The following is a 57671-nucleotide window of genomic DNA, read 5'->3' as shown; positions in this document are numbered from 1 at the left end:
AAAAGCAGGTCTTACAGCAAATGTTGCACACTTTGAAACCTTTGCTGATTTAAAGGCGGCAAAAGATAATAGTTTGAATGGTAAAATTGCTTTTGTTTCTTATCAAATGGAACGTCATATTGATGGTAAAGGCTATGGACCTGCTGTTGGTACTCGAGTTAATGGTGCTGTTGTTGCCGCGCAAAAAGGCGCGTCTGCACTGGTAATGCGCTCGGTCGGTACAGATAATAATCGTACTGCTCATACCGGCGTGATGCGTTATGATGACAATGTAAAAAAAATTCCTGCTGCGACATTATCTAATCCAGATGCTGATTTATTAGTCAATCAGTTAAAGCGTGGTGGAGAGGTGAGTATGTACCTACAAATGTCTGCTAAAACAGACACTGAAGTCGTTGCAACATCAGCAAATGTTATTGGTGAATTTACCGGTAGTGAGTTCCCTGAAGAAATTGTCGCTTTAGGTGCTCACCTAGATAGTTGGGATGTTGGTACTGGGGCACTAGATGATGGCTTAGGTATCGGTATGGTTATGGCGGCAGCGCATCATATTGGTCAATTGCCTGAACGACCAAAGCGCACCATTCGAGTGATATTATTTGCAGCAGAAGAAGTTGGCTTATTAGGCGCGAAGCAGTATGTAAAAGTACATAAAGATAATATGGCGGCACATGTTATTGGTGCAGAATGGGATTTTGGCATTGGTCGTATTTATAAAATGACTCCAGGTGTTGGCGCACAGTCGTTAAACGCGGTGCGAGAATTAGCGCAATACTTAGCTCCTTTAGGAGTTGCACTTTCGCCAGATAACAATGCTAAAGGACAATCTGATATGAGTGCGTTGAGCGCTGAAGGCATGCCAAGTATTAAGTTTTCACCTGACGGTGCTAATTATTTTGATTACCATCACACTGAAAATGATACTTTGGACAAAGTTGAGCCAGAAGCATTAAAGGTAAATACCGCTATTTATGCTATGTATGCTTACTTTGCAGCACAAGCTCAGGTTGACTTTAGAAAGTAGTAAAGATTATCGTGTGTTGATCTTTCTCTGGAAAAATAACTTAGAAAGATCAACCGGTGCTAAACTGATTAAATTTAAATGTGCGCATGGATGTTAGATAATTTAGTTATCTCATTTCATAAAATAATGCACTAGTGATCAGCCTTCTAACAGAAGAAACTCGATAATTCGATTCATATCCAAATTAAATTCTTTCGCTTTAACGCCTCGTAAAATGAAATCTGCCTCTTTAGCTAAATCAAGGTCTTTTGCCATAATATATCGCTGCTTCTCAATATTATAAAAACAGCGCACCTTTGGGTTAATAGGATCATCCTGATTGCGGCTCTCAACAATGGCTAAATGATGAGAATTCAGCTCAACTAATGTGCCAACAGGATAAACCCCTAAGCACTTGATAAACAAATCAACTAGCCTCGGCATAAGTTTACCTTGAAAAGCTAGGTCTCTTAATATGCTAAACGCCTTAATATGACTGTAGCTATTTCTATAACAGCGATCTGCGGTTAGAGCGTCAAAAACATCACAAATTGCGATCATGGCACCATAATTAGAGATGTCAGCTTGTTTTAGCTTTAGTGGATAGCCAGAACCATCTAAGCGCTCGTGATGCAAAGCCGCAACTTCCAAGCTCAACGGTGAAATTTTGGGTGTGGCTTTAATGATATTAATGGCATGATTAACATGCTGTTGAATAAGTCGATATTCTTCTTTCGTTAGCTTACCTGGCTTATTTAAGATTTGATCGGGTATTTTTATTTTACCAACATCATGTAAAAAAGCACCAATAGCAAGTTGCTGAATGATTTTGCGATCCATTTTTAAAAATCGCGCAAAAACCGTCATTAATACCGAAACAGAAACCGAGTGCTCTAGTAAATATTCATTTTTATTGCGTATGTTAATAACGCAAATTAATGCGTCAGGATTTTTAAATATTGCCGAGATAGTTTGTTTTGTCGCTTCAATGACTGGGCCTATATTTATTGTCCGACCTTGCTTTACATCGAGAAATACTTGTTGTTGAAGTTTTTTTGCTTCATTAAAAAGCTTTTTCGCTTTGCTAACCTCAAGGATCACTGGTCCCGGTTGTTTATACAAATCAGGAATGGCAACGCTCAGTGCATCATCAATGGTTTTAGTTGTGTCAATTAAGAGTGACACAACTCCTTTAGCTTTTAGATTATTAATAACGACGTCATTTTTAATATGGCCAGCACGAGTTAAGTTATAAGTCCCGTGTTGTTCGACGATATCGACAACAAAGTGACCTTTTTTTAAGTCGTTAATACTGATTTTTATGATCATAATACGCGTAAATAGACACCGTTAATTGTCGCTATTAGTAAGAGGCTTGATGTTTTAGCCTTTATGTAAGCTAAGTGCTTATAATCAAATATAGTTTATTTTGACTGGAAAAATATTTTATAGTTTAAATACCATGCCATTGTCCGCTTTTTTATTAGCATACAAACGCTTATCAGCAGATCTTAATAACTCATCCATGGTCTGTTTACCGTCGCTTTCTGCTGCACCACAGCTAATACTGACGGGTAAAAACATATGTTGATATGGCATAGGGTTGTTAATAAAGAATTGGCATAAACGATCACTGGCTTGTTCCGCCTCAGGTAGCGTTTGACTCGCAAGCACCACAACGAATTCGTCGCCAGCATAGCGAAAACATTTATCGTTTTCCCGGACTAAGTTTTGCAATTGATTCGCCACATAAGTAAGTACTTTGTCTCCACAGTCATGACCATAAGTATCATTAATTGCTTTGAATTTATTGCAATCGATAAATAGTACTGAGAAGGGCACCCCATAACGGCGCTGGCGGATCAATTCCTCAGTTAAGCAAACTTCCATTAATCGCCGATTAGCTACGCCGGTTAAGCGATCATAATGTGCCATATATTGAAGCTGTTCTCGGATCAGTACATTGGATAAACAAAGGCTAACTTTGACGGCTAGCTGTTCTAAATGAAAGGTGCCGAGTTTGTCATGAAAACGAGCAGGAGCTTGGTCAGTAAATAATAAACTGCCAAATAGTTTCCCCTCCAAAGACAGTGGTGTTAAAGCTACCGATTTAGCACCAGTTAATAATACAGGCGGTATAATATTATTTAATTGTTCAAGCTGATTGGTTAGTAAGGGTTTTTTATTTGCATGTAACAGTGTTAATTTTTCTACAGAAATTTGTTTAGTATTTTTTTGATGCCAATGAGATTGCAAGTTACCATTGATCAAATAACTTAACGGTGTTGGCTCGGCTAGTAATAGTGAAATGCTGGATAATTGAAATTTTACTTTAATTAAATCCAGTAAACGTTGCAGTAGCTCTTCGCTTGATTGGCAAGCTAATATTTCAGTTTCAATTTCGAATAGTTTACGCGCAATATCTTCGTTTGCTTTTGAATTTTCAATTAACTGCTGAATATGCGACATTTAACACGCCTTAATGCTCAAATCTTCAACATTGTTATATTTTATTCTTGAGAGTGCAAGTGATATGTTCAAGCGATTTTCATTATGAAATTTTTAATTAAACGCCAAGCCATTTAACTACCTTATATGTTTGGTATCATATTTGCTTGGCATCAAGAGTTAAGTCTTAAAGCGGGTTATGCCAATAAATTAACGTTAAAGTTATTGTCTTAACCTGACGATATAGTCTTTAGCCATATTAGAATTTCATTCAAATGCAAAGAGGCATTATGCAACGTATATTTATCACCATTCTATTTACAATTATTCATGTTGTTAGCGTGTCAGCTGCAGAACTGACTGCGGTGCAAATCTATAGTGATAACGTATTACTTGATCTCATTAAAGAAAATAAACACCTAAGCCAAGTCGTGATTGATGATTGCCAGTTAGTTCAAGATATCGAAGCTCGCGCTGTTAAATCGCAAATGCCGTCGTATCAGTTTTTGTGGGGAGATATGCTCGCTTACGGCGTTTGTGTAAAAAAAGATGTGCCTTTGGGGTTACACTACATGCAAGCTTCTGCCGACCAAGGCTTACCTGAAGCGTTAGAGCAATTGGGGCGCTATTACCATGTTGGTAAATTTGTACAAGTGGATGTTGCTCAAGCCATTCTTTTTTTGAAAGAAGCCGCGGCACTAAATAACTTAAAAGCACAGCTAAGGTTAGCTAATATTTATCTATCAGGTGATGGCAGCCCATTAGATCTTCCACAATTATATGCACAGTTGCATCAATCAGTGACTGATGATAAAAAAGTCCATAAAAACATAACTGCAAAGCTAACTCAGCTGGCAGAAAGAATGCCTGAGCGGGTGGTTAATGCCGCTAAAAGCGGAAAGTATTAGCCAGCTAAAGTGTTTAGTTTATAATCAGAAATGGCTAACATCGCGTGTAAATTACTTTGCCGATTGCATTTTTAAGTAGGTTGGGTATAGCGATGATCTAAGATATACTAAACAAAAAACTAATATAGAATAAAAGTGACCGAAAAAGACCCACACCAACAGCGAGAAGCTGACAAATACGAAAAACCTGTAGCGAGCCGTGAATTGCTATTGTCGTTGATCGAAAAATCAAACATCCCACCAACGTTCAAGTCGATTGTTAAGCAATTACAATATACCGATGAAGACATGCTGGTAGGTTTAAAACACCGTTTACGTGCTATGGAAAATAGTGGTCAAATTGTTTTTAATAAGTTTAAACAATATGCCATTGCCAAGCGTAGTGATGTTTTAACCGGTAAAGTGATTGGTCATAGAGATGGTTTTGGTTTTTTTGCTCCTGATAATGGTGATAAAGACTTTTATATTTCTTCGTACGAAATGAAACGGGTAATTCATGGTGATATTGTTGAAGCCATACTCATCGATCGTACTGACCGTAAAGGTCGTAAAGAAGTTAAAATTTTGGATGTGGTAGAGCCGCGCAAAGCCGGTGTAGTTGGTCGCTTTTATGTTGACCACCATATTGCCTGTGTTGTGCCAGATGATGCTCGAATTCAGCAAGATATCCTTATTCAGCCGGATAAAAAGTTAGGCGCCCGTCATGGTCAAGTTGTGGTGGTTAATGTTATTCAAAGACCGACAAAACGTTCAAATGCAGTAGGCGAAGTTATCGAAGTGCTGGGTGAGCATATGGCCCCGGGCATGGAAATTGAAATAGCGCTACGCGAGCATGATCTTCCGTACCAGTTTTCTCCTGAGGTGATTGCCGAAGTCAGTGGTATTGCTGATGAAGTTGAAGAGTCAGCTAAAGCGCCAAGAATCGATCTACGAGATTTACCTTTGGTCACTATTGATGGTGAAGATGCTCGAGACTTTGATGATGCGGTCTATTGCCGACCTAACCCTACTGGTGGCTGGACATTATGGGTAGCTATCGCAGATGTGAGTTATTATGTTCGTAACCAAACTGCATTAGATGAAGAAGCGATTGCTCGTGGCAATTCGGTTTATTTTCCTAGCCAAGTTATTCCAATGTTACCGGAAAAACTCTCTAACGGGCTTTGTTCTTTAAACCCTGATGTTGATCGTCTTTGTATGGTTTGTGAAATGACGATTAGTTCCTTAGGTGAGTTATCTGAATCTAAGTTTTACCCAGCAGTGATGCGCTCGAAAGCACGCTTTACCTATAGCAAGGTGGCGACTATTTTAGGGGTAAACCCAGAGCAAAAAGATGAAGACTACCGTACAGAGTTGCGTACACAATACCAAGCCTTAGTACCCGATTTAGAAAACCTGAATAAAATGTATCAGGTGCTAACAGCGGCTCGTACTAAACGTGGTGCTATTGCTTTTGAAACGACAGAATCACAATTTCTATTTAATAGTAACCGAAAAATAGAATCTATTGTTGCTATGGTACGTAACGATGCGCATAAAATCATTGAAGAATGTATGATTTTAGCTAACGTAGCTACTGCTGAGTTTATTGAAAAACATAAAAAACCTGGTCTGTTTCGTGTGCACGATAAACCGAGTGAAGATAAATATAATAACTTTATCAGCTATGTTAATGAGCTCGGACTTGATTTAGCCTCAATGGGTGAGCGTAAGGCACAGCCCGAGCCGAAAGATTATTGTCATATTTTAGAAAAAATAGTCGGACGCCCTGATCATGAGCTGATCCAAACTATGCTGTTACGTTCAATGCGACAAGCAGTGTATCAGAGTGACAATATTGGTCATTTTGGTTTAGCGTTACCGTCATATAGTCATTTTACTTCGCCGATACGCCGTTATCCTGATTTAGTGGTTCATCGTGTTATCAAAGCTATTTTAGATGAACAGGCACAAAATGAAGCTAATGCCGGTGGTTACTCCTATACACCTGAAGCCGTAATCGAACTAGGCGAGCATTGCTCTATGACCGAACGCCGTGCTGATGATGCCACGCGCGATGTTGCTGATTGGTTAAAATGTGAATATATGCAAGATCATATCGGCGCGACTTTTACCGGTGTGATCTCAACAGTAACTAATTTTGGTTTATTTGTTCGTTTAGCTGACTTACATATTGAAGGCTTAGTTCATATTACCTCTTTAGGGCATGACTATTATCACTTTGATGATGTCCGTATGTGTTTATCTGGTGAAAATACTGGTGCCAAGTATCGCATTGGCGATACTGTTGAAGTACAAGTTGCGGCCGTTAACCTTGATGAGAAAAAAATTGATTTATCATTGGCTGGTGAAAATGCCGTATTAAAGCGAGCGAAACCACTAAAAAAAGGTAAAAGTTCAGACAAACATAAACGTGGCAAAAGTGCGGACAGCAAACCAGCATTGACCGGTGATAAAGCAAAAAAAACCAAAAAAACGGCTAAAACAGGTACCAAAGCAAGTACCAAAACAACCACTAAAGCGAGTAAGCGTAAGGCGAGAAAAAAGCGCCCAGGTAAAAATGCCCGCAAAGCGACTTAGTTAGCAATAAAGTCAGCAACCAAAGTACAGCCAGCAGTATATTTTGATAGCGAGTATGTAAGCCCTAAATACTTGCTATCAACCAATTGATTTAATAGAGAAAGAATTTATGGCAAAGCAAGAAGAGTTAGTTTTTGGCATTCATGCGGTAAAAGCCCTGATTGAAAACGCACCGGAAAGGTTCATTGAATTATGGCTATTAAAAGGTCGTGAAGATGATCGTTTAATGCCGATTATCAATTTAGCTCAAAAGTATGGTATTCCAGTCCAGATGGCAAATCGTAAAGTATTGGACGACAAAACTGATGGTGAACAGCATCAAGGCGTTGTTGCACGTGTTAAACCAGGAAAAACCTATACAGAGGCGGATCTCGATAGCATTCTTGCAGCAGGTGAAAGTAAAGGACAAGCCCCATTTTTATTAATTTTAGATGGTGTCACAGACCCTCATAATTTAGGTGCTTGCTTACGAAATGCCGATGCGGCAGGAGTACAGGCTATCATTGTACCTAAAGATAATGCTGCTCGTTTGACAGCAACCGTAAGAAAAGTCGCTGTTGGTGCGGCAGAAAGCGTTCCTTTAGTGCAAGTAACTAACTTGTCGAGAACCATGAAAGCCCTGCAGCAAATGGGGGTATGGATTATTGGCACTGCAGGTGAAACAGATAACTGTTTATACGGTGAGAAACTCTCAGGCCCTATGGCATTAGTGATGGGCGCTGAAGGTAAGGGCATGCGTCGCTTGACTCGTGAAAACTGTGATCAGTTAGTTAAGTTGCCTATGGCTGGTAGTGTTTCTAGTTTAAATGTTTCTGTAGCAACGGGTATATGTTTGTTTGAAATAGTTCGCCAAAGGCTTAATAGCTAGTTTAATCGGTGAGCTTATCTCGACAAGATAAATTGTTTTTATGCGCAATATCAAAGTCGTACGTGTTACTTTTTGCTAAAGTTATGATGATATTACTTTGCTCCATGAGCTATTAATTACATTTATGGGTATTACGCCACAACATAAGGGAATTTTATGAGTAAGATACTTGTTATTGCAGACATGTTAACGCAAGAGCCATTAGCTATTAAACGAGCCAGCCAATTGGCAAATGCTTATCAATCAACATTGCATATTGTTTATTTTTGTAATGAAGATGTTATAGGTGCTGTCGATAATATTGAGCAAATTAAAGATGATGTGTTAGCTAAAATGTCTGAAAAATCAGCTCAACAGCTATCGGCTATTATTCCCGTAAGTGAAACCTATAGCTATGAAGTTGTTTGGGCATCTCGTATTCATAAATGGGTAGCTAACTATGTTGCAGAAGAACAGCCAAAGTTGGTATTTAAAACGGGTAATCGCTCAGAGTCGCTATTTTATACGTCAACAGACTTATACTTATTGAGAGAATGCCAAGTACCTGTATTAATTTCTGCCCCCGAGAAGTGGCGTAAATCATCAAATATTCTTGCTGCAATTGACCTAAGTACTACGAAAAAAGTTAAGCAGGAATTAAATACCAAAATTTTACAGCAGGCTAGAATTTTAGCCGATGGGTTTAATACAGAACTACATGTCTGTTATACCGTTGCTACTTCAACGCTACTTAAAGATTTAGGTATGCAATACCCTGATGAAATGGAAAGGCATGCACAGAGCGAATTAGACGAAAAAATTAAAGCAATATGCTCGCAATATAATATTGAACCCCGCAATTTTCATATTAAAGCAGGTGAGCCAGGAAAAGTAATTACTAGCATTGCTGCACAGTCTGAGGTCGGCGTTGTTGTTATTGGTATGATTGGACGTTCAGGTATCAGTGGCAAGGTTTTTGGTAACACAGCAGAAAAAACGTTATCGTTATTAAAAACAGATGTTTTAGCATTAAATCCATAATCAAAAGCTTTAAAATATGAAAAATAGCGCGCTTATCGGGCTATTTTTTTCATCAAATTTTGTCGCTAAGATTATAGCAACTCTGGATAGTCCCCCCGCACTCCTTAAAGTTTAACATGCTATGACCCAAGTATTTGATTGAAAAAGGCTTGGTCTCTGGTCATAACAACAGTGCAGCATTTAAACTTTTTAAAATTCGTCCTTATAGCATTTTGATAACTTTTATTGGTGCTAATGTCGCTTAAATAGTGCTATTGGAAGACTTCTGTAGACGCAATGATATAACTTTATCAGTAGCAACCTATTAAAACTAAATGCTATCATTATGCTCGCAGAAAATTCTATTTCGTTAGCACGGAAGTCCTATTTAAAGGAATATAAGGGAAGTAAAATGAAGAAATTAGTCGTTGTTATCGGTGTTGTTTGTGCTGGTTTAATTGCACCAAAAGTCATCGGTACGATAGTAGAAAATAAATACGATAGCATTGCCAGTCGTTTTGTTGAGCATCCATCACTTGAGATCACTCAGCGCAGTTTCTCAACAGATTGGTTCTCTGGTCAGTCAATTACTAAAATGAAGTTTAAAGAGCTTTCAGCTGAAGTTGAAGGCTTTGAAATCACCATCAATGAAGAGTTTGCTTTTGGTCCGGTGATTTTTGCAGACAATGATATTCACTTTGCTCTATCCCATTCAAATATTGATTTGGACTTTGAAGTATTAGGTGTCAATGAAACAGAACAAGAAAATATCAATGCTTTTATTACACAGTTAAATGATAAATTGTTAGTTTCATCAACAATTAGTTATGGCTTGAATTACATAACAGCAATAAAAATGGCTGCAACCTCGTTTGAAGAAGATGGCGAGCAGGTTAATTTAGGCGCAATGGATAGTGAGTTTACGGTAACCGATGAAAAATATATTGATGGTTATTTAAATTGGACAGGGCTTGATTTCAAAGGCCCTGAAGCCCATGTGCAAGTGTCAGCATTAGATGTGACTTTTAACCAAGAAATGATTAACGGCGATATATATAGCGCGAATGCACTAGCATTAGGTGACTTTTCTTCGCTGATCAAAAACATTACAGCACAAGATGCTAACGGTGATGAGTTGCTAAATATTGAAAATTTAGTTGTATCAGGCAGTAGTAAGCTTAAAGAAGAGCTAATGAAGGTAACGCTACATTATGGCATCGAGCATTTTGAAGGCTCAGGACAAATACTTGATAAGCTCAATTTAGATGTTTCGTTTGATAAACTTAATCCAGCCGTTTTGCTTGAATTGAATCAATTAGCAGCTAAAATGCAGCAAGAGCCTGAAAACTCAGAGCTGATTAGTCAGCAAATAATGTCGACAGCGGCTCAATTGTTAGCCACAAATCCTGAAATAAAAATTAATGACTTGAGTGCGATGACACCTGATGGTGCAATTAAGTCTGACCTGCAACTTGCTATTGATCACACCTTATACAACCAAGCTAATCCAATGAGTATTATAGCGGCATTGAAGGCGAACTCAAAAGGGGTTGCTCCTGTAGCATTTTTTCAAAAACTAGGTATGGATGATGTGGTTAATATGTATCTAGGGCAAGGTTTTATTGAGAAAAAAGCTGATGAATTATCTTTTTCTGCAACGTTTGAGCAGGGGCAGTTAATGCTTAACGGCCAAATGATCGCCCTTTAGCCCGAGTTGCATTTGTAGAGCCAATTCTTATTTAGTGGTTTTTTGGCTAACCTGGATTCGAGATAACGGATGTCGAAGAAATTAATATAGTGCAATGGTTACAATCACTTTAATTAATTTTATAACCTTTGCCGTATAATTTATTGTCAATGTAATTAGCTTTATGTTTATTGAGGCTGATTAGTCTACCTAATACCGAACGATTAGGTAGACTAATGTATTGTCGATACACGCAGAGAATGGTGGCATTGACGTATTAGCTTACCCTAAACTCAGGCTAGTTAGCCGATTTAACCGAATATCTTCTTGGTTTTTGGTTTTACTTACATATATTCGGTTATACCCAAGTATATGTATCGTGTTTAACTTCTGTGTTGAAGTAAACTAACGCTTGCCTTTATTGTTCATTTTCCCTACACTACGCGTCCTTAATTCAGCCTGAACTTTTTGTTCCTTGCCTCAACTGGTGTTGGCTGAGCCAGACAATGAGGCTACAACCGTAAGGAGCTCGTAATGCGTCATTACGAAATCGTATTTATGGTTCACCCTGATCAGAGTGAACAAGTACCAGCTATGATTCAGCGTTACAGTGACATCGTCACTAATGCTGAAGGCAAAATCCACCGTCTTGAAGACTGGGGCCGTCGCCAATTAGCTTACCCAATCAATAAATTGCACAAAGCACACTATGTTTTAATTAACATTGAAGCGCCTCAAGCAGCTATTGATGAACTAGAAACTTCTTTCCGTTATAACGATGTTGTTATCCGTAACATGATCATGCGCACTAAAGGCGCGGTAACTGAAGCTTCAGCTATGGCTGTTGCTAAAGAAGACCGTCGTGATGAGCGTCGCGAAGTGAAGAAAGAGGTTACTGAAGCACCAGCTACTGAAGCAACGGCTACTGAAGCACCAGCTGCTGAAGCACCAAAAGCAGAAGAAGCTGCGAGCGAAGAATAAGTAACCAGTGACCTGCTCTGTCTATGATGAATAGTCAAGAGAATTGCTTGGTGTTGACCGGACATGTGGTGAAGCCACCTAAAACGTCAACTAGTCCAGCCGGTATTAAGCACTGTCAATTTTCAATGGATCATAAGTCCATACAAAATGAAGCAGGGTTGAATAGACAAGCGTTTGTTCGAATACAGGTTGTAGCAACAGGTAATGTGTCACAACACTTAACTCGTGATTTAATTGAAGGCTGTAATGTCAAAGTGACTGGTTTTATTAATCGTCATGAATCTAGAAACGGTAATCCGCTTTTAGTGTTACATGCCCAACAAATTGAAATGATTTAATTTAGGCCATTTAATTTAACTGATAAATATCAGTGACAATAAATTAGCCAATTTAGGAGAAATCCATGTCTCGTTTTTTTAGACGTCGTAAGTTCTGCCGCTTTTCAGCGGAAGGTGCTGCTGCAATCGATTATAAAGATACAGCTGTACTAAAAAACTATATCACTGAAAGTGGTAAAATTGTTCCTAGCCGTATTACTGGTACAAGCGCTAAATATCAACGTCAACTTGGTCGTGCGATCAAGCGTGCTCGTTACTTAGCATTATTACCATATACTGATTTACATAAGTAACCTAATAAGGGGTTTTGAAAATGGAAGTAATACTTCTTGATAAAATCGCCAAATTAGGCGGCCTTGGTGACAAGGTAACAGTTAAATCTGGTTACGCTCGTAACTTTTTATTACCAAAAGGCAAAGCTGTATTTGCCTCTAAAGCAAACATTGAGCACTTTGAAGCTCGTCGTGCTGATTTAGAGAAAAACTTAGCTGAACAACTTGCTGCTGCACAAGCTCGCGCTGCCAAGTTAACTGAATTAGCCGAAGTTACTATCGCTTCTAAAGCGGGTGATGAAGGTAAATTGTTCGGTTCTATTGGTACTCGTGATATTGCTGATGCAATCACTGAAGCTGGCGTAGAAGTTGTTAAAGCTGAAGTACGTTTACCTTTAGGTAGCATCCGTGAAACAGGTGAATTCGATATCGTAATTCACGTGCACAACGATGTTGATGCAACAGTTAAAGTAGTTGTTATTGCTGAAGCTTAATCGCGAATAGTAATTAACTATTTAAAACCCTGTCTTCAGTAATGAAAACAGGGTTTTTTTATGGCAATAATTCAACCATAACTCAATATGCTTGGCTGGAGGTATTCAACTCGAACTTTGTTGTTTTATAGGTGCTATAGGTAATTCAGGCCAGTCCTGTTTAGCTAGTAACCCTCGATCAAACATCCCTGCTAGACCTTGTAAGCCTCCTGTATGTAAAAGCACAATACGTTGATGTTCAGAAAAATAACCTGCTTGCATGAGATCTAGTAGAGCTAAAATCATTTTTCCTGAATATACTGGCTCAAATCCTACTCCGACGTGCTGGGCAAAACTATGTATTCTCTGTGCATCATCTGGCGTAAATTTAGCGTAGCCGCCGCGATGAAATTGATTCATTATTTGCCAGTTCTGATATGACTTGGCGTGCTCAGGTAATAACTCATTTACGTGTTGCTCAAGGTAATTTTGCTGTTTTAATACTGAAATTCCTAATATTTCGTGCTGAGCTTTGTCACCCAAAATTAAGCCAGCAAGCGTACCGCCACTTCCGACAGGACTCATTATGGTATCAAACTCACATTGATGGTTTAATTCATCGATTACTTCTGCCATACCGGTTAAGGCGAGACTATTACTGCCTCCTTCAGGCACAATAAGGTAGTTGGGGTATTGTTTTTGTAATCGTTGTAAATAGTCGAGATCGTTGCGGAAACGGTAGGTTTTCCTATCAACAAATGAGAGTTGCATGCCCCAATGTTGAGCCCAAGATAAAGTATAATTGTTATGGTTGCTTTGTTCGCCACGAATAATGCCAATAGCTGATAATTGCTGCTGTTTACAAGCAAGCGCACAGGCATGGATATGATTTGAAAAACAGCCACCAAAAGTGATGATCCCGTCAGCGCCAATTGCTTTAGCATGCCTTAAGTTATACTTGAGTTTACGCCATTTATTGCCAGAAATGACTTTGTCAATTTGGTCATCCCGCTTAATTTGCACCGAGATTTTATGCTGTTTAAATATTGGATGATTGATCGTTTGTATAGCAGATATAGGGGACATAATTCTCATAACTTAAAAAAGGCAAATAAATTGAGGTAATTAAAACACTTGCGCGATCAACAGAATCAGCGATAATGGTTTTATGGTGGCATGAAAATAAAAGAATAATATCGCTTAATGTCAATTATTACACGTATCAAAAATATTTTCTCGCAAGCAGAGTCCTCTGATATTGTCGGTGTTGCCCTGCGGCAGCAGTCAATTAGTTATCTGGTCAAAAACGCGACTAAAAATTACTGTAAAACCATAGAGAATGAAGCTCATCCGCTTATTAGTAGTCTCAAGCATATTGTTAGCACTAAGTCGTTAGCAGGTTGTTGCCACCTCGTTTTACCGAATGCCAATTCTCAAATAGTACAGGTTGATAAGCCAAATGTTCCGCACACTGAAATAAATGACGCCTTGAAATGGCAAATAAAAGATCTCGTCAGTATAGCACCCGAAAACATGGTTTTAGATTATTTTGATGGTCCATTATTAGTCGGTGGTCATGAAAAAGTTAATGTTGTTTGTGTTGCCAAAAATGATTTGATTGAACTGGTAACCACATTAACTGTGGATAATTTGCAAGTTGTTAGTATTACCACTGAAGAATTTGCTTTTGCTAGTTTGTTGCCGGTACAAGATGATGCTGTGCTGTTAGTTTGCCAGCAGCCGGGTGAAGAAGTGAACCTATTAATTGTCAAAAATGGTCAGTTATTTTTTAGCCGACGTTTACGTGGCTTTGCCGAGATTGCTAATAAAAGTGAAGATGAACTCAGTATGGGCGTTATCGATTCGCTAAGTTTAGAAATTCAACGCTCGACTGATTATTTCGAACGGCAATTAAAACAAGCACCTGTTAAAGCGGTTGAAGTTTTGATCCCAATGCAAAATGAAGCTTTTTTAGCACGAAAATTGGCGGAAAACACCAACGTAGAGGTGAAGTTGTTTACTATGCCTGAAACATTGGAAAACTACCGAAGTAGCGCGGCAGCGATAGGTGCAACACAGTTAAATTTTATGGAGCCAAACTAGATGGCTAAATATTCGATTAACTTATTGCAAGCTGATTTACTGCCAGCAAAAGCACTGTGGACATTAAACCGTGTTATCGCTGTATGGCTAGCCGCGTTAGTCGTGATGTTAGCGCTGATTTTTATTGCTCAAATGCAGCTAAGTCGTTTAAATGCAGTATTTCAAGCGGAAAGTGCACTTAATAATAGTCTAAATATTCAACAGCAAAGCTTAGAGTCCACTATTAGTGCAAATCGTAAAGATGCCGACTTGTTAGCAAAAATAAATATGGTTAAGTTAGTTATTGCTAACAAACAACATTTACATCAGCAGTTAACTGACCCAACACAGACCTATAGTGCCGGTTTTTCTAGTGCCATGGTTGAGTTAGCTGAATTACATAACAAAAATATTAGTTTACAGAGAGTGAATATTGGCAATGGCAATATGACATTTTCTGGTATAGCGCGTACACCTGATGCAGTGCCGAATTGGTTATCTGGTTTTGAATCATCGACTTTTTTGTCGGGTAAACGCTTTGTTAACTTTTCTTTGACCGAAAATGAAGAGCAATTAACTGAGTTTGTGGTTAGCTCTGCACAAGCTAAAGGGGAGTAGCAATATGACGCAATGGCGTGCTTATAGTGAAAAATTTAGTAATACCACACCGCGAGAACAGTATTTAATTATTGCTAGCGGTTTAGTTGCTATCATCTTTATTTTGTATAGTTTATTTCTGGATGAGCCTTTTCAGCGAATTGGGCAGTTGGATCAACAAATCCTGCAAACTCAACAAAGTAATGAAAATAGCAAGAGATCTATTCAAGTTTTAGAGCAAGCATTACTTAAAGACCCTAACGCTGCTTTAAAAGATGAATTATCACAGTATCAAGTAAGGCTGGGTGAGATAGACCAACAACTTTTAAGCTTAACTTCAGATTTAATTGATCCTATTCAAATGCGTTACGCGCTGATCAAACTTTTAAAACTACAAAAGGGGGTTAAATTACTTTCATTTGAAGTTTTGCCAGCAAGTCCGGTAACGAAATCTAACCTTGAGAATAGTAATAGTTTAGATAACAAAGAAGCGAGCATTGCGAGTGTTGAGCAAACATCAGAAACACAATTACGACTATATCGCCATAGCATTAAAATTAAATTACAAGGACAGTATTTTCAGTTGAAAGATTATTTGACGCAATTAGAGGGGCTATCTTGGAAATTCTTTTGGCAAGAGTTTGATTACAACTTGAAAGCCTACCCTGTTAGTGAGCTTGAGGTAGAGATTTACAGTTTAAGTACTGCACAGGAGTTCATTGGTGTATAAAGTTAGCTTGATATTATTACTGTTATTTTGTTCTGAATATGCAAATGGTCAACAAGTTGATCCAACTAAACCTTTTGGTGCTGTAGCAGCAAGCAATAGTAATGAAAAAAGCACACCGCTAACATTGCAGTCTATTATCCAGCGTGACGGTAACAAAAAGGCCATTATTGATGGCAAAGTGCTCAATGTTGGAGATAAATATAAAGGTTTTCAATTGATAGCCATTAGCTCAAAGGGGGTGGTGCTAGATTCACCACAAGGTAGAATGGAATTATCATTATTTTCCGGTGTTATAGCGAACTCAAAATGAAAAAAATAATTAACCAAAAGAAGCACCAAATTCAATTGTTTTGTTGCACAGCAGTACTTGTGCTTGCCGGCTGTCAATCAGCACCTAAGCCACCTACTGAGGTCAATCAGGCCTTAGATGATGCAATTGCTCAAGCGAGTAAACCAGCCAAACCAAAGCCATTACAAACACTGCCAAGCTCTGTTCGCCAAGAGTTAATGCAAAAAGAAGTGCGACAAGCACGCCATGGTTTGTTAGCTGAAAAACGTTTAGAAATAGCAGCAAGTGGTGTTGCAGCTGAGCAATTTTTTGCCGCAATTGTTGATGATTCATCATACAGTATCGCGGTTCATCCGGAGGTGAGCGGCACGATCACTTTGAATTTAAAAGACGTGACTTTAGATGAGGCGCTTGATGTTATTGAGTCACTTTATGGCTACGATATCCGTCGCCAAGGTCGAGTCATTCAAGTTTATCCTGCCGGCATTCGTACGGAAACAATTCCTCTCAATTATCTTTATGTTAAGCGCAGTGGTATGTCTAGCACCAGCATAAACTCTGGTGGCGTTTCTGAAAATGATCCAAGTAGCAATAATTCTAGTGGAAGTAATAACTCCAATAGCAGTAATAATAATCAGAATAGTAATGGTCAAGGAAGTAATAGTCAGAACGGCAGTAGTGGTATTAACATTTATACTGAAAATGAATCTGACTTCTGGAGCGAATTAAAAGAAACGTTAACGGCATTGGTTGGCGATGAAGGTGGTCGTTCTGTTATCGTTTCACCACAAGCTGGCTTAGTAACTATTCGAGCATTGCCTTCGGAAATTACTGCTGTTAAGAGTTTTCTTGATAGCACTCAAGAGCACTTACGCCGTCAAGTCATTATTGAAGCGAAAATAATGGAAGTCACCCTAAATGATGACTATCAGCAAGGGGTAAAGTGGGATCAAGTACTTGGCCATATTGAAAGCACTGATATTGGCTTTTCAACAACCGGAAATATTGCTGGTAGTACTATTTCATCGGCAATTGGCGGTGTAACAAGCTTAAGTTTTCTAAATAAAGACTTTAGTGGTGTGATTGACTTGTTATCTACCCAAGGTAATGTCCAAGTACTCTCTAGCCCAAGAATTACAGCGACAAATAATCAAAAAGCGATTATTAAAGTGGGTGAAGATGAATATTTTGTCACTGATGTTTCTAGTACAACGACAACAGGTACTTCTACTACTACAACACCTGAAATTGATTTGACGCCTTTTTTCTCGGGTATTGCGCTTGATGTAACACCACAAATAGACGCTGATGGTGAAGTTATTTTACATATTCACCCGTCAGTGACTATTACGGATGAGCAGACTAAAACTATACGATTGAGTAATGAAGATATTATTTTACCGTTAGCACAAAGTAGTGTCCGTGAGTCAGATACTATTATTCGCGCTAAGTCAGGTGAAATAGTTGTTATTGGTGGCTTAATTGAAACCCGTAAAGTTAACCTTGAATCAAAAACACCATTTTTAGGTGATATACCTATTATGGGCGAGCTTTTTAAAAGTAAAAGTGAATCAGTTCAAAAGAAAGAACTGGTTATTTTATTAAAGCCGATCGTTATTGGACAAGATACTTGGAAGAATCAATTACAGGATGCCCGTGCTTTGTTAAAACAATGGTTTCCTGAAGATGCGGACGCAAACGCCGCTGATAATTAAGCTATAACTTTATGTATTTGTATCACTTTGGCTTAAGGGAACTACCGTTTACTTTAACACCGAACACCAACTTCTATCTCGGTTTAGAGCCTCATAATGAGGCACTTGCCGTATTGCTAACGGCATTAAAAACTGGTGAGGGTTTCATTAAAGTCATTGGTGAAGTTGGTACAGGAAAAACCTTACTATGTCGTAAGTTGCTGAATGAAATTCCCGAACATTTTGTTACCGCTTATATTCCTAACCCATATTTAAAGCCTGATGAATTAAGACGCGCGGTTGCTGTTGAACTTGGTGTTAAGCAAGCACAACGTATGTCATTGCAACTTCTAACTCAACGTATCCAACAAAGACTGTTGGAGCTACACAATCAGGGGCACTCTGTGGTGTTGATTTTAGATGAAGCACAAGCATTACCGGCAGAAAGCCTTGAAGCATTGCGACTTTTCACTAACCTTGAAACAGAAACAAGAAAGTTATTACAGGTAGTGTTATTCGCACAACCTGAGTTAGATGAGCGATTAGCCGAAAAAGCTTTTCGACAATTAAAGCAGCGAATCACCTTTTCTTATAAATTGCGAGCCATGACCGCGCTAGAAGTAGAGCATTACATTCAGCATCGTTTAAAGATTGCTGGTTACAAAGGTGCAAATTTATTTAGCCGAGCTATTACGAAAAAAATTGCTAATGTTAGTCAAGGTATTCCACGGCTGGTGAATATTATTTGTCATAAAATGTTGATGCTTGGTTACGGCGAAGGATGTTATCAGCTTACTAAAAAGCACTTATCAAAAGCGATTCAAGATACTGAAGGTATGCAGCATAAAACGCCTTATAAGTTTTATTTAGCAGGCGTATTAATTATTGCGGTTATTCTTAGCTTATATTATTCATGGCATGTTAATGGGATATCACTATGAGCGTCATCAACCAAATGCTAAAAGATTTAGACAAGCGTCAAAGTGAACAAAAAAATAGCGCCCAAGCTGTGGCTCCATTGACCGCAAAATCTTCAACTAGTCGAGTGATATTTATCATTGTGGCTATTATAGTTTTAAATATTCTTGGCATATTTAGCTGGCAACTTTACAGCGAAAATCAACAGTTAAAAGAGCAGGTGCAAACCAATGCTACCGCTATCAATGCTAATAATGATCGCACTGTTAGTGACGTCGTTTTAACGGATGCTAGTGAGATGGTTGATGATAAGCAAAGTGCATATCAAGCGCCTTTTGTTGCAGTTGATGCAGCGTCAGAAAAATCAACAATAGTAACATCGTCAGTAAAACAAGCGGCTAGTGATATTGCTGATGAGCTATCAAAGCAGTCATCAGTTTCAGCAAAAAAGCCCGTTAATAATGATAGCGTTAACATTAATCCCCTAGCAACTAGCCTCTCGAGTAATACAGAGAAAATGTCTGCGCTTGATGCTGAGAACGTTGAAAATACAAGTGATATTACTGGGCGTAAACAAGTGGCTAATGTTGCGAAAGCTACGCCAAGCTTAACAATTTCGCGTACACAGTTGACTCCACAGGCGCTAGCGGCTAATAAAATAACTCAAGCAGAGCAAGCCATTGAGCGTAATGACATACTCAAGGCTGAAGCCTTATTTGAAGAAGTGTTGTTGATCATACCTGAACATGAAACAGCGCGTAAACAGCTGGCAGCACTGTGGTATGGTAAAAAATCATATCAAGATGCAGTGAACCTATTATCACAAGGTATAGCGTTGGCACCTCAGTCAGAAGAAATGCGCCTGATGACGGCACGCATTTATTATGAACAAGGCCAGCCAAGACCAGCCTATAATGTCTTAAGGCCAGTAAATTATAGTTCAAATACAGAATTACAAATACTACTCGCAAATACGGCAGCAGATTTAAACGAGCATGACAATGCCATTGTTGCTTATGAAAAACTTATTGCACTTGAGCCTCATGTTGGGCGATGGTGGTTGGGATCTGCAGTGTCATTAGATAGCCTTGGTAAATTTGTGCTGGCAAGAGATGCCTATAAACAAGCAATAACACGCAATGACTTATCTAATAGTGCGATGCAGTTTGCTCGTCAACGCCTGATAGAGTTAGGAGAATAATATGGCAGCACCTAAATTAAAAATGCGTTTGGGCGACTTGCTTGTTCACGAACATATCATTAGTAATGAACAGTTGATACAAGCGTTAAATAGCCAAAAAACCAGTGGCAGAAAACTCGGTGATGCCTTAATTGAATTAGGTCATATTGGTGAAAAACAGCTGCTAGAGTTTTTAGCGCAACAGCTTGATGTGCCATTTTTAGATATTAGCCAACGAAGAATTCCCCCCGAAGTTGCCTTGTTATTACCAGAAGTGCATGCAAGACGTTTGCGTGCCCTGATTATTGAAGAACAAGGGGATTCTGTCCTCATTGGTATGAGCGACCCAGCGGATTTAAGTGCCCTTGATCAACTTGAACAAATGTTATCGCCAAAGCGTTTAAAACTAGCGGTGATAATGGAATCGCAACTGTTTGACGCTTTCGATAGTTTATATCGCCGTACAGCTGATATTGAATCCTTTGCTAGCCAGCTTGAGGAAGAATATGATCAAGGAAGTAACTTCGATTTATCAAGTACCTTTCTTGAAGAGGGGGGTGACGCAACTGTTGGTAAGCTATTGCAATCGGTTTTTGAGGATGCGGTGCAAATGCGAGCATCCGATGTCCATATTGAGCCAGATGAAAACTCGTTACGTATTCGTCAGCGTATTGATGGCGTGTTGCAAGAAAATATATTAAAAGAGAATAAAATTGCCTCAGCAATGGTGTTGCGTTTAAAGCTGATGGCGGGCTTGGATATTTCTGAAAAGCGCTTACCGCAAGACGGTCGATTTAACCTGCAAATTAAAGGCCATAGCATTGATGTACGTATGTCGACTATGCCAGTACAACATGGTGAATCCGTTGTTATGCGACTACTAGATCAATCTGCTGGGTTATTGTCGCTAGATGAAACAGGCATGCCAGAGCAATTTGTGCAGCGTATCCGCCATCAAATATCACGGCCTCATGGCATGGTGTTGGTTACTGGTCCCACAGGTAGTGGTAAAACAACAACGTTATATGCCGCACTAAGTGAGCTAAACCAAGCGAGTAAAAAAATAATTACGGTTGAAGATCCTGTCGAATATCGCTTACCACGAGTTAATCAGGTGCAGGTGAATAGCAAAATAAACCTGACATTTTCAAGCGTACTGCGCACGGCGCTCCGACAAGACCCTGATATTCTGATGGTGGGTGAGATGCGTGACCAAGAAACGGTTGAAATTGGTCTGCGAGGCGCATTAACTGGTCATTTAGTTTTGTCTACACTACATACGAATGATGCTATCACTAGTGCCCTGCGCTTATTAGATATGGGCGCAGCTGGTTTTTTAGTCGGCAGTTCATTAAGAGCAATTATTGCGCAGCGCTTAGTGCGAAAAATTTGTGAAAATTGTCGACAAGTTCACCAACCCGATCAACAGGAAATGATGTGGCTATCGAATCTTGCGGACAGTGACATCAGTGCTATTACATTTAGTAACGGCAGGGGATGTCAAAGTTGTCACTATACTGGCTATAAAGGTCGGATCGGTGTTTTTGAATTATTAGAAATGAATGAAGCTATGATGTCAGCATTAAAACGTGAAGATACTGAGGCCTTCACACAAGCAGCCAAGCAGCATCCGGAGTTTAGACCATTAGCACTTGCAGCATTTGATTATGCTAAATTAGGTATCACCAGTGTTGAAGAAGTCTTACGTTTAGTTGAAACCGTTGACGTTACAGGATAAGCAATAATATTATGCCAGCATTTAATTATATTGGGCGAGATGCCAATGGTAGCCAAGTAAAAGGCGCTATCGAAGCGGTCAATTCCGCTATGGTTGCTGAGCAATTATCCCGTAAACGTATTATTCCGATATCTATAGAAAGCGCTGAACAGGCTGACACTGACATTTCATCAAAAAATATTGATATTAGTGATTTATTGGGTTTTAACCAAGTTACCTTGGACGATTTAATTGTTTTTTGTCGGCAAATGTATGCCTTGGTTAAGTCAGGTGTACCTATTTTAAGAGCCATCAATGGCATGGCAGAATCAAGTACATCAGTAAAGTTAAAGTCAGCATTAACAGATATTTCTGCGCAACTAGAGGGTGGCTTTCCGCTTTCTAATGCTTTACATCAGCACCCCAAAATATTTACGCCCTTGTTTGTTTCTCTGGTCCATGTTGGCGAGAATACAGGTAATCTCGACGATGCATTTCTAAAGCTTGCCAGCTATTTTGAGCGTGAACAAGAAACCCGTAAACGCATTAAAACCGCTTTACGCTATCCTAGCTTTGTTTTGATTGCCATTGTTGCTGCGTTAGTTATTTTAAATATTTTTGTAATTCCGACCTTCGCAAATATGTTTAGTAAGCTCGGCGCTGACTTACCTTGGGCAACTAAAATGCTGATTGCTAGCTCCAACTTCTTTCTCAACTATTGGCCGCATATGTTGATCGCCAGTGTTGTTGGCTTTTTTGCGATTAAGTATTACTTAAAAACACCTGCTGGGATGTACGGTTGGGACAGGCGCAAGTTGAAATTACCGGTTGTTGGTGGGGTTATTGAACGTTCAATTCTATCTCGTTTTGCTCATACCTTTGCCATTATTTTACGTGCTGGCGTACCAATGACGTCTGGCTTAACACTCGTTGCTGATGCCGTTGATAATACTTTTATGCGTGAAAAAATTATTGCCATGCGTAGTAGTATTGAAAGTGGTGAAAGTTTATTACGCTCGGCGGTTACCAGTACCTTATTTACTCCTTTAGTGTTACAGATGGTCGCTGTCGGTGAAGAAACAGGGCGAGTTGATGAGTTACTGGCAGAAGTTGGTGATTATTATGAACGAGAAGTAGACTATGAACTTAGTACATTAACAGCGCGTATTGAGCCTATTATGGTTGCAATTGTCGCTGTTATGGTCTTGGTATTAGCGTTAGGTATCTTTACCCCTATGTGGGATATGATGTCAGCATTCCAAGGTAAGTAAATGAACTTCTTTATATGGTAAAACAATGACATCATTACAGGTTGCTGAAAAAAAGGAAAAGTCTCTAGCAGAAATTCTTATGGTAGTTGTGCTGGTAGCATTATTAATGGCGACTTTTATATTTTATTTTTTTAAACACCAAGGACAACTGACCCGTGCTGGTTTCGAATCGATAGCGCAAGTTTTTTCTGCAAGAGTCAATGGTATTCGTGCACAGTGGTTTATGGATAAACAACCACATTTGGTTAAGATTCAAGCTAGTAACCAGCTAGCCGATGGTAGCAATGAGGTAAAGGTTCCTGTTAATAGCAAAGGCTGGGTTGACGCTGGAAGTTCAGATTTATCATGCCAAGAAATTTGGCATTTTGTGATGGGATCACCTTTAGTTTATATGAAGCAACCTATTGGGGCAGTGTTGGTTGGTCCTACATATGAGAAGATGAATTATTGTCAATATAGTTTATCCAGTGGTGAGTATTTTACTTACTATCGCCATGATGGCAAAGTCAGTCAGGTGCAATTAAGACACTAAAATCTACTGGCTCGTTCTCAGGATTAGCGTAAACACGATGTTTTATTCTAATTTTTATGGAAATGTAACTAAGTAAGTGACTTTATTAGTATTTCGTTGTTAGAATAAAATTAAAGCAAAGTTGATATTATAATTAAGAGGTTGTTATGAGAAAACAGTCAGGTTTTACCCTTATAGAGTTAGTTATCGTTGTTGTGATCTTAGGGTTTTTGGCGGTTACCGCAATCCCTAAATTCCTAGACTTAACTGATCAAGCAAAACAAGCAAACATTGAAGGCATGGCTGGCGGTTTTGCTACTGCGATCTCATTAGCTCGTGCACAATGGGAAGCAGAAGGGCGTCCTACAGATGGCACTAACCGTAATGTTGTTAGCTACGACGGTGCAGACTTAGTATTAACAACTGAGGCTACAGGTATCAGACCCGGTTATGTTGTTTCATCAGTTGCCGGACGAAATAATAATGGTGCAGGGTTAGGCACTGGCTTCACATCGGCTAACTGTGTTGATATATGGCAAAACATTTTCCAACAACCGCCGCGTATAACAGACGCAATTACAACTTTGAATAACGATAATGGTATAGATTACTTAGCAGCAAAATCAGGCTCAGGTGCTACAACTCTCTGCCACTTCTATTTAAAGGAAACGTTAGATAAAAGTGGCGATAATTATACAGACCCAGGCACAGCAACAGATACTGGCAATACCAATAGTTTTACTTATCAGCCAGCAAACAGTTCAGTCGTGGTTTATATCAATAATTAGTTCTAGAAAAGTTAAAAACAAAAGGTTTATATTATGAATAAGTTTACAGGCAACACTTTTAGTAGCCAAAAGGGTTTTACACTCATTGAGTTAGTCGTGGTCATTGTGATTTTGGGTATTTTAGCGGCAACTGCTGCGCCTAAGTTTATTGACTTAACGGGTGATGCAAAAGCTGCAGTGATGAGAGGTGTTGAAACCAGCATGGTAAGTGCTGTGAGTATTATACATGCTAAAGCAATCATCGATGGTCAAACATCTGGTGACCAAACAGTTGAGGTTAAAGGAGTATTTTATAGACTCCATAATGGTTATCCTGCGGCTAGGTGGAGAGGCAACGGAAGTGGTGACTCTACTGCTAATGCCAGTAGTATTTTAGGTTTGTTGGACATCGATTCAAGTGCTACGGGCGACTTTAGAGTAACGAACGGTGACCCAGCTAGAATTCAACATGTTTCTGCTGCATCGAACACGACTAATTGTCGACTTACTTATACGCGTTCAGCTGGTGTTGACATACGCCCAGTGATTGACAGTTCTTCATTAGACGATTGTTAATATTGAGTTGAATGAGTTAAAGGGGGGCTAAGCTCTCCTTTTTTATATCGATATTTTAGCTTTAGGCTTAAGTATCTTTTAATCATGAATGTTAATTTGCTATCGATCTATGTGTTCTTACAAATCTAATGTAGAGTTTAGCGCTCAATGTAGAGTTTAGCGCTCTACGATAAAATAACAACGTAAGTAAAGCATACACATTGATAATCTGGTGGTAAAAGGCTCAAAAGATATAGCTAGATGTAATGCTAAAGCCACATAATACTTAAGAAACTGATAACGCTTAGCTTTATAAAACTGCTGAGATATACTTGTACAACAATGATTAAGCCTATAATTATCGTAGCAGAGTGTGCTTCGCAGAAAGCTGTTTTCCCTAGTTTGAAATGTTCGAATTTATGCACAGCGGTTATAATAATTTATGATTACTTGTGTTTTCTAAGGTAAACAGATAAAAGGTCGTAGTAGATGAATTCAAAAGGGTTTACTTTAATAGAACTTATTCTGGTTATTATAGTTTTAGGTATTCTTGCTGTTACAGTTACGCCTAAATTTTTTAGTAAAAATGGCTTTTCTGAATATGCTTATCGCACTGACATAATCGCCAAATTACGCTTAATACAAACGCGTGCGATGCAACAAGTTAATTCCCCCTCTGCCACGAGCAATAAGTTTTGTCATCAAGTGCAGTTAGCCACTAAACAGCTAACAAAAGTGCTTTGCAGCCCAATTGCAGAGTATGCAGACCCAAGACAGCAAAGAGCTACAAGTGTGACAATTGCGAGTGATGATAGCGTTACTTTTAGTCCCGCAGGGCTTATTTTTGCTTTTGATGCTATGGGCCGGCCCAGCGTTAATGGCAACAATAGAAAAATCGAAATCACCATTACCGGTGAGCAAGCATTACAAGTTATTATCGAGTCAGAGGGCTATATTCATGCTAGCTAATCATGGTGCATTGCTAGGTGTTGCTCATGCTCGGCAATTGCAGAGAGGCTTTACCTTGATTGAAACCGTCATTGGTATTGTGGTGCTATCAATATCTTTTGCAATTTTCACAACGTTACTTTATCCCTTGTCTAAACAAAGCGCAGAACAAATTCATCAAATTAGAGCCGCTGAGTTAGGCCAATCAATGATGAATGAGATTTTATCAAAAGCATTTGATGAAAACTCTGATATGTCTGGCGGCTTATACCGCTGTGGCGATGACATCAACAATGATGGCGCCATTGAAGTAACAGATGGCGAACGAGCATGTTCAGTAAATTTAGGCAATGAAGAGTCTGGTGATAGGGCATTATTCGATGATGTTGACGATTATAATGACTTAGTCATTAATGAAATTGAGAGTTCTCTAGGGGCCGGTGATCCTTTAAAAGATATTTACCGTGGTTTTCAAGTAAAAGTTAGTGTGACTAACGAAAGTAACTATCGGGTCACCGCTAATGCAAATAATTACACGGCTAAGTTGATCACGGTGACGGTAACAACGCCGCAGCAATTTGACTTCGTTTTTTCTGCCTTTAAGGCTAATTTTTAATGCGCTTATTATCGGCTAAATCAAAGGGATTTACTTTAGTTGAGCTCGTCACAGTGATCGTTATTTTGGGTATTGTTGCCACGAGTATCACGAGTTTTTTACGATTTGGCACTCAAAGTTATACCGATGCAGCGGATCGTGATGCACTTATTTCAACCGCGAGATTTTCGCTTGAGCGGCTTAGTCGAGAAGTCAGAAATGCACTGCCCAATAGCATACGTACTATCGGCAATAATGCTCAATGTTTAGAGTTTACCCCTATCGACCAAAGTGTTATTTATGTTGATATTCCCGTAGCTCCGGAAGCGGCCAGCAATAGCATCGAAGTACTCATGCTAGAAGATTCGCTACAAGCAACAACCAAGTATGTCTCGATATATGCATTAAATACGGCCGATATTTATACTAAAACTCCGGGGGTGGTCGCTGAATTTTCTTCTCTAGATAACGCTGGCGATAAACAAACACCATCAACGATTAATTTCACCAATAATATTTTATTTGTCGCTGAATCACCGACTAAGCGACTGTTCTTTATCGACGAACCCGTGAGTTATTGTATTGAAAGTGAACAGCTTAGACGCTATAAAGGCTATAACGGCTATGACACTAATGGTAAGCCGAATAACGGTGGTGTTTTAATGGCTGAAGATCTAGAAAACTTCTCAGCAGCGGGTCGAGTTGTTCCGTTCGAAACCCTACCTAGCACGTTACAAAGAAACGCTATGGTTATTGTGCGTTTTAAATTCGTTAGAAATGATGAAGAAATAAATTTTAGTCATGAAATTCAGGTGCCTAATGTCCCGTAACCGTAAATTAAAGAATCAACTGTTTCATCATAACTTAGGCTATTATCGACCGCGTAGAGGTAGTTCGTTAGTTATTGCTATTTTTGTTATTGTTGTGATGTCATTACTTGGCGCTGCTTTGGTTAAAATGATGGACTCTAGTCAAGAAAATTTAGCGTTTGAAGTATTAGGAACGCGTGCCTACAACGCTGCCCAAACGGGGGTGCAATGGCAGTTAGCACAGTTGTTTCCTGTGGGTTTAAATAGCAGCGCAGTAAATACATGTGCTGATGTTAGCCATAAGCCACCCATAATCAGTACAATAAAGGGTTTTAACGCTTGTGAAATAGTCGACCCTATTAAATGTGATGACTTCACTCATAATGGGGTACGTTATTATACCATTACAAGTGTCGGACAGTGCAATATCGCTGGTGAAACTACCTCGAGAGTGATTGAAGTGGAAGCTCGAAGTATGTAGAAGTGGTTTCTACGCAGCTTGAGTAGTATGCAAGCTGTCTTGGTGTATTGCCTTATTGACAGGTGAAAAAACTGGCTTTCCTCGTTTTGAAGTGACGTATTTCATGGGGAGGCGATATAAAAAAGCTTGGCTAATGCGATATAATTTATTTCAGTTAGTGTAGAGTGTGACTTTACTCGACGTTAACAATTAGTGCTGATATCAATCAACATGCTAGTAAAGTATTAAGATAGAAGGTTGTTATTATGTGTAAATTTAAATATTTTACTGCTTTGTTTATGCTGATTTATAGCGCTTTTTCAGCTCCTGTTTTGGCCGCTGAATGTCAAGCTGTATTTCCTGATGTTATTGCTTCTCATGGCGCTAGCGCAAACACCAGTAGTGTTGATTTTGGTTACAATGCACGCCTTATCAATAACCCTGATACCGTATTGTCGACTTTTCAAATTAGTCATAACTTAGGTTCGAACATTAACAGTTGTTCGACGGCTAATTGCATGGCTTCTGGTCAAGCTTCACTAGAGGTTAATGCCGATTTTTTACGCGGTAGTGGCACCATTGACTATAGTCCACCGAGCAATCAAATAACGACTTTTGGCACCACAAGTGTCAATAATTATGATCAAATAACCGCTAACTCCGATGCAGTACTTAATTTTAGTGCTAACCATGATGTTTATTTTTTTGAGAACTTATCTTTAGGCTTTAACAACACACTTAACTTGTCTGCAGGAAAAACCTATTATTTTGGTCAATTTTCGGTAGCGTCAAGTGTCGAAATCAACGTCGTCGGTGCGGGCACTGCCGTTGTTTATATTGACTCAGGAGTATTATTTACTGCCGCAACTATGGTTAACTCAAGCGGTAAAAATATATCCGGTGATGTAAGTAAACTCGTGATGCATGTTAATGGGGATGTAACGCTAAATAGCGGAGTGACCTTTTCAGGCGCTCTGTATGCTAAGGATATTACTTTTACATCGGCAAGTTTCTTACATGGGGTGACCTCAGGAGAGAAGTTTACCGTAAACTCTGACTCTATTTTGACTTACGATAGCGATGTTTTTACGGCTGATTTTGGTGAGTTTTGTCAGAAAGCTATTCCTGTTACCGCCATTGCTAACTTTAAGTTCGACGAAAGAGAATATGCTAATGTTGCTGGCGAAGTTAAAGACAGTATTGGCGAGTTTCATAGCACAGCGCGATCAGCACAAACGGTAGAAGGTAAGGTGTGTCAAGCACTTGATTTATCTACAACAGGTACTCAAGACTATGTCGTAATTGATAAAGATGTTTTACATAATAAAAGCGAGTTTAGTATTTCACTTTGGCTGAAAACGGCTAAAACTAGTAATCAGAGTATTCTATCTGGCGCCACATCAGGCAGCCATAATGAACTATTGATGTGGTTTACGCGTGACACAAGCTTTAGGCCATATCTAAAAGATAGGCCGATTAGCACTTTAACTACCTCTTCGATTGCAGGAGACACTTGGCGTCACCTAGTTTGGACACATGGTGATAATCAGAGTTGTCTATTTATTGATAGTATTGCTCAAGGGTGTATAGCTTTAACAACAAGCCCGCGGAGTGTAGAAAGTCTGATTTTGGGGCAAGAGCAGGATAGTGTTGGTAATCGTTTTGATTCTTCCCAGGCTTTTAATGGCCTAATGGATGAGCTGGTTATTTTTGATGGTGTTATTGGCCAAACACAAATTAATCAAATATATAATTATCAAAGTAACGGTTTAGATCTTGATGGCGAATCTATTATTTGTGACAGTGAATTGATTGCGCAATTTTCAATGGAATCGTTATCATGGAATGGATCCCCCGATGAAGTTATTGATGAAACAGGTAATTTTAATGGCCAAGCGTTCAATGGCCTTACTACTAATAGCGCAACCTCAGCGCTAACGGGTAATCCTGGTACTTGTAGCTATGGAGAATTTGATGGCATTGATGACTATATTCAAATTGACGATGATGGTACGAGTGACTTTCCCTTAGATTTACAAAAAACATTAACGGTAAGTGTTTGGATAAATCCCAAATCATTACCAAGCTCTGGCCTAAAAACTATTGTTTCGAAAGATGAGAACTACGAATTTCACCTGCAACCTTCAGGTGAAATTAACTGGTGGTGGCAAACATCGTCTTTTTCTACATCGGGTGCCGGTATTACAGCGGGTAACTGGTATCACGTTGCCATAACTTATGAAAGTGGTAAGCAAGTAATCTATATTAACGGTGTTGAAAAAGGATCTAGCGCGGTAACGGGGGACTTAATATTAAACAATGACCCCTTACAAATAGGGCAAGATCAGCGTATTTCTAGTCGATTCTTCTCAGGGTTGATTGATGAAGTGCATATTTTTAAAGGCGCGTTAAGTGCTGCTGAAATCAATAAGATTTATGCTAAAAGACACCCTTGCGCGGAGCCCGTTATTCATCACTATGAAATTGTGCATGATGGTAATGGTTTAACTTGTGCCGCTGAGCAAATCACCCTTAAAGCTTGCACTAATAGCGAATGTGCAAGCAATAGTGATTTAAGTACCGAAGCGGTGAGCTTAAACTTTACTGTCATTAGTCCAACTGATGGGCGTATTATTAAAGCATCACCAACCTTTACAGGCAGTACAAGCTTTACGTTTAATCATACCACCGCAGAAACATTAACTTTATCAGTTGACGATGTAAGCGTGAATGCCAGTCATGCTTTTGAGTGTTCAGGTGTCGGTGATAGCTGTAACATGGGCTTTGAAAACGCTGGCTTTAGGTTTCTTTCTAGTAACGATAATAATGAGACTATTGCACATCAAATATCAGGTAAAGAATTTGCCGACACCCTAAAACTGCAAGCGGTCAAAAGTAATAATGGGGTGTGTGAAGGTTTATTTTCTGGTGATGTTACTGTTAGCTTATCTCAAGAAAATATAACGCCAGATTTAAACTTTAACCCCGGCTTAGCTTTCCAAACGGGTGACAAGAATATTGCAAAATATCCACAATTTTCCAACGATGTTACCTTAGCTTTTGATGCTGAGAGTACTGCGACTATTGTAAAACCTCAGTATCTAGATGCTGGGCAAATTCGTTTACATGCAAAATATGCTAATGACGATATTGCTATTGTTGGCAGTTCAAATAGCTTTTGGGTAAAGCCAGACAAATTTGTGATTAACTCTACGGCCAGTTATAACGCCACTGCTGATAGCACTTTTGTTGCAGGCAAAGATTTTACTTTTCATGTTCGTGCCTTAAATGAGAACGGTGATATTACACAAAACTATCGACAAAGTGATGGAGCATTAAAACTAAAGGTGACACGAGTAGTGCCTGCTCTTGCAGGTACCATCAATGGTCAGTTTACGCACCTCGATAATACAAGTATTGAAAGCGATACTGGCTTTCAGCCTGTGATATTAACTAATTTTAGCGATGGCGATAAAGGGCAATCAGTATTTAATGGTGGGCGATATAATGAAGTTGGTGTTATTAATGTCGAGCTACAAGATAGTAATTATGGCGGTTTGTCCGGCAGTACGGGCTTAGTCTCTGCAAATACTCTAACAATGGGGCGCTTTATTCCTGCATATTTTAAGCAAACGGTTAGTACCAAAGGCAAGCTTGATGCCTATCACAGTGATGCAGATTCAGGGCGCTGTGAAATAGCAAATTGGACTTATACCGGCCAACGCACAACTGACAACAAAGGCACTATTGGTTATAGTCTCGCGCCTACAATAGCCATTACCGCTTATAATGCTCAAAATGAAATAACCGAAAATTATACACTAGGTGCAGCAGAGAACTCTATGAGATTGCTGGCAACGGGGGTTGATATTACTCTGCCTGACCATGACGATGAGCAGCTACGTGTTAATGACGAAGACTTAACGGTTGATGAAAATGCTGCAAACTTTGTTGAGATCACTGCGTTTATGGAGCCAGGTAAGCTAGAGTTTAGTGTTAATGATGAAGGCGCTTTAGTTGCCGGACAAATGCTTTATACGTTTTCAGATAATGACCATTTTAGTTATGATCGGGATGAAACTAGTTTCTTAAAGCCATTTTCGGCGAAAATTCCTTTTGTACCCCAGCAAATTACCGATCAAGATGGCGTTACTTTACAAATCAATCCAGCCAACAATGAAATAGCTGAAGCCGCTATTGAAAAGCTTGTCAGCACTGGTGTTGATATTCGTTTTGCTCGAATGGTGTTAGCAAATGCCTATGGCTCAGAAAATACACGTTTGCGAGTACCATTATCTATAGAGGTTTATAACGGCACCAACGGGAAATATGACAGTGAAAATTTTGCGATAAACTCTAATGAAAGTTGCTTAACTGCGAGTGTAGAGGGTAAAAAATCAGGTACAAAATACTCAGGTAATATGAACATTTGGGATTATCGTCTCATTGATATTGAAACCGACAACATACAGGTTGCCGATACTGAAGCGAGTGTTAGTGGTGTTTTCATTGAAGGTGAGCAAAAACAATTATTTTTCAGTTCACCAACTAAGCAAGGAGTGCTGGACTTTGAATACCAAATGCCAGCATGGTTGCAATTTGATTGGCGTAATGAGGATGGTAAGAGTGATGGTCCGTTCGATGCTAATCCAAGTGCTACATTAAGCTTTGGTCTTTACCGCGGCAACGACCGTATTATTTCATGGCGTGAAGTGGCCAATTAGTGTTGAGATGGCTTGAGTATTTTGTTGACCTGCCGCCTGTAAACGCTTGTTGATTTAATGAATAACAAAAAAACTGAATATTTCGCGATATTTTTATCAATCTAACAACACAAGCGCTATAGTCTGCGGTATGATAGCTTGTTAATAATACCAAATATCATTTGTCAGCTGATTTTAAGTTGGCAAATTTAGCACAATACTATTCTGGCAATTTGTTGCCTAGGTGATGTTTAAAGGACATTTCGACAATATGTTTAAGAAATTACGCGGCATGTTTTCTAACGATTTATCAATCGACTTAGGAACAGCAAATACCCTGATTTATGTGAAAGACCAAGGCATTGTTTTAAACGAGCCTTCTGTTGTTGCTATTCGACAAGATCGCAGTGGTGGCTCTAAAAGTGTAGCGGCTGTTGGTACTGCAGCTAAACAAATGTTAGGCCGTACGCCGGGCAATATCGAAGCAATTCGCCCGATGAAGGATGGCGTTATTGCTAACTTTTTTGTGACAGAAAAAATGTTGCAATACTTTATTAAACAAGTGCATAGCAATAACTTCTTACGTCCTAGTCCACGTGTTTTGGTTTGTGTTCCTTGTGGTTCAACACAGGTTGAACGTCGTGCCATTCGTGAATCAGCTTTGGGTGCAGGTGCACGTGAAGTTTACTTAATTGATGAGCCTATGGCAGCGGCAATTGGTGCGGGTATGCCAGTATCAGAAGCAACTGGCTCAATGGTAGTTGATATTGGTGGTGGTACTACTGAAGTTGGTATTATTTCATTAAATGGTGTGGTTTATTCTTCGTCTGTGCGTATTGGTGGTGATAAGTTTGATGATGCCATTATTAACTATGTACGCCGCAATTTTGGTAGCCTGATTGGTGAAGCAACCGCTGAACGAATCAAGCATGAAATTGGCTCAGCTTATCCAGGTGAAGAATTAGTTGAAATTGAAGTACGCGGTCGCAACCTAGCTGAAGGTGTTCCTCGTAGCTTTACACTCAACAGCAATGAAATTTTAGAGGCACTACAAGAGCCGTTAACCGGTATTGTTAGTGCTATTATGGTTGCACTTGAGCAATCACCACCTGAATTAGCAGCTGATATTTCAGAGCGCGGTATGATTCTAACTGGCGGTGGTGCTTTACTGAAAGATATTGATCGTTTATTAATGGAAGAGACTGGCATTCCGGTTGTGGTTGCTGATGATCCATTAACTTGTGTGGCACGTGGCGGTGGCAAGGCAATTGAAATGATTGATATGCACGGCGGCGACTTGTTCTCTTACGAATAATCAATAGTTCACGCAATGAATCCAATATTTAAGCATGGACCTTCCCCACAGCACCGACTTATTTTGGTGCTGTTTTGTTCTGGACTATTAATATTTTTTGACCATAAAGCTAATAGCTTCGAGTTTGCTCGCGGTTATTTGCAGTCTATGGTGAGCCCTCTGCAATACCTAGCAACAGCGCCTAAACAAATGATGAATTGGGCGGCAGAAAATATTGTTACTCGTCGTCAACTTATTGCGGATAACGAGCAATATAAAATCAATGAATTAGCTTTTCATGAACAAGCGTTACAATTACAGATTGTACAACGCGAAAATGATCGTTTAAGGGCCTTACTTGCGTCACCATTACGTGGTGATGCTAAAAAAATGGTTGCTGAAATTTTAGCGGTTGATAGTGACCCTTATACCCACCAAGTGGTCATTAATCGAGGGGCAAATGATGGCGTTTATGAAGGTCAAGCCGTTATTGATGATGAAGGTATTGTAGGTCAAATACTGCATGTTGGCACTACCAGTAGTCGTGTATTACTGATCACCGATGTAACTCATGCGGTACCGGTCAGAGTCAGCCGAAATGGCGTTCGCTTAATTGCGAGTGGGGTTGGGGTGATAGATACCTTAGGACATAACCATGTGCCGCATAGTGCTGATATTCGAGTTGATGATATGTTAGTTACGTCAGGCTTAGGCGGTAAATTTCCAGAAGGCTATCCCGTGGCAAAAGTGACTTCTGTGTTGCAAGATGAATCACGAGCTTTTTCTCAAATTCAAAGTCAACCTGTCGCGAAAATAGATCGCTTACGTTATGTTTTATTGTTATGGCCAGAGCAAAACAACTTGCAAGCAACTAAAAATATAGTGCTAAAACCAGATGAAAAGGCTAAAAATAAATGACCATTGCTAGTCGCTTGATTATTTTGTTAACTTTTTTAGTTGCTTTAATGGCGAGCATTATGCCTTTGCCTTTGAGTGTTGATGCTTTTCGACCTGACTGGGTACTGATTGTACTACTTTACTGGTGCTTGGCGTTACCAAACCGAGTTAATGTTATATCAGCGGGGGTGATGGGCTTTATTCTTGATGTTTTATTAGGTTCAACCTTAGGGGTTCATGCTGCAGCAATGGCTATTTCTGTTTATATTGTGGCAGGAAATTTTCAAAAAATACGCAACTTTTCTATTTGGCAGCAAGCATTAATTGTTGGTGTGTTGTCGGCGCTATATCATTTAATAGTATTTTGGCTGCAACGCTTTCTAACTGATGCAGTATTTTTGCCGAGTTATTTATACCCCGTGCTTACCACAATTATATTGTGGCCTTGGGTATTTTTATTATTACGTAAAATAAGACGAAACTTTCGAATCAAATAACATGTCTAATACCCTGATTTTGGCGTCACAATCACCACGCCGTAAAGAATTACTAAAACAACTTGGCTATGATTTCACTTGTGTACCTGCCGATATCGATGAAAGCGTACTGTCGAGTGAATCTCCTGAGCAATATGTTGCTCGTTTGGCGTTAGAAAAAGCGCAGGCTATTGCTATTAAACATCATGATGATGTGGTGGTACTTGGTTCAGATACTAGTGTGGTATTTGGGCAGCATATTTTAGGTAAGCCTGAATCTTTATCTGATTGTCATACTATGTTGGCTATGTTATCAGGCAATACTCATGAAGTGGTTACCGCAATTGCTGGGGTTAAAGGTCAACGGTTTGAGGTTGTTATAGTAAGTACAGAGGTAGATTTCAAAACCCTAAGTGAAAAAGAAATAACACACTACTGGCATACAGGTGAGCCGCAAGATAAAGCTGGCGCTTACGGTATTCAAGGCATTGCGGGTCAATTTGTTAAACAAATTCGTGGTAGCTATTCTGCTGTAGTTGGCTTGCCTTTATATGAAACAGCCCAGTTGCTATCGGCATTCGGTGTTAAGTCATCAATGACAACAGATTAAACAGGAATCGATATGAGCGGTGAATTACTTATCAATGTTACTCCAAGTGAAACACGGGTAGCGTTAATCGAAAATGGTTCACTACAAGAAGTGCATGTTGAGCGCGAAGCTCGACGGGGCTTAGTAGGAAATATCTACCTTGGGAAAATTATTCGAGTTTTGCCGGGTATGCAAGCCGCGTTTGTTGATATTAATTTAGGTAAAGCTGCTTTTTTACATGCCTCTGATATTAATTCTAAATTGATTTTAAAAGAAGATAGTAATAGCGAACAAGTGCCAGACATTCGTAATTTGGTACATGAAGGGCAATATATTGTTGTTCAGGTTGTTAAAGATCCTATGGGCACAAAAGGTGCCCGTTTAACCACGGATATTACTGTTGCCGCCCGTTTTTTAGTGCTAATGCCTAATGCTAGTCATGCGGGAATATCACAGCGTATTGAAGACCCGAAAGAGCGAAACCGTTTAAAGTCTATTGTTACGCCTTATTGCGGCGAAGATCATGGCTTTATTGTCCGTACTGCTGCTGAAGGTGCTGGCATTGAAGAGTTGCAACACGATGCCGAATTTTTACGCCGTGTTTGGGCAAAGGTGACCGAGCGTAAAGAGCGTAAACAAACCAAAGACCCTATTTATCAGGATTTATCATTAGCATTTCGTGTGCTTCGTGATTTTGTTGGGGTTTCACTTGAACGTATCCGTATTGATTCTAAGCTAACTTATGAGCAATTGGTTGAGTTTACCAGTGAATTTGTGCCGAACTTAGCGCCGGTATTGGAATGTTATCCCGGCGAGCGACCAATATTCGATTTATTTGATGTTGAAAGTGAGATACAACGTTCATTACATCGCAGAATTGAGTTGAAGTCGGGTGGCTATCTGATCATAGATCAAACGGAAGCTATGACCACGATTGATATTAATACCGGAGCCTTTGTTGGACACCGAAATTTAGAAGAAACAATATTTAACACTAATATTGAAGCGACGCAGGCAATTGCTCGACAACTGAGGTTGAGAAATCTTGGGGGTATTATTATTGTCGATTTTATCGATATGAATGATAAAGAGCACCAACGTCGAGTGCTGCATAGTTTAGATGTTGCCATGGCTAAAGATAATGTTAAATATAGTTTGTCAGGGTTTTCAGCGTTAGGGCTAGTTGAAATGACCCGTAAACGCACACGCGAAAGTTTAGAGCATATTCTTTGTGGCGAGTGTGAAGTTTGCCATGGTCGCGGTTATGTTAAAACGGTTGAAACTGTGTGTTTTGAAATTTTACGAGAAATTGTTCGTGTTAACCGTGCATACGATGCCGACAAATTTATTGTTTACGCTTCGTCGTCGGTGAGTGAGTCATTAATAAACGATGAGTATCATAACCTTGCTGAGCTTGAGGTTTTCATTGGTAAGCAGATTAAAGTACAGACTGAAAACATGTATAATCAAGAGCAGTTTGATGTTGTTATGATGTAGTGTCCTATATTTATGAGTAATGTAAGTGTCTTGGTAAAAAATTAATGAGTGTTTCCGCGGTATTAAATCGCTGGCTTAAGCGCCTTTATAAACTGTTAGCAATTTTGTTAGTGGTGTTTGCCGTATTGATTAGTACTTTGCGCTTATTTTTGCCTTATGCACATAACTATCGCCAAAATGTCGAAGATTACATAAATACTACCTACAACAGTAATATTTCAATAGGCTCATTGAGTATGGGCTGGCAAAAGTCGGGACCCACGTTGATCACTCGACAAGTCGAGCTTTTATCCCGCAGTGATAGTAGAATTTATATTGATAGCTTAGAAGTCGAGCTCGACTTCTGGCGAAGTATGCGTTCAAGACAATTAGTAACGAAAGATTTTGTTATTTCAGGGGCAGAGCTTACTTTTGAGCAAGATGCCCTGATTAATTCTGCGGAAGACATCAGTGATACTGCAGAACCAGACGAGAGTTTAACCGACTCGCTTTCTACCATCTTATTAGAGCAAATTTCTCGTTTTTCAATTCGTGATAGTCATGTGCTATATCGCTCTATTACTGGTGAGCGTGCGTTTACTATTAATGAAATGTTTTGGCTTAATGATAACGATCGCCATCAAGCTAATGGTACTGTCATTGTTGACGGCTTAAGCTCTAATAATTTAAAAGTATTATTAGACTTTACAGGCCAAAGCTTTAGTAACCTCAGTGGCCAAGCTTACCTCGAAGCGAATGAAATCGACATAACGCCTTGGCTAGGCCGAGTATTAGCCATTAAGGATGCCGATACACATTCCTCTATTAACTTTGATGCCTGGTTAAATATCACCGCTGGCGAGCCCGAATTTATTCAATTAGCACTCGGTAATAACAAAATTAGCTGGCAGCATTTAGATAAAACACAAAATTTTGAGATTATTGGTGGTGATGTTCAAATAAAAACCTTGGATGACTTGCAGTTTAGTGTTGCTACTTCACCATTAACGATTAAAAGAAACGGTACTGAAACTAATAGGCTATCTGCACTCGTTAATGTTGAAGGTGATAATGTTAACGGCTATATCAGTGCTTTAGAGCTGGCAAGTTTTAATGGAATATCGCCGTTATTATTGGATGATGTTGCTATCGAAAATTTATTACTTGATATGGCTGCTGTTGGTCGTGTAGAGGATATTTACTTTCGTTCTAGCGCTGATGATTTAGCGATAACTGCAGAATTTAATAACGTTAATAGTCGTTTTAGTCATGGTATTCCTGGCATTGACAATGCCAGTGGTGAATTGATTTATGCAAATAATCAACTGAATATATCGTTAACGGCTGTTGATGGCGCGCTTAATTTTGACAAGCACTTTAAGTACCCTATTCCTTATACACATTTATCTAGTCAGATTAATGCGCAGTTTTTGGCGGATGATTGGCAACTCTCGGTTGAAAATATTGCCTTAAGCTCATCGCAGCTAAATTTAACCGCTGATGTGACTGTGCAAAGTACAAAAGACCAACCGATCACTATGTCATTATTAGCCAGTGTAAGCGATGGCGATGCTAAATTTGCTGAATATTATTATCCCCATTTATTGATGGGGCAAGGACTGGTTGATTACCTAAATGGTGCCATTGTTAATGGTAAAGTTAATCAGGCTTTGGTGCTGTTTAATGGTCCATTGCAAAGCTTTCCATTTGATGATCATGAAGGTATTTTTGTTGTTGATGCCGAGTTATCAGAAAGTACATTTAAATTTGATCCGGAATGGCCGGCAATCAATAATTTTTCAGCCAATTTAAACTTTACTAATAATAGTATGCTAATAACAGGGCGAGCAGGTCAGTTATCAGGTATTGATGTTAGTGGAGTTGAAGCCGCGATTGCGAGCCTATCTGATGGTCAAGTATTAACGGTAGATGCTGATTTTACCGATGTACTGCCACAGCAGGTGAGCCAATTAATGGACGCTAGTCCTATGCAAGACTCTATTGGAGTGACATTAGAGCAAGTCGTTATTTCTGGGCCTGTTAGCGGTGCGTTTTCTTTAACGCTGCCGCTAAACGATCTTGATGGAGTTGTTGCCAAAGGGCATGTCGACTTTAAAAATAATACTTTAGCGTTACAAGCACCGCGAATGGATTTTAGTCAAGTTAATGGCCGACTCAATTATACTAATGATGTGCTTGCTGCTAGCAATGTTCAGCTAGACTGGCGGGGATTGCCATTAACTCTTAATGTACAAGCGAAACAAAAGTCAGAATTATATAACGTCAATATTGAAACATTAGGTCAATGGCAAGATACTCAGTGGCATGCCCAACTGCCTGATGAATTAGTAAAATATGCTCATGGCCCTTTAGCTTGGCAAGGCTTATTAGCGCTTAATATCAGCGATGACGAGTTTACTTATGACTATCAAATCAACTCGAATTTAAACCAATTAACCTTAACTTTGCCTGCGCCATTTACAAAACAGGCTGAACAACAAGTTGCGGTTAATATTCATGCTTTTGGTGATGAATTAAATAGCACGATTAGTGCTGATATTGGGGATAATGTTGATTTTTATGGTTTACTTGAGCACCAGCAAACACACTTTTCGCTGGCTCATTTAGTGCTGGGTAAGCAGCAACTGTGGTTACCGACCACAGGCTTTCATATTACAGCAGACTTGGCAGAAGCTAACTATGAGCAATGGCAACCGTTAGTATTAGACATTCTTGCCTCACTTGAATCAGAGCCAGCTGTTTTGAATTCAGCAACGGTATCTTCAACTGGCAGTGTTAGTGGACTCAATCTATTAACCACACCGGATAAAATACATGGAAAAATTGATAATTTATCTGTCTATGGTGAAAACTTCCAACAAGTTGACTTTAATTTTTCACCTAAGCCTAATTGGTGGTTACTTGATGTTAATGCCAAAGAATTAAGAGGCTCGGCCAAGTTCTATCCTGATTGGCATCAACAAGGTATCGATATTGATGCTGATTTTATGCATTTACATAATGTTGATGATACGTCGGTTAAAGAGGTGGTAACTGAAAATGATCCGAGCTCAAAAGTAACAACTGCGCAGGCTAAAAAAATAGCGAGTGAACAAGTCACTTCTACTACTGAAGATAATGACGTAGAAGCGACTCGATCTGTGGAAAAAATCGATGCAGACAATACCGAACTTACTGTTGATAGCAAAATTCAACAGCCTACACCTTTGATGATTGATCATCTGAGTAATAGTCAAATTTTTGCTGCTATGCCTCCGCTAAAAGTCAAATGTGCGAGTTGCAAATATGGTGCATATGACTTCGGTGAAGTCACTTTTACACTTGAGCGTGAAAATGTAGATACGTTGTTACTGAATAAATTTACCGCTAAACGTGGCAAAACCCAAATGGCCTTTGATGCACGGTGGCAGCAAACAAAAGATAGTTCAAATACCCGTATTATTGGCACGCTAGCAACAAACAGTGTTTCTCGTGAGGTAGAGAATATCGGTTATGCTTCTATTATTAGAGATAGTGGTATTGCTATGAAATATGACGTTGTTTGGCAAGGCGGTCCGCATGACTTTGCACTATCTACTTTTGACGGTGAGCTTTCAGCAAAGCTTGATGATGGCTATTTAGATGATGTTGATGATAAAGGTGTTCGTATTTTGTCGTTACTCAGTTTGCAGTCATTAGTGCGCAAGCTTAGTTTTGATTTTCGAGATATCTTCAGCGACGGGATGTTTTATAGTGAACTAGCGGGCAGTTTTACGATGAAAAACGGCGTGGTATACACTGATAATGTTTTGATGAAAGGCACCGCTGGAGATTTAACGATTGTCGGCAATACCAACTTAAATAATGGTGATCTTGACTATCGCATGTCATATAAGCCTAATTTAACCTCTAGCTTGCCTGTATTGGCGTGGATTGCGACATTAAACCCCGTAACATTTTTAGCTGGCATGGCCCTTGATGAAGTGATCACGTCGACCGTAATCGCCGAAATTAATTTTGAAGTGACGGGGAATTTAGATGAACCGACATTTAAACAAGTCAGCCGAAAAAATAAAAACATCAGTGTTGGCCGTTCATCTCCGCCAAAAATTGTTGATTCAACGCCAGATAAGAATCTTGAGAACATAGATCCTGTGCCTGAAGAGCCAATAAAGCCAGTACCGATAATAGATAACTTTAATGGTTAATAATGGTAAGTAAAACAATGCAACTTTGTGCAATACAAATGACCTCCAGCACCAATATTGCTGATAATATTGCTGATATTGAACAGCAGTTAGCAACCTTGGCATATGAACAACAGCAATTGGTATTATTACCAGAATGTTGTTTATTTTTTGGTGGTAAAGACCAACAACAGCTAGCATTAGCGCGTGAAAATCAAGAAACCCAGCAGTTGAAAATACAACTGGCTGAGCTTGCTAAGCGCTTTAATGTGTTTCTTGTAGCAGGTAGTATTCCTGTGCTAGCAAATGAAGATGATAAATTTACTAATAGCTGTTTTGTTTTTTCGCCACAAGGTATAGAGCTTGGTGATTATGATAAACTTCATTTGTTTGATGTTACCGTTGAAGACAGTGAAAAAAATTACTGTGAATCTCGTTATGCTCAAGCGGGTGAGCATGTTAGCGTAGTTGACGTTGCAGGTATTAATGTTGGCTTATCAATTTGTTATGATCTGCGTTTTCCCGAGTTATTTCGCCAGTTGTGTCAACAAGGCGCAAAAATTATTACCGTACCTAGTGCCTTCACCCGGGTTACAGGGGCTGCGCATTGGCAGACGTTATTACAAGCACGCGCGATTGAAAATCAAGTATATATTATTGCTGCCGGACAAGAAGGTGTGCATTTAAATGGCCGTGAAACATGGGGCCACAGTATGATCATAAGCCCTTGGGGTGAAATACTGGCTCAGTGCGATACCGGTAAAGGTATTATTTGTGCTGACTACCAAGAACAAGAATTACTCAACGTGCGTAAAGCTATGCCTGTTGCTACTCATAATCGTTTTAAAAATAAGTTGATGTCGTATGAATAATGTTGAGCAAGAGCTCTTAGCTAATAGTGAAATAGAACCAAGCATGTTAATGGATACGTTGGATAGTATGTTCCAACGTAAAGTAGATTTAGCTGATTTATATTTTCAATCTAGCAGCCATGAATCATGGATGTTAGAAGACGGTATTGTTAAAGAAGGCTCTTTTAACCTTGAGCGTGGTGTGGGTGTTCGTGCAATATCAGGTGAAAAAACCGGTTTTGCTTACTCTGATGATATTTCTCCTGTGGCCTTAAAAAAGGCCGCCGATGCAGCCAAAGGTATAGCTAATGCTGAGAAATCTGCACGTGTGCAAGTATTTGATGGTAAAAGCATGCAGCAAAGCCATGCGCTTTATCAAGCGAACGACCCATTAGCGAGTTTAGCCCAAGAACAAAAAATCACCTTATTGCATGAAGTAGAAGCACATGCGAGAAGTGTTGATAAGCGTGTTAAACAAGTTATTGTTGGCTTGTCAGGCGTTTACGAAAAAGTATTAGTAGCGGCTAGCGATGGTACTTATGCGACAGATATTAGGCCATTAGTTCGACTTAACTGTTCGGTATTAGTTGAAGAAAATGGTAAACGAGAACGAGCAAGTGCTGGCGGCGGTGCACGCACAGATTACAGCTACTTCTTTGAGTTAGAGAATAACAAACCTCGTTATCTTAGTTATGCTGAAGAAGCGGTTCGTCAGGCGTTAGTTAATTTAGTAGCGATTGATTCACCTGCTGGCTTATTGCCCGTTGTGTTAGGCGCTGGTTGGCCTGGTGTATTACTACATGAAGCGGTTGGCCATGGTTTAGAAGGCGATTTTAATCGTAAAGGCTCATCAGCTTTTTCAGGTAAAGTTGGTCAGCAAGTCACCTCTGAGTTATGTACCATAGTAGATGATGGCACAATAGCCAACCGTCGAGGCTCTATCAGTATTGATGATGAAGGCACACCAGGACAGTACAACGTACTGATCGAAAAAGGTGTACTTAAAGGTTATATGCAAGACAAGCATAATGCCGGTTTAATGGGCGTTAAACCAACCGGCAATGGTCGACGTGAATCGTATGCACATTTACCTATGCCGCGTATGACTAATACTTATATGCTGGCGGGCGAGCATAAGCCAGAAGATATTATTAAATCAGTAAAAAAAGGCATTTACGCACCAAATTTTGCTGGTGGCCAAGTGGATATTACCTCAGGTAAGTTTGTATTCACCAGTTCAGAAGCTTATTTAATTGAAAATGGTGAAATAACCTCACCGATCAAAGGTGCGACATTAATTGGTAGTGGCCCTGAAGCAATGCAAAAAGTTAGTATGGTGGGTAATGATCTGAAACTTGATGCAGGTGTTGGTGTTTGTGGTAAAGACGGACAGAGTGTACCTGTTGGTGTTGGTCAACCCACTTTGAAAATTGATGAAATGACCGTTGGCGGTACGCAATAACGCTGCTGAATTCTTTATATGAACTTAAAAAATAGACGATGAGTTGAGGTGAAAACACCGTCCGGAGAAAGTTTTTAGTACATAACGGCAATAAAAACAGAGGTTTGCCTTGCCGTTTTTATTGCTCCACTAATTAACCATAAGTTATTCTGCGCTTGACCTCATGGCAAGTTCAATTATTCGGCAACTACAGTCAGATAAACACCCTCTTAATCGAGTGCTGGTTGAATTCGACGGCCAATATTATTTATTTAAACAGAGGTAGTATAAAGGCAGTGTATGAATACAGATAAAATATACTTTGATTTAAAAAGTACGCTATACTGTACTTAATTAAGTACGATTTTTATATGGGTGCTATTATGGCTTTACAATCAATTTTGGCGGAAAAGACCGTTTCCGTGAGCGAATTAAGAAAGAAACCGTGTGAGTATTTTCTTGATGAGCCTGTCGCCGTGCTTTCTAATAATAAAACAGCGGGCTATATGGTAAGTGCTGAACTTTACGAGCAGATGGTTCATTTACTTGAAAGTCAATCGCGTGTTTCTCGCTTTAGGCCAAATAAAGAAAGACTTACCGCAATAGCGGAGAAAAGTCAGGCATTATTGTTATCAAGTACTGACGTTGAATTAGGTGAATTCTCAGAATGATCCGAGTTTTTAAAAGTACTGTTATGATTAAGTCATTAACTGACGAAGAGTTAACGCAGTTAGTCGATGACTTTAAACAATACAAAATGACAGATATTCCTCCTGAATATTTTGGACGAGATGTTCCATATGACCACCCTAATTCACTACCTTCAGTACTAGCTGAAGAATTACAGCACCTTCATTTAGGTAGTGAAGACGAGCCTTTACCACTGCGCAATATTCAATTTCACCGCACCAGCGATGTACATTTAGTGTATTGCCAAGGTGCCATGAATTCTGATTGTTATTTATTGATGGCAATTTTAAAGCCAAACGCACATGACTTAGCGAATAACCGAGAGGTTATGTTTAAGCTTGCTACAATGGCTGAAAAGTTCAGGTCACGTTTCTAACTATCTAATAGTAAAAGCATTCTTATATTGTTAAGATAATTCTACTCTCGTTGTTTTTGCTCTTTAAAAAATTCCCCTCTTCTTTATCGTAGCCATCAAACTACCTACGATGCCTGCGTTTTCCCCATATGAACGGGCGGGTGTATGATTATAACCTTGGTCGTTTCTTGAGTGTTGATCTGTTTATACAAGAGCCAGGTAACAGTCAGTCGATTAATCCTTATTCTTATATTATGAATAACCCGTTGGCGGGGACAGAACACCCACCCCAAACACCGAAAACTCGAAAGTTACCAATACCCGCAAATATAAAGACGTTCGTGAACGTGAATATCTAACATCATCAGAGATTGACCGCATCAGCAAAGCTGCCAAGTCCATTAGTCGTCATGGTCATCGTGACTGTACCATCATCATGGTTGCTTACCATCATGCATTGCGTGTGTCTGAGTTGGTCAATTTGAAGTGGTTACCAACCGCATAAAAAAAGCCCGTTTGGGCTTTTTTTAACTCGTGACAACAGCTTAAGCTGATGAGTGTATTACTTTGTAGGCAGGTAATTACTTTAAGCGGATACCGTTAGATTCAATGGTGATTTTGCCATTTTTCATTAAGTTACCCACTGTTGCTTTAAAGGTTTTTTTACTGACGCCTAAAATGCGTTTGATCAATTCAGGATCACTTTTATCATGTAATGGGCTAAAGCCGTTATTTTCAGCAATATGAGCCAATAATTTATCACTAAAATCTTTAACTTTACCTTCGCCTGGGCGGGTCAATGATAAATCAATGCGACCATCTTCACGCACCTGTTTAATATAACCTGTTATTTTTTTGCCGGTACGTAATGGTTTAAATATTTCGTTATCGTAAAGTAAGCCCCAATGTAGATCATTGATAATGGCTTTAAAACCTAAGTCTGTTTTGGTCGCGATAGTTAACTTTACTTTATCCCACTTTTGATATTCTGCCGGCCAAATATCGATAAATTTATCCAGTTTACTTGAAGCAACTAGGCGATCGGTTTTTAAATCGAGAAATACTCTAACCAAATAATACTTACCAACTTCCATTTCACTGTGCTGTTGGTTATATGGAACCAGTAAATTTTTTGGTAAGCCCCAATCAAGAAAGGCGCCCATTTTATTTACTTGGCTAACTTTTAGTGAGGCAAACTGATCTACTTCCGCTAAGGGCTTTTCAGTGGTTGCTACGATACGATCAGCGGTATCAGCATAAATAAAAACCTTAACTTCACTACCAGGTTGGCAGTTTTCTGGTACAAAACGATTAGGTAACAGAATTTCTCCTAACTCATTTGCATCTAAATAGGCGCCATTATCAGTAATTGCTACTACAGGAAGGGTGTTATATTTGCCAATACTTGCCATGTGGATTCTTGCGGTCAGTTAACTTGTGCCTATAATAACCGATTCGGCGCTAAGTTAACTATCATTTTATCTGCTAGGGTGGTTTTTTGTTTGGCAGTTGAGTTTGGTTTGAATGTACTCACTGTGTCGTAAATGTAATAAATCTGATATTTTGCGAATGATATGCTCTTCAATACTATCAAGCTCACCATCAGCGTATGCGACCTTCCATAGCAACTCAAGCATAGTTATTCGTTGCTCGGTGCTGTAACTTTCATTGATTTTTGATGTAAATTGGTAAAAGTCAGTGGCATTCTCACATAATGCTAAAGAGCGTTTGATGATGTCTTGCACTTCTTCATTAGAAAGCTGAAATTGCTTAGAAATAATATCGCTCAACTTTTGCTGTTCAGCATTATCTAGTTGCCCGTCAGCAAGCATGACTTCACACAATAAAACGCTGCAGGCTATCTCTAAACTTATTTCATTTGTCTGTTGTTGACCTTCTGCACCGAGTGATTGAAAAAACTGATTAATTTTTGACAACATAAATTTACCCTCAATTGATAGGTTTAATACTAAAGTATTCACTTCTAGGCACAAGTACTTAGCGGGCTTATTTTATAACAAATTGTAACTACGGTTAGGTGTTTAATTAGCGTGAGCTCTAAACTGAGCACATTTGCTTAACCTAGTGCTGAGTTGTTCAACCTGAGTTTGTTCACTGATCTTTTATTGGGAATGACCGTATCAATACCCTATTAAGGTTATCGCTTTGGTTAATTGTTGTCTTTTCTAGGTTGTAGATAATAAAAAGTGTTAGGCCAGGTGATATTTACCAAGCATTGGCTTGTGATAGTTTTAATAATTATTTCAGTGTTGGCGATATCGGCTAAGTAGTTTTATAAAAATTTAACTATTTAGTGAAAAAAACCAACTCGTTATAAATGTCACATTAAGTTCAGCATATAATTTATACTACTTCTTAAGTCATTCTTGCCTAACTTGTTGTTATTTATTGCTTTATTTATTAGTTTTTAAGCGGCTTTCAAAACGGCGCGAATTTTGTAACAAGCATTTACAACTTTGTTAGTTTTTGTAGCCATAGATTTAGGTATCCTAGTTGCAATTAAACTAATAATTACAAAAATATAGATTTTATGAGGACGTCACAGTGACACGGAAAAAACAAATATTCATACCTTTTGTTATCTTAATCGCAGGTATTTTAACTTTTGTTCTATTTTCAAGCATGAAAAAACCGCCTGAAGAGAAAGAAGAAGTTGATAATACTCCTATCGTTGCTGTTGAGCCGATATCGTTAGCACCATTAACCTTACAGGTAGATTCATACGGGGTGGTTGAACCTAAATATGAAACTGAGTTAGTGGCACAAGTGAGTGGCCAAATAGTTGAGCTATCAGATACCTTTGTTCGAGGTGGCTTTATTAAGAAAGGGCAGCTGCTAGCACGTATTGACCCTAATGATTATGAAGCTGCCCTTATTGACGCTGAAGCGACAATGGCTTCAGCCCGTGCTTCCTTAGAAACTGAACGTGCACAAGGGCAAGTTGCAGAGCGAGAATGGAAACGTATTACAGATACTTCACCAACAGAGTTGAGTTTACGTAAACCACAATTAGCACAAGAAATTGCACGAGTAAAAGCAGCGCAAGCGTCAATATTAAGAGCAAAACGTAATTTAGAGCGTACCCAAATAAGAGCACCTTATGATGCTATGATTGACAGCCGTAATGTTGGCCTAGGTTCGTTTGTTGGCACTGGCAGTATGGTGGGCAAATTATTAGGTACCGCGGTAGCAGAAGTAAGATTGCCCGTTGCTGATAATCAGTTAGAGTTTCTTGTTGAACAAGGGAAAAATGCCAAGGTCAATTTAATAGGAACATTTGCTGGTCGTGACATCATTTGGCCAGCAAACATTGCTCGCAGTGAAGGTGTTATCGACAATAAGAGCCGTATGAGCTATTTAGTCGCTGAAATTCATGACCCTTATGCTTTAGCAAATAGCAATGAAACACCAATACGTTTTGGCTCTTATGTAAAAGCTAAAATTTTAGGGCTTGAATTAGCTCAAGCAACACGTGTTCCTCGCTACTTGGTTGATAATAATCGTGTGGCTATTTTAGATGCTGAATCTAAATTGCACTACTCAGAGATCAATATTGTTCGTCAAGATGGCCAAAATGTGATTGTTTCAAATGGCTTAGCACATGGTGATCAGTTGATCGTTTCTGCGCTCGACTATCCTATTGATGGTATGAAACTGGCGTTAATTACAGATGTACCTGAAGAGGATGCTGAAGAACAGCAAGATGAGAGCATGGAAGACAGTTCACAAGTCGCGCTAAACGATAGCGATTCAGGGGAATAAAAATGACGAATGCTTCAGCGAAAAAAAGCCCTGAAATAGATAATAGTATCAATACGCACACAGGGTTAATTGCTTGGTTTGCCCGCAACAGTGTTGCCGCAAATTTGTTGATGATTTTTATTTTGGTTGGTGGTTTTTTTACCATTCAAACTATTAATAAACAAATGTTCCCACAGGTTAAAATTAATTGGATTTCTTACGCTGCGCCGTATCCAGGTGCTGCGCCGCAAGAGGTTGAAGAAGGGATAACGATTAAAATAGAAGAGGCACTGGAAACTGTTCAAGGCCTTAAACGTGTTATCACTTATTCAAATCGAGGCTACTCTAACGGTTGGTTTGAGGTTGAATTAGACTATGATCCTCAAGTGGTGCTTGAAGAAGTGAAATCTGCGATAGATTCTATTTCTAGTTTTCCTGATGGCATGGAACGGATAAAAGTCGAGCGTGAAAAGTATCGACAAGAAGTGATGTACCTGAGTTTATATGGCGACTTAACCAACGGTGAATTAAAAGAGTTGGGCCGTAAAATTCATAATGAAATTCAGCAACTGCCGATGATCAACATATCTGAATTATATAGCGGTTTAGATTATGAAATTTCGATTGAAGTGAGCAAAGATAAGCTCAGAGAATATGGTTTGAGCTTCACCGATATTGCGAACGCTGTACGCAGTTATTCTCGTAATATGTCAGCAGGACAAATACGTGCCGAAAATGGTTATATTAATCTACGCGTTGAAAACCAAGCTTATCGTGGTCATGAATTCGAGCAATTACCGGTAGTCACCTTAGCGGATGGTACGCGTATTCTTCTCGGTGAAATTGCGACTATTGTTGATGGCTTTGAAGAAGGCTTACAGTACTCTAAATTTAACGGTCAAAACTCAGTTACGCTATTTGTTGGTGCTGCTGATAACCAAAGTATTACTGCTATTGCTAGCATAGTAAAAAACTACGTTGAAGAGAAAGCTGCGGTATTACCACCAGGCGTTAAGTTAGAAACCTGGGTTGATATGACTTACTATCTTGAAGGTCGCTTAGACATGATGATAGATAATATGAAAAGTGGTGCAGTATTAGTATTTTTGATGCTAGCGTTGTTTTTACGTGTTCGTTTAGCTTTTTGGGTGATGATGGGTCTGCCGGTTTGCTTCTTAGGGACTCTATTAATGATGCCCTTGGAATTTGTCGGTGTAACCATTAATGTCATCAGTTTATTTGCCTTTATTCTTGTGCTTGGCATTGTTGTTGATGACGCTATTGTAATGGGGGAGAGTGCTCACGAAGAAATTGAAGAGCATGGACATAGTACCGATAATGTTATTCGTGGCGTTAAACGCGTAGCTATGCCAGCAACGTTTGGCGTGTTAACCACAATTGCAGTATTTTTACCTTTCCTTTTTGGAGAAGGGCCATCTTCCGCCTTCGGTAAAGCTATCGGCTCTGTGGTCATTTTATGTTTAATATTTTCTTTAATTGAATCTAAACTGATTTTGCCTGCGCATTTGGTAAAAATGAAGATTAAAGACTTTAATCCTAAAAACCCAATCGATAGATTACGTTTGTGGGTTGATACTAAGTTAAAAAGCATTATTAATAACATTTATGCCCCGTCTTTAGCGATATTTATAAAGTACCGTTATGCAGTTCTTATGTTCTTTATTAGCTTGATGTTGATTAGCGCCGGTTTATTTAGTGGTGGTTTTGTGCGCTTTATTGGCCAACCCAAAATACCGCATGACTTTCCTCGAGTGTCTGTTGAAATGAATGTGGATGCATCAGAAAAAGCAACGTTAGAAACGTTACTTAATATTCAAGGGATTATAAATCGCATTGATAAGGAAATTGAAGCAGAGTACGGCAATTCAATGATCTCTGATATGCAAGTAGACTTGCGTAGCAGAACTAGCGGTCAATTGATGGTAAAGCTTGTTATACCTGAATTACGTCCAATTAATACTTTTGAACTTGCTGATTTATGGCGCGCTGCTATTCCTAACTATCCAGGCGTTAAATCATTTACTATTGGCGATAACTTGTTTGGTGGTGGTCGTGATGATGGTGATATTGCCTTTAGGTTAGAAAGTAAAGATGACGGGCAATTACTTGCGGCAGCAAAAGAGTTAAAAGCAAAACTTAATTCTTTAAAAGGCATTGGTGATGTTAATGACAGTCGTCAAACCAGTGCTAAAGAGGTCCAGTTTGAACTGAAACCGTTAGCTTATAGCTTAAACCTAAGCTTGGCAGATATTGCCTCACAAGTCAGTTATAGCTTTTATGGTTTAGAAGCTCAGCGTATTTTACGAGATAGTGAAGAAGTGAAAGTTATGGTGCGTTATCCACTTGAACAACGTAGCTCTGTTGGACATGTGGATGATGTAATGATTCAAGCGCCCAATGGTGCAGAGTTGCCTTTATCTGAACTTGCCACTATTACCTTAAAAGAAGGTGTAACTCGCATTCGTCGTGAAAATGGTAATCGAACCATTAATGTTTGGGCAAGTGTTGATGCTGAACAGGTTGAGCCTTTTAAAGTAGCGACCGATATTCGTGATAACTTTATCCCAGAACTGTTACGCAAATACCCGCAAGTTCAAAGTGAAGTGTCAGGTAGTATTCAAGAAGAAATGGAAAGCGCGAGTAGCCAAATGCGAGATTTTGTTATTTCGTCGTTAATTATTTTCTCATTATTAGCGATACCACTGAAATCTTACGCACAAGCAACCATGATTATGGTCGTTATTCCTTTTGGTGTTATTGGAGCTGTCTTAGGCCACTTCATTCTTGGTATGGATTTAAGTGCTTTATCTGTGATGGGGATATTAGCTGCTGCAGGGGTGGTGGTAAATGACTCCTTAGTTATGGTTGATTATGTTAACAACGCTAGAAAACGTGGCGAGCGCTTAAAAGATGCTGTTATGCATGCAGGAACAAAACGCTTTAGAGCAATATTGTTGACTTCGATTACTACGTTCATAGGTTTAGTGCCGATTATCTTTTTTGAAGTTAGCGCACAAGCACAAATTGTTATTCCAATGGCGGTATCACTAGCATTTGGCGTGTTATTTGCCACGATAGTAACGTTGGTTCTGATCCCATGTCTTTACTTGATTATTGAAGACTTGAGAGTGATGCTTAGGCGTAAGAAAAAAGTTGCGTCTGATGATTCAGCTATTTTAGATAACCTTAAAAGTGAAGCTTAACAAAGCAGATCTTAGAGGAGAAAGCCTGGTCTAATTAGACCAGGCAGATATTAAAAAGCCATCACAGTGTGATGGCTTTTTTGTTAAATCAGCTTGGTATTAAATCAAGTTATTTAACACCAAGCTCTTTTAAACGTTCTAATAAGTAGCTTGCTTGAGTATGATTTTTAGATAGTACTACTTCACTGCGAGGGTGTAAAAATAGTGGTAAAGAAATACGTGATTTACCTGAGTTTTCCCCTGTCGGATTGATTACCCTATGGCTAGTGGAAGGGAAGTAACCTTGTGAGGCCTCTTGCAGCATGTCACCAATGTTAACAATTAAATGACCAAAATCTCCTGGAACATCTAACCATTGACCGTCTTGAGCTTGTACTTGTAAACCAGGTTCGTTCGCAGCCGGTAAAATGGTCAATAAATTGATGTCTTCGTGGGCTGCAGCGCGAATGGCTCCAGGCTCTTCTGTGCCATTAAACGGCGGATAATGCAGAATACGCAACAAGGTGTTAGGGGTATCCATGATCATATTTGATAGAGGCTCTGAGTAGTGTGCTGCTACATCAGCAGGGCTATATTTTTCAACCCAATCAAGTAATTCACTGGCAAGATCTGAAGCCATTTTGTAGTAATTAAGAATGTCTTCTTCTAATTGTTTTGGAATACGTCCCCAAGGATAAACATGGTAGTATTCTTTGATATCTTTTTTACTATGGCCTTTAGCCGTTTCAGAAATTTCTGGTGCAAAATAACCGTCTTGTTTTTCAGGATCAAAGGCAAACGCTTGTTTTTCACCTTCAGTAAAAAATGTGTACCAATCTTGATATATTTTTTCTACTAACGTTTGTTGAATAGGGTGGTTCGTTAATACGCCAAACCCGGTGTTACGTAAACTCTCGACAAACTTTTGTGCGGCATCGTCAGCCTGATAGTCAACCACTTGTACTTGCATAATTGTCCTCTGATACAATAATCTTAATGCTTAATCTTTATTTTTAAGTATTATATACGCAAACCAAAGGGAAGTGGACGAATTCAATCACGTTGGCAACGGCACTAATCATGAGAAGGTTAGTAGTGTGTTGTAATTCAAAGAAAATGCTAATTATTGCATTTTTCAATTCACATCTAACAGAATCAATTTGATGGTGATAAACTTATCATGAGGTGGCTAGAAGGTTCTTAATCTGGTTAATTTCAGTCAACATTGATTTTTAATATCGCAAATGAGAGAACTTAAATGATAAAGCATTTTGTAGTAATATTTTCAGGGGTATTAGTTTTCTCGGCATGTAGCTCAAATAATAATAGCTGTGAAGATGTAACTTTAGCATCAGAGCAGGTACAACAGTGCCAGTCATTACATAAGCAGATTATTAGTGCTAAAAATAAACCGGTAATTCGTACTGAATTAGAACGCAGGTATCAACAAGACTGTATTGATATTCGTTACTACCGTGACGACAAACAAGCTGCAGTTTGTGGTAATAAGGCCGCCGTTGCTGAAGCACAAAAGCTGAAAAAATAACAAGGGTGTTTTAGCTGCAAATATCATCAGTTTTTGTTATTTTAATTGTTCTTACAAAGTTCAAGGTTAGATGACTGATCTGATTGATAAAATTTTTAAATAAGTGTGTAATATGGTGGAAAAGTTGACAGATTCATTAGACCCATTAGTTAATACCAATGTCGATCTGGCAACAGAATCAATTGTTTTGCTGAATAAATATCAGAATTTGCAAGATCGCTACACGGCTTTATTTAAGCTTAATCAACTTTCAATAGATTGCGCTAATCTAAATACTTTTTTTGAACAAGTACACCGCTCAATTGCCTCAGTGATGAGTGCTAGTAACTTTTATATCGTGCTCTATGATCAAACATTATCTACCTTAGAGTTTAGCTATCACGTTGATGAAAACGATGAAATGGAAAAGCGTATTTATTCGCTAAGTGAATTTAGTGGTTCAATGACAAATTATGTTATTGAAACCGGTAAAACCTTATTAGCGACGCCTGAAGTTATTGCACGGTTAGAACAAGAAGGGAAAATCAAAGCCATTGGTACTGCAGGTGTAGATTGGCTTGGTGTGCCATTGATACATGATGGCTTTGTGATCGGCGTGATGGCGGTACAAAGTTATTCAGCAGATACTCGTTATCAAGAATCCGAGCGCGATTTACTTGAATTTACGGCACAACATATTGTTACCGCACTGACGCGCTTACAAGATCGAGAACGCTTAAAGGCTGCTGTTGACGCGCGCACAAGAGAGCTAATGCAGCAAATTCGTGACCGAGAAAAGGCTGAATTACTGCAAGAGTCGTTGTACCGTATTTCTGAATTAACTAATGATCCTGATCTTGATATTGATAAATTTTATGGCATGGTGCACAACATCGTCGGTCAGTTAATCAACGCCGAGAACTTTTATATTGCTAAATATAATGCCATTAGTGATGAGCTATTTTTTGCCTATTACCTTGATCAACAGTTTAAGAATGCCGATAAGCAGTTCAACACCAGAAAGCTGTCAAATCGATTTACAGAACTTGTACTTAGAAGTGGCGAAACAGTATTACTTGATCAAAAAGCAATGCAAGAGTTATATCGACAAGGCAAAACAATTAAGCCAGGCGCTGAAGTTGTATCATGGTTAGGTGTGCCTTTAATTGACTCGGGTGAGGTTATTGGTGCAATGGTGTTACAAAGTTATCATCAATCAACACGCTTTACAGAGCAAGACGCAGAGTTATTACGCTTTGTTTCTCGCCACGTTGCATCAGCGATGCAACGTCGAGAAATTGCTGACTACAAACGAAAGTCCCATGAGCTACTCGAACAACAAGTAAAGTTACGAACTGTCGCTTTAGAAGATGAAATAAAACAACGTAAGATCGCTGAAGAGAAGCTTAAACATGCTGCTTCGCATGATATTTTAACGGGTTTACCTAACAGGGCCGTTTTCCTTAATTTATTAAATCATGCGATTGCTTGCAATAAGCGTCGACCGGCATTTAAATTTGCTGTTTTGTTTCTTGATTTAGACCGCTTTAAAGTTGTCAATGATAGTTTAGGGCATCATGCTGGCGATAAGTTGTTGAAAAAAATAGCTAAGGCATTGATTGATGTCGTACGAGATACTGATACCGTTGCACGTTTAGGCGGTGATGAGTTTGTCATCTTGGTTGAAGAGCTTGAATCTGATGATGTGGCATACGAAATTGCCAACAGAATAACTGAGCTATTGTCTGCGCCATTTATTATTGAAAACCAGTCGGTATTTATCGGTACAAGTATTGGTGTCTTATTCAATAATGAGCGCTATGGTAGTGCTGATAATATGCTACGAGATGCCGACATCGCCATGTACCATGCGAAAGATAAAGGTAAAGGGCGCTACGAAGTTTTTGATTCGAGTATGCATAAAAAAGTACAAAATGCTTTATCGTTAGAAATGGATATTCGAGAAGCTATTTCTAATCAAGAGTTTACTCCTTACTTTCAACCTATAGTACAAATGACAGATGGTAAAATTATAGGTTTTGAAGCCTTGGCAAGGTGGCCGAGCGAAAAGCGTGGCTTTGTTTTCCCTAATGATTTTATTCCATTAGCGGAAGAAACTAATTTAGTGATGGAGATTGATCTGCAAATTCTAGAAAAATCCTGTCGACAACTTAAACTTTGGCAACAGCGTTTAGGTTTAGAGCACCTTTATGTAAGTTGTAATTTCTACTGTAATCACTTCTTCAGTTCAAGTTTACCGCAAGATGTTCAAGCTATTATTGATAAAACGGGCGTAAAACCTCACCAAGTTCGCATTGAACTTACTGAGCGTGCGTTGTTGGAAAATAATGATATTGTCTTGAAAAATATGTATGCCTTGAAAAAAATGGGAGTAAAAATACTCCTTGATGATTTTGGCACGGGTTATTCAAGTTTAAGCTATTTGCATCGCTTTCCAATGGATGTGTTAAAAATTGATCGTTCTTTTATCGAAAATGTTCATGAGCGTGGCAACCATCAAGCGATCATTAAGACGATTATTGATTTAGCGGCTAACTTGAATATGGCGACGGTCGGTGAAGGTATTGAGAATGAAGCCGATGCTAAGCTCTTAAAGAAAATGGGGTGTGTTTATGGGCAAGGTTTTTACTATTATAAGCCTTTACTTGGGGATGAAATTGAAAGTTTCTTATTGAGTAAATGTTAGTACTATTTCCCCTAATATCGGAGGTTTATATAGGCAAAGCTGACATTACAAAGTAGTCGTTAGGTAATTGTAATATTGACCTATGCCTTAGTGGCTAATTAAAATTTTAATTTCTTATCGAACTTATATTGGCATTATTTTAAGCTTCAAACCGTGTGTTTTTCCTCACCACATTATGATGTTTTTTTACATGTATCGAACTCGTAAAGTGCACAGGGGCGGATCATTACTTTGTTATCAGCCTTAATCATACTCTTTAGGCACTTCTTTAAATAACACCATATCAACTAACGGTCAGATCAAAAGTTCCTTACTTTTAAGCACTAACTACGCTCCTTAGGCTCTAGCGGAAGCAGTCTATCGAATATGTTGGCGTTTGCCGTTTTTTTACGGTAATTTATTCGGCTAATAAAACCATTAACCATAAAGCTGATTGACAGATGACAAGTAGCAAACCCAAGGTTTTAGATCGTATCGATTTAACTATTTTAGATGTTTTACAAAAAAATGGTCGAATTTCAAATAGTACCTTAGCACAGCGAGTTAATTTAAGTGCTAGCCCTTGTTTAGAAAGGGTAAAACGTCTTGAGCATGAAGGGTATATTGAATCTTATGGTGCCTTCTTAAATGCCAGTAAATTAAAGTATGGAATGACGGCATTTATTCAAGTAACGCTTGATCGCACTACCGCGGATATCTTTAATAAGTTTCGTGCTGAAGTTATTGGCATTAAACAAGTTGCAGAATGCCATATGGTTGCAGGAGGCTTTGATTATTTAGTTAAGATATGTTTTGAAGATATGGCAGCATATCGGGCTTTACTAGGAACTATTGTTGAATTACCGGGCGTATCACAAACGCATACCTATATTGTTACTGAGCATGTCAAACGACACTCAGGTGTCCCCATTTTTGATTAAATTTATCGTACGCAAAGTTATAGCAACATTATCTATGGCTCGCTATATTGGCATTTTCAGCCCCATGCTAGTTTTTTTATAAAACAGTCGATATAGTGTTTGAAAATTTTGAATCTGCTAAGCACGGCAACGAATAATATCAATAGTTAGTACTTAATCATAAAGTAAGAAAAATACTCAATAGCTTCTGCTATGCAGATTGTTGAGTCACCTAAGAAATATGGCTATAAATTAACGAGAAAATATGAAGTATATGTTCCCATTGAAAAAAAGTAAGCCACTGGCTTTAGTTGGCCTATTAGCGATAGCGTTATTGGCTTGTAATAAATCTCCAGCACCCAGTGCCGAAGTTGTTAATGAAACGGCGGTAAATGAAGTTAACGCCGCTAATATAAAAGCTCATATTGAATTTCTTGCTGATGACACTTTACAAGGTCGAGATACAGGCAGTAATGGTTATCAAATAGCGGCTAACTATGTGAAGTCTTATTTTAAACAATTGGGCTTAACGCCTAAAGGTACAAGTATTGCGGGCGAGAAACGTGGCTTTGAGCAAACGGTTCGCTTTCGTAAAAGCTTCCTTATTAATGGCTCTGCTAGCACTATTATTCATGGCTTAAAGGGGGATCTCGAACTTGATTATGCTACGGAGTTTTTAACTTCTGGTTCTAATTTACAAAATAATACCGCTATTACGGCATCAACTGTTTTTGTTGGTTACGGGGTTGTATCGCCAGAATTTGGTTACAACGATTATGAAAATATTGATGTTAAAGGCAAAATTGTTGTGGCGTTAACCGGTAGACCAGATGATTTACCGTCCGAAGAAGGTGCGCATATTGGCGCGAGTGCAGAAAAGAGCCGTCATGCTGCCGCGCATGGCGCGATAGGGTTTATCACAGTGCACACACCTAA

Annotated in this window: 49 protein-coding genes and 2 pseudogenes (2 of these 51 running past the window's edge); 45 read left to right on the top strand and 6 right to left on the bottom strand. The window is 39.1% G+C overall.

Going from position 1 to position 57671, the window contains the following annotated elements:
• A protein-coding gene (locus B0169_RS01275; RefSeq protein WP_077283932.1) for a M20/M25/M40 family metallo-hydrolase crosses the window boundary here: on the top strand, nucleotides 1–1024 show its 3' portion. The gene continues 386 nt to the left of window position 1, outside the view; the window shows 1024 of its 1410 coding nt (coding positions 387–1410); its start codon lies beyond the left edge, outside the window; it ends in the stop codon at nucleotides 1022–1024.
• A 138-nt stretch (nucleotides 1025–1162) separates the two neighbouring features.
• On the opposite strand, the gene B0169_RS01270 is transcribed toward B0169_RS01275, so the two are convergent.
• Both B0169_RS01270 and B0169_RS01265 read right to left on the bottom strand, forming a co-directional pair.
• Nucleotides 1163–2332: an HD-GYP domain-containing protein gene (locus tag B0169_RS01270; protein ID WP_077283930.1), complete on the bottom strand. Its 1170-nt coding sequence runs from the start codon at nucleotides 2330–2332 to the stop codon at nucleotides 1163–1165.
• A 117-nt stretch (nucleotides 2333–2449) separates the two neighbouring features.
• Nucleotides 2450–3472, bottom strand: coding sequence for a DUF484 family protein (locus B0169_RS01265; protein WP_077283928.1), 1023 nt, complete (start codon nucleotides 3470–3472; stop codon nucleotides 2450–2452).
• 269 nt (nucleotides 3473–3741) lie between these two features.
• Between B0169_RS01265 and B0169_RS01260 the strand changes: the two genes are divergently transcribed.
• The 9 genes from B0169_RS01260 (at nucleotide 3742) to rplI (ending at nucleotide 12578) form a co-directional block, all read left to right on the top strand.
• Nucleotides 3742–4359 (top strand): tetratricopeptide repeat protein, encoded by a 618-nt coding sequence (locus tag B0169_RS01260; RefSeq protein WP_143323429.1) that lies wholly within the window; start codon nucleotides 3742–3744, stop codon nucleotides 4357–4359.
• A 135-nt stretch (nucleotides 4360–4494) separates the two neighbouring features.
• Nucleotides 4495–6939 (top strand): ribonuclease R, encoded by a 2445-nt coding sequence (gene rnr / locus B0169_RS01255; RefSeq protein ID WP_077283924.1) that lies wholly within the window; start codon nucleotides 4495–4497, stop codon nucleotides 6937–6939.
• A gap of 109 nt (nucleotides 6940–7048) precedes the next feature.
• Complete coding sequence (rlmB, locus tag B0169_RS01250; protein ID WP_077283922.1) at nucleotides 7049–7807, top strand: 23S rRNA (guanosine(2251)-2'-O)-methyltransferase RlmB; 759 nt, start codon at nucleotides 7049–7051, stop codon at nucleotides 7805–7807.
• Nucleotides 7808–7963: 156 nt separating this feature from the next.
• Nucleotides 7964–8827 (top strand): universal stress protein, encoded by an 864-nt coding sequence (locus tag B0169_RS01245; RefSeq protein WP_077283920.1) that lies wholly within the window; start codon nucleotides 7964–7966, stop codon nucleotides 8825–8827.
• 391 nt (nucleotides 8828–9218) lie between these two features.
• A complete protein-coding gene (locus tag B0169_RS01240) occupies nucleotides 9219–10514 on the top strand; it encodes a DUF945 family protein (protein WP_158077030.1) in 1296 nt (431 codons plus the stop codon).
• Between the two features lie 513 nt (nucleotides 10515–11027).
• Nucleotides 11028–11474, top strand: coding sequence for a 30S ribosomal protein S6 (rpsF, locus tag B0169_RS01235; RefSeq protein WP_077283916.1), 447 nt, complete (start codon nucleotides 11028–11030; stop codon nucleotides 11472–11474).
• 23 nt (nucleotides 11475–11497) lie between these two features.
• Nucleotides 11498–11812, top strand: a complete 315-nt coding sequence (gene priB, locus B0169_RS01230; RefSeq protein ID WP_077283914.1) for a primosomal replication protein N — start codon at nucleotides 11498–11500, stop codon at nucleotides 11810–11812.
• 65 nt (nucleotides 11813–11877) lie between these two features.
• Nucleotides 11878–12105, top strand: coding sequence for a 30S ribosomal protein S18 (gene rpsR, locus B0169_RS01225; protein ID WP_077283912.1), 228 nt, complete (start codon nucleotides 11878–11880; stop codon nucleotides 12103–12105).
• Nucleotides 12106–12125: 20 nt separating this feature from the next.
• Nucleotides 12126–12578, top strand: coding sequence for a 50S ribosomal protein L9 (gene rplI / locus B0169_RS01220; protein ID WP_077283909.1), 453 nt, complete (start codon nucleotides 12126–12128; stop codon nucleotides 12576–12578).
• Nucleotides 12579–12683: 105 nt separating this feature from the next.
• Here rplI and B0169_RS01215 read toward each other — a convergent pair whose 3' ends face one another.
• Nucleotides 12684–13643 (bottom strand): 1-aminocyclopropane-1-carboxylate deaminase/D-cysteine desulfhydrase, encoded by a 960-nt coding sequence (locus B0169_RS01215; RefSeq protein WP_077283907.1) that lies wholly within the window; start codon nucleotides 13641–13643, stop codon nucleotides 12684–12686.
• Nucleotides 13644–13760: 117 nt separating this feature from the next.
• On the opposite strand from B0169_RS01215, the gene B0169_RS01210 reads away from it, so the two are divergent.
• The 29 genes and pseudogenes from B0169_RS01210 to B0169_RS19705 form a co-directional block, all read left to right on the top strand.
• On the top strand, nucleotides 13761–14660 hold the full coding sequence (locus tag B0169_RS01210) for a hypothetical protein (protein ID WP_077283905.1): 900 nt from the start codon (nucleotides 13761–13763) through the stop codon (nucleotides 14658–14660).
• Nucleotides 14661–15257 carry a PilN domain-containing protein gene (locus B0169_RS01205; protein WP_077283903.1) on the top strand — a complete coding sequence of 199 codons (597 nt, stop codon included), beginning with the start codon at nucleotides 14661–14663 and terminating at the stop codon, nucleotides 15255–15257.
• A gap of 4 nt (nucleotides 15258–15261) precedes the next feature.
• Nucleotides 15262–15966 (top strand): hypothetical protein, encoded by a 705-nt coding sequence (locus tag B0169_RS01200; RefSeq protein ID WP_077283901.1) that lies wholly within the window; start codon nucleotides 15262–15264, stop codon nucleotides 15964–15966.
• Complete coding sequence (locus B0169_RS01195) at nucleotides 15959–16276, top strand: hypothetical protein (protein ID WP_077283899.1); 318 nt, start codon at nucleotides 15959–15961, stop codon at nucleotides 16274–16276. Before B0169_RS01200 ends, B0169_RS01195 begins: the two co-directional genes overlap by 8 nt.
• Nucleotides 16273–17970 (top strand): pilus (MSHA type) biogenesis protein MshL, encoded by a 1698-nt coding sequence (mshL, locus tag B0169_RS01190; protein WP_077283897.1) that lies wholly within the window; start codon nucleotides 16273–16275, stop codon nucleotides 17968–17970. The genes B0169_RS01195 and mshL overlap by 4 nt, the downstream gene beginning before the upstream one ends.
• Nucleotides 17971–17981: 11 nt before the next feature.
• Nucleotides 17982–18890, top strand: coding sequence for an ExeA family protein (locus B0169_RS01185; RefSeq protein WP_077283895.1), 909 nt, complete (start codon nucleotides 17982–17984; stop codon nucleotides 18888–18890).
• Nucleotides 18887–20068, top strand: a complete 1182-nt coding sequence (locus B0169_RS01180) for a tetratricopeptide repeat protein (protein WP_077283893.1) — start codon at nucleotides 18887–18889, stop codon at nucleotides 20066–20068. The genes B0169_RS01185 and B0169_RS01180 overlap by 4 nt, the downstream gene beginning before the upstream one ends.
• A gap of 1 nt (nucleotide 20069) precedes the next feature.
• Nucleotides 20070–21785 carry a GspE/PulE family protein gene (locus tag B0169_RS01175; protein ID WP_077283891.1) on the top strand — a complete coding sequence of 572 codons (1716 nt, stop codon included), beginning with the start codon at nucleotides 20070–20072 and terminating at the stop codon, nucleotides 21783–21785.
• A gap of 11 nt (nucleotides 21786–21796) precedes the next feature.
• Nucleotides 21797–23035: a type II secretion system F family protein gene (locus B0169_RS01170; RefSeq protein WP_077283889.1), complete on the top strand. Its 1239-nt coding sequence runs from the start codon at nucleotides 21797–21799 to the stop codon at nucleotides 23033–23035.
• Between the two features lie 25 nt (nucleotides 23036–23060).
• Nucleotides 23061–23567, top strand: coding sequence for a hypothetical protein (locus B0169_RS01165; RefSeq protein ID WP_077283887.1), 507 nt, complete (start codon nucleotides 23061–23063; stop codon nucleotides 23565–23567).
• A gap of 146 nt (nucleotides 23568–23713) precedes the next feature.
• On the top strand, nucleotides 23714–24334 hold the full coding sequence (locus B0169_RS19670; RefSeq protein ID WP_077283885.1) for a prepilin-type N-terminal cleavage/methylation domain-containing protein: 621 nt from the start codon (nucleotides 23714–23716) through the stop codon (nucleotides 24332–24334).
• Between the two features lie 33 nt (nucleotides 24335–24367).
• Nucleotides 24368–24889, top strand: coding sequence for a type II secretion system protein (locus tag B0169_RS19665; protein WP_077283883.1), 522 nt, complete (start codon nucleotides 24368–24370; stop codon nucleotides 24887–24889).
• 468 nt (nucleotides 24890–25357) lie between these two features.
• Entirely contained in the window at nucleotides 25358–25837 is a 480-nt protein-coding gene (locus tag B0169_RS19595) for a type II secretion system protein (RefSeq protein WP_077283880.1), read from the top strand.
• Complete coding sequence (locus B0169_RS01145; RefSeq protein ID WP_077283878.1) at nucleotides 25827–26432, top strand: type II secretion system protein; 606 nt, start codon at nucleotides 25827–25829, stop codon at nucleotides 26430–26432. The genes B0169_RS19595 and B0169_RS01145 overlap by 11 nt, the downstream gene beginning before the upstream one ends.
• Complete coding sequence (locus B0169_RS01140; protein ID WP_077283876.1) at nucleotides 26432–27241, top strand: PilW family protein; 810 nt, start codon at nucleotides 26432–26434, stop codon at nucleotides 27239–27241. Before B0169_RS01145 ends, B0169_RS01140 begins: the two co-directional genes overlap by 1 nt.
• Complete coding sequence (locus tag B0169_RS01135; protein WP_077283874.1) at nucleotides 27231–27701, top strand: pilus assembly PilX N-terminal domain-containing protein; 471 nt, start codon at nucleotides 27231–27233, stop codon at nucleotides 27699–27701. The genes B0169_RS01140 and B0169_RS01135 overlap by 11 nt, the downstream gene beginning before the upstream one ends.
• A 245-nt stretch (nucleotides 27702–27946) precedes the next feature.
• Nucleotides 27947–32404 (top strand): DUF6701 domain-containing protein, encoded by a 4458-nt coding sequence (locus B0169_RS01130; protein ID WP_077283872.1) that lies wholly within the window; start codon nucleotides 27947–27949, stop codon nucleotides 32402–32404.
• A 250-nt stretch (nucleotides 32405–32654) separates the two neighbouring features.
• The gene (locus B0169_RS01125; RefSeq protein WP_077283870.1) at nucleotides 32655–33698 is read left to right on the top strand and encodes a rod shape-determining protein; all 1044 of its coding nucleotides are present in this window, start codon (nucleotides 32655–32657) and stop codon (nucleotides 33696–33698) included.
• 15 nt (nucleotides 33699–33713) lie between these two features.
• Complete coding sequence (mreC, locus tag B0169_RS01120) at nucleotides 33714–34595, top strand: rod shape-determining protein MreC (RefSeq protein ID WP_077283868.1); 882 nt, start codon at nucleotides 33714–33716, stop codon at nucleotides 34593–34595.
• A complete protein-coding gene (gene mreD, locus B0169_RS01115; protein WP_077283866.1) occupies nucleotides 34592–35071 on the top strand; it encodes a rod shape-determining protein MreD in 480 nt (159 codons plus the stop codon). Before mreC ends, mreD begins: the two co-directional genes overlap by 4 nt.
• Before the next feature lies 1 nt (nucleotide 35072).
• Nucleotides 35073–35660, top strand: a complete 588-nt coding sequence (locus B0169_RS01110; protein ID WP_077283865.1) for a Maf family protein — start codon at nucleotides 35073–35075, stop codon at nucleotides 35658–35660.
• A gap of 12 nt (nucleotides 35661–35672) precedes the next feature.
• Entirely contained in the window at nucleotides 35673–37136 is a 1464-nt protein-coding gene (gene rng / locus B0169_RS01105) for a ribonuclease G (RefSeq protein ID WP_077283863.1), read from the top strand.
• A 44-nt stretch (nucleotides 37137–37180) separates the two neighbouring features.
• Nucleotides 37181–41323: a YhdP family protein gene (locus tag B0169_RS01100; protein WP_077283861.1), complete on the top strand. Its 4143-nt coding sequence runs from the start codon at nucleotides 37181–37183 to the stop codon at nucleotides 41321–41323.
• Between the two features lie 2 nt (nucleotides 41324–41325).
• Nucleotides 41326–42174 (top strand): carbon-nitrogen hydrolase family protein, encoded by an 849-nt coding sequence (locus B0169_RS01095; RefSeq protein WP_328588997.1) that lies wholly within the window; start codon nucleotides 41326–41328, stop codon nucleotides 42172–42174.
• Nucleotides 42167–43615, top strand: a complete 1449-nt coding sequence (gene tldD / locus B0169_RS01090) for a metalloprotease TldD (RefSeq protein WP_077283859.1) — start codon at nucleotides 42167–42169, stop codon at nucleotides 43613–43615. The genes B0169_RS01095 and tldD overlap by 8 nt, the downstream gene beginning before the upstream one ends.
• Nucleotides 43616–43977: 362 nt before the next feature.
• Nucleotides 43978–44265 (top strand): type I toxin-antitoxin system antitoxin YafN, encoded by a 288-nt coding sequence (gene yafN / locus B0169_RS01085; RefSeq protein WP_077284516.1) that lies wholly within the window; start codon nucleotides 43978–43980, stop codon nucleotides 44263–44265.
• 23 nt (nucleotides 44266–44288) lie between these two features.
• Nucleotides 44289–44660, top strand: a complete 372-nt coding sequence (locus B0169_RS01080; protein WP_235838429.1) for a type II toxin-antitoxin system YafO family toxin — start codon at nucleotides 44289–44291, stop codon at nucleotides 44658–44660.
• Between the two features lie 125 nt (nucleotides 44661–44785).
• Nucleotides 44786–44920 (top strand): annotated as a pseudogene (locus tag B0169_RS19710) (RHS repeat-associated core domain-containing protein); the annotation flags it as partial.
• Nucleotides 44921–45003: 83 nt separating this feature from the next.
• A pseudogene (locus B0169_RS19705) lies at nucleotides 45004–45144 on the top strand (tyrosine-type recombinase/integrase); the annotation flags it as partial.
• A 76-nt stretch (nucleotides 45145–45220) separates the two neighbouring features.
• Here the strand turns inward: B0169_RS19705 and B0169_RS01070 are convergent.
• Nucleotides 45221–46051, bottom strand: a complete 831-nt coding sequence (locus B0169_RS01070; RefSeq protein ID WP_077283855.1) for a CvfB family protein — start codon at nucleotides 46049–46051, stop codon at nucleotides 45221–45223.
• 66 nt (nucleotides 46052–46117) lie between these two features.
• Nucleotides 46118–46579 carry a tellurite resistance TerB family protein gene (locus tag B0169_RS01065; RefSeq protein ID WP_077283853.1) on the bottom strand — a complete coding sequence of 154 codons (462 nt, stop codon included), beginning with the start codon at nucleotides 46577–46579 and terminating at the stop codon, nucleotides 46118–46120.
• Nucleotides 46580–47204: 625 nt separating this feature from the next.
• Here B0169_RS01065 and B0169_RS01060 point away from each other — a divergent pair.
• Together B0169_RS01060 and B0169_RS01055 are read left to right on the top strand one after the other, a co-directional pair.
• On the top strand, nucleotides 47205–48422 hold the full coding sequence (locus B0169_RS01060; protein ID WP_143323427.1) for an efflux RND transporter periplasmic adaptor subunit: 1218 nt from the start codon (nucleotides 47205–47207) through the stop codon (nucleotides 48420–48422).
• 2 nt (nucleotides 48423–48424) lie between these two features.
• Nucleotides 48425–51625: an efflux RND transporter permease subunit gene (locus tag B0169_RS01055; protein ID WP_077283849.1), complete on the top strand. Its 3201-nt coding sequence runs from the start codon at nucleotides 48425–48427 to the stop codon at nucleotides 51623–51625.
• Nucleotides 51626–51734: 109 nt separating this feature from the next.
• Here the strand turns inward: B0169_RS01055 and B0169_RS01050 are convergent, their stop codons facing one another.
• Nucleotides 51735–52574 (bottom strand): isopenicillin N synthase family dioxygenase, encoded by an 840-nt coding sequence (locus B0169_RS01050; protein WP_077283847.1) that lies wholly within the window; start codon nucleotides 52572–52574, stop codon nucleotides 51735–51737.
• A 288-nt stretch (nucleotides 52575–52862) separates the two neighbouring features.
• On the opposite strand from B0169_RS01050, the gene B0169_RS01045 reads away from it, so the two are divergent.
• The 4 genes from B0169_RS01045 to B0169_RS01030 all read left to right on the top strand — a co-directional run.
• Nucleotides 52863–53150, top strand: a complete 288-nt coding sequence (locus B0169_RS01045; protein WP_077283845.1) for a hypothetical protein — start codon at nucleotides 52863–52865, stop codon at nucleotides 53148–53150.
• A 124-nt stretch (nucleotides 53151–53274) separates the two neighbouring features.
• The gene (locus tag B0169_RS01040; protein WP_235838428.1) at nucleotides 53275–55836 is read left to right on the top strand and encodes an EAL domain-containing protein; all 2562 of its coding nucleotides are present in this window, start codon (nucleotides 53275–53277) and stop codon (nucleotides 55834–55836) included.
• A 440-nt stretch (nucleotides 55837–56276) separates the two neighbouring features.
• Nucleotides 56277–56756, top strand: a complete 480-nt coding sequence (locus B0169_RS01035) for a winged helix-turn-helix transcriptional regulator (protein ID WP_077283843.1) — start codon at nucleotides 56277–56279, stop codon at nucleotides 56754–56756.
• A gap of 244 nt (nucleotides 56757–57000) precedes the next feature.
• Nucleotides 57001–57671, top strand: the 5' portion of a protein-coding gene (locus B0169_RS01030; RefSeq protein WP_235838427.1) for a M28 family metallopeptidase. 1027 nt of this gene lie beyond the right edge of the window; only the first 671 of its 1698 coding nucleotides appear in the window; it begins with the start codon at nucleotides 57001–57003; its stop codon lies beyond the right edge, outside the window.

The organism is Cognaticolwellia aestuarii, from assembly GCF_002000025.1.
GTDB lineage: Bacteria > Pseudomonadota > Gammaproteobacteria > Enterobacterales > Alteromonadaceae > Cognaticolwellia > Cognaticolwellia aestuarii.
This window is presented reverse-complemented; position numbering and strand designations above follow the sequence as displayed.

Excerpts from the sequence above, each read along its gene's own strand:
- B0169_RS01270 (WP_077283930.1), bottom strand. The coding sequence starts at position 2,332 with ATGATCATAAAAATCAGTATTAACGACTTAAAAAAAGGTCACTTTGTT.
- B0169_RS01265 (WP_077283928.1), bottom strand. The coding sequence starts at position 3,472 with ATGTCGCATATTCAGCAGTTAATTGAAAATTCAAAAGCAAACGAAGAT.
- B0169_RS01260 (WP_143323429.1), top strand. The coding sequence starts at position 3,742 with ATGCAACGTATATTTATCACCATTCTATTTACAATTATTCATGTTGTT.
- rlmB (WP_077283922.1), top strand. The coding sequence starts at position 7,049 with ATGGCAAAGCAAGAAGAGTTAGTTTTTGGCATTCATGCGGTAAAAGCC.
- B0169_RS01245 (WP_077283920.1), top strand. The coding sequence starts at position 7,964 with ATGAGTAAGATACTTGTTATTGCAGACATGTTAACGCAAGAGCCATTA.
- B0169_RS01240 (WP_158077030.1), top strand. The coding sequence starts at position 9,219 with ATGAAGAAATTAGTCGTTGTTATCGGTGTTGTTTGTGCTGGTTTAATT.
- rpsF (WP_077283916.1), top strand. The coding sequence starts at position 11,028 with ATGCGTCATTACGAAATCGTATTTATGGTTCACCCTGATCAGAGTGAA.
- priB (WP_077283914.1), top strand. The coding sequence starts at position 11,498 with ATGATGAATAGTCAAGAGAATTGCTTGGTGTTGACCGGACATGTGGTG.
- rpsR (WP_077283912.1), top strand. The coding sequence starts at position 11,878 with ATGTCTCGTTTTTTTAGACGTCGTAAGTTCTGCCGCTTTTCAGCGGAA.
- rplI (WP_077283909.1), top strand. The coding sequence starts at position 12,126 with ATGGAAGTAATACTTCTTGATAAAATCGCCAAATTAGGCGGCCTTGGT.
- B0169_RS01215 (WP_077283907.1), bottom strand. The coding sequence starts at position 13,643 with ATGTCCCCTATATCTGCTATACAAACGATCAATCATCCAATATTTAAA.
- B0169_RS01210 (WP_077283905.1), top strand. The coding sequence starts at position 13,761 with ATGTCAATTATTACACGTATCAAAAATATTTTCTCGCAAGCAGAGTCC.
- B0169_RS01205 (WP_077283903.1), top strand. The coding sequence starts at position 14,661 with ATGGCTAAATATTCGATTAACTTATTGCAAGCTGATTTACTGCCAGCA.
- B0169_RS01200 (WP_077283901.1), top strand. The coding sequence starts at position 15,262 with ATGACGCAATGGCGTGCTTATAGTGAAAAATTTAGTAATACCACACCG.
- mshL (WP_077283897.1), top strand. The coding sequence starts at position 16,273 with ATGAAAAAAATAATTAACCAAAAGAAGCACCAAATTCAATTGTTTTGT.
- B0169_RS01185 (WP_077283895.1), top strand. The coding sequence starts at position 17,982 with ATGTATTTGTATCACTTTGGCTTAAGGGAACTACCGTTTACTTTAACA.
- B0169_RS01180 (WP_077283893.1), top strand. The coding sequence starts at position 18,887 with ATGAGCGTCATCAACCAAATGCTAAAAGATTTAGACAAGCGTCAAAGT.
- B0169_RS01175 (WP_077283891.1), top strand. The coding sequence starts at position 20,070 with ATGGCAGCACCTAAATTAAAAATGCGTTTGGGCGACTTGCTTGTTCAC.
- B0169_RS01170 (WP_077283889.1), top strand. The coding sequence starts at position 21,797 with ATGCCAGCATTTAATTATATTGGGCGAGATGCCAATGGTAGCCAAGTA.
- B0169_RS01165 (WP_077283887.1), top strand. The coding sequence starts at position 23,061 with ATGACATCATTACAGGTTGCTGAAAAAAAGGAAAAGTCTCTAGCAGAA.
- B0169_RS19670 (WP_077283885.1), top strand. The coding sequence starts at position 23,714 with ATGAGAAAACAGTCAGGTTTTACCCTTATAGAGTTAGTTATCGTTGTT.
- B0169_RS19665 (WP_077283883.1), top strand. The coding sequence starts at position 24,368 with ATGAATAAGTTTACAGGCAACACTTTTAGTAGCCAAAAGGGTTTTACA.
- B0169_RS19595 (WP_077283880.1), top strand. The coding sequence starts at position 25,358 with ATGAATTCAAAAGGGTTTACTTTAATAGAACTTATTCTGGTTATTATA.
- B0169_RS01145 (WP_077283878.1), top strand. The coding sequence starts at position 25,827 with ATGCTAGCTAATCATGGTGCATTGCTAGGTGTTGCTCATGCTCGGCAA.
- B0169_RS01140 (WP_077283876.1), top strand. The coding sequence starts at position 26,432 with ATGCGCTTATTATCGGCTAAATCAAAGGGATTTACTTTAGTTGAGCTC.
- B0169_RS01135 (WP_077283874.1), top strand. The coding sequence starts at position 27,231 with ATGTCCCGTAACCGTAAATTAAAGAATCAACTGTTTCATCATAACTTA.
- B0169_RS01130 (WP_077283872.1), top strand. The coding sequence starts at position 27,947 with ATGTGTAAATTTAAATATTTTACTGCTTTGTTTATGCTGATTTATAGC.
- B0169_RS01125 (WP_077283870.1), top strand. The coding sequence starts at position 32,655 with ATGTTTAAGAAATTACGCGGCATGTTTTCTAACGATTTATCAATCGAC.
- mreC (WP_077283868.1), top strand. The coding sequence starts at position 33,714 with ATGAATCCAATATTTAAGCATGGACCTTCCCCACAGCACCGACTTATT.
- mreD (WP_077283866.1), top strand. The coding sequence starts at position 34,592 with ATGACCATTGCTAGTCGCTTGATTATTTTGTTAACTTTTTTAGTTGCT.
- B0169_RS01110 (WP_077283865.1), top strand. The coding sequence starts at position 35,073 with ATGTCTAATACCCTGATTTTGGCGTCACAATCACCACGCCGTAAAGAA.
- rng (WP_077283863.1), top strand. The coding sequence starts at position 35,673 with ATGAGCGGTGAATTACTTATCAATGTTACTCCAAGTGAAACACGGGTA.
- B0169_RS01100 (WP_077283861.1), top strand. The coding sequence starts at position 37,181 with ATGAGTGTTTCCGCGGTATTAAATCGCTGGCTTAAGCGCCTTTATAAA.
- B0169_RS01095 (WP_328588997.1), top strand. The coding sequence starts at position 41,326 with ATGGTAAGTAAAACAATGCAACTTTGTGCAATACAAATGACCTCCAGC.
- tldD (WP_077283859.1), top strand. The coding sequence starts at position 42,167 with ATGAATAATGTTGAGCAAGAGCTCTTAGCTAATAGTGAAATAGAACCA.
- yafN (WP_077284516.1), top strand. The coding sequence starts at position 43,978 with ATGGCTTTACAATCAATTTTGGCGGAAAAGACCGTTTCCGTGAGCGAA.
- B0169_RS01080 (WP_235838429.1), top strand. The coding sequence starts at position 44,289 with ATGATTAAGTCATTAACTGACGAAGAGTTAACGCAGTTAGTCGATGAC.
- B0169_RS01070 (WP_077283855.1), bottom strand. The coding sequence starts at position 46,051 with ATGGCAAGTATTGGCAAATATAACACCCTTCCTGTAGTAGCAATTACT.
- B0169_RS01065 (WP_077283853.1), bottom strand. The coding sequence starts at position 46,579 with ATGTTGTCAAAAATTAATCAGTTTTTTCAATCACTCGGTGCAGAAGGT.
- B0169_RS01055 (WP_077283849.1), top strand. The coding sequence starts at position 48,425 with ATGACGAATGCTTCAGCGAAAAAAAGCCCTGAAATAGATAATAGTATC.
- B0169_RS01050 (WP_077283847.1), bottom strand. The coding sequence starts at position 52,574 with ATGCAAGTACAAGTGGTTGACTATCAGGCTGACGATGCCGCACAAAAG.
- B0169_RS01045 (WP_077283845.1), top strand. The coding sequence starts at position 52,863 with ATGATAAAGCATTTTGTAGTAATATTTTCAGGGGTATTAGTTTTCTCG.
- B0169_RS01035 (WP_077283843.1), top strand. The coding sequence starts at position 56,277 with ATGACAAGTAGCAAACCCAAGGTTTTAGATCGTATCGATTTAACTATT.